The 55,771-nt window shown below is 41.7% G+C and carries 61 protein-coding genes, 1 other RNA gene and 1 pseudogene (2 of these 63 only partly in view); 39 read left to right on the forward strand and 24 right to left on the reverse strand.

What is annotated here, in order from left to right:
* Nucleotides 1-519, reverse strand: partial view of an aspartate aminotransferase family protein gene (locus tag HQQ94_RS08035; protein WP_173293926.1) — the beginning only. Its footprint begins 810 nt before the window's first position; only the first 519 of its 1,329 coding nucleotides appear in the window; the start codon lies at nt 517-519; its stop codon lies beyond the left edge, outside the window.
* Between the two features lie 202 nt (nt 520-721).
* Nucleotides 722-1,612, reverse strand: a complete 891-nt coding sequence (locus tag HQQ94_RS08040; RefSeq protein WP_173293927.1) for a LysR family transcriptional regulator — start codon at nt 1,610-1,612, stop codon at nt 722-724.
* A gap of 158 nt (nt 1,613-1,770) precedes the next feature.
* On the opposite strand from HQQ94_RS08040, the gene HQQ94_RS08045 reads away from it, so the two are divergent.
* The 6 genes from HQQ94_RS08045 (at nt 1,771) to HQQ94_RS08070 (ending at nt 8,818) form a co-directional block, all read left to right on the forward strand.
* The gene (locus HQQ94_RS08045) at nt 1,771-2,163 is read left to right on the forward strand and encodes a RidA family protein (protein ID WP_173293928.1); all 393 of its coding nucleotides are present in this window, start codon (nt 1,771-1,773) and stop codon (nt 2,161-2,163) included.
* A gap of 32 nt (nt 2,164-2,195) precedes the next feature.
* Nucleotides 2,196-3,644 (forward strand): aldehyde dehydrogenase family protein, encoded by a 1,449-nt coding sequence (locus HQQ94_RS08050; RefSeq protein ID WP_173293929.1) that lies wholly within the window; start codon nt 2,196-2,198, stop codon nt 3,642-3,644.
* Between the two features lie 10 nt (nt 3,645-3,654).
* Nucleotides 3,655-4,650, forward strand: a complete 996-nt coding sequence (locus HQQ94_RS08055; protein WP_173293930.1) for a membrane dipeptidase — start codon at nt 3,655-3,657, stop codon at nt 4,648-4,650.
* A 97-nt stretch (nt 4,651-4,747) separates the two neighbouring features.
* On the forward strand, nt 4,748-6,304 hold the full coding sequence (locus tag HQQ94_RS08060) for a BCCT family transporter (RefSeq protein WP_173293931.1): 1,557 nt from the start codon (nt 4,748-4,750) through the stop codon (nt 6,302-6,304).
* A gap of 88 nt (nt 6,305-6,392) precedes the next feature.
* Nucleotides 6,393-8,114: a hypothetical protein gene (locus HQQ94_RS08065; RefSeq protein WP_254304023.1), complete on the forward strand. Its 1,722-nt coding sequence runs from the start codon at nt 6,393-6,395 to the stop codon at nt 8,112-8,114.
* Nucleotides 8,111-8,818 (forward strand): DUF3726 domain-containing protein, encoded by a 708-nt coding sequence (locus HQQ94_RS08070; RefSeq protein WP_173293932.1) that lies wholly within the window; start codon nt 8,111-8,113, stop codon nt 8,816-8,818. Before HQQ94_RS08065 ends, HQQ94_RS08070 begins: the two co-directional genes overlap by 4 nt.
* A gap of 41 nt (nt 8,819-8,859) precedes the next feature.
* On the opposite strand, the gene HQQ94_RS08075 is transcribed toward HQQ94_RS08070, so the two are convergent.
* The 7 genes from HQQ94_RS08075 to HQQ94_RS08105 all read right to left on the reverse strand — a co-directional run bounded on the left by HQQ94_RS08075 (nt 8,860) and on the right by HQQ94_RS08105 (nt 14,185).
* Entirely contained in the window at nt 8,860-9,186 is a 327-nt protein-coding gene (locus tag HQQ94_RS08075) for a DUF2956 domain-containing protein (protein WP_173293933.1), read from the reverse strand.
* A gap of 208 nt (nt 9,187-9,394) precedes the next feature.
* Nucleotides 9,395-10,159, reverse strand: a complete 765-nt coding sequence (locus tag HQQ94_RS08080; protein ID WP_173293934.1) for a heme ABC transporter ATP-binding protein — start codon at nt 10,157-10,159, stop codon at nt 9,395-9,397.
* A gap of 13 nt (nt 10,160-10,172) precedes the next feature.
* The gene (locus tag HQQ94_RS08085) at nt 10,173-11,189 is read right to left on the reverse strand and encodes an iron ABC transporter permease (RefSeq protein WP_173296569.1); all 1,017 of its coding nucleotides are present in this window, start codon (nt 11,187-11,189) and stop codon (nt 10,173-10,175) included.
* A gap of 38 nt (nt 11,190-11,227) precedes the next feature.
* Nucleotides 11,228-12,145, reverse strand: coding sequence for a hemin ABC transporter substrate-binding protein (locus HQQ94_RS08090; protein ID WP_173293935.1), 918 nt, complete (start codon nt 12,143-12,145; stop codon nt 11,228-11,230).
* Nucleotides 12,146-12,190: 45 nt separating this feature from the next.
* Complete coding sequence (locus HQQ94_RS08095) at nt 12,191-12,604, reverse strand: biopolymer transporter ExbD (protein ID WP_173293936.1); 414 nt, start codon at nt 12,602-12,604, stop codon at nt 12,191-12,193.
* The gene (locus HQQ94_RS08100; RefSeq protein WP_173293937.1) at nt 12,601-13,326 is read right to left on the reverse strand and encodes a MotA/TolQ/ExbB proton channel family protein; all 726 of its coding nucleotides are present in this window, start codon (nt 13,324-13,326) and stop codon (nt 12,601-12,603) included. Before HQQ94_RS08100 ends, HQQ94_RS08095 begins: the two co-directional genes overlap by 4 nt.
* A gap of 46 nt (nt 13,327-13,372) precedes the next feature.
* Nucleotides 13,373-14,185: an energy transducer TonB gene (locus HQQ94_RS08105; protein WP_173293938.1), complete on the reverse strand. Its 813-nt coding sequence runs from the start codon at nt 14,183-14,185 to the stop codon at nt 13,373-13,375.
* 193 nt (nt 14,186-14,378) lie between these two features.
* Between HQQ94_RS08105 and HQQ94_RS08110 the strand changes: the two genes are divergently transcribed.
* From HQQ94_RS08110 to HQQ94_RS08125, 4 genes are all read left to right on the forward strand, one after another.
* Complete coding sequence (locus HQQ94_RS08110; protein ID WP_173293939.1) at nt 14,379-16,436, forward strand: TonB-dependent hemoglobin/transferrin/lactoferrin family receptor; 2,058 nt, start codon at nt 14,379-14,381, stop codon at nt 16,434-16,436.
* A 112-nt stretch (nt 16,437-16,548) separates the two neighbouring features.
* Complete coding sequence (hutX, locus tag HQQ94_RS08115; protein WP_173293940.1) at nt 16,549-17,055, forward strand: heme utilization cystosolic carrier protein HutX; 507 nt, start codon at nt 16,549-16,551, stop codon at nt 17,053-17,055.
* A gap of 27 nt (nt 17,056-17,082) precedes the next feature.
* Nucleotides 17,083-17,691 (forward strand): heme utilization protein HutZ, encoded by a 609-nt coding sequence (hutZ, locus tag HQQ94_RS08120; RefSeq protein WP_173293941.1) that lies wholly within the window; start codon nt 17,083-17,085, stop codon nt 17,689-17,691.
* 107 nt (nt 17,692-17,798) lie between these two features.
* Nucleotides 17,799-19,643, forward strand: coding sequence for an ABC transporter transmembrane domain-containing protein (locus HQQ94_RS08125; RefSeq protein ID WP_173293942.1), 1,845 nt, complete (start codon nt 17,799-17,801; stop codon nt 19,641-19,643).
* 26 nt (nt 19,644-19,669) lie between these two features.
* On the opposite strand, the gene HQQ94_RS08130 is transcribed toward HQQ94_RS08125, so the two are convergent.
* A complete protein-coding gene (locus HQQ94_RS08130) occupies nt 19,670-21,283 on the reverse strand; it encodes an AMP-binding protein (protein WP_173293943.1) in 1,614 nt (537 codons plus the stop codon).
* A 261-nt stretch (nt 21,284-21,544) separates the two neighbouring features.
* A pseudogene (locus tag HQQ94_RS08135) lies at nt 21,545-21,712 on the reverse strand (PAS domain-containing protein); the annotation flags it as partial.
* Between the two features lie 129 nt (nt 21,713-21,841).
* On the opposite strand from HQQ94_RS08135, the gene HQQ94_RS08140 reads away from it, so the two are divergent.
* Nucleotides 21,842-22,456: a LysE family translocator gene (locus tag HQQ94_RS08140; RefSeq protein ID WP_173293944.1), complete on the forward strand. Its 615-nt coding sequence runs from the start codon at nt 21,842-21,844 to the stop codon at nt 22,454-22,456.
* Between the two features lie 74 nt (nt 22,457-22,530).
* Entirely contained in the window at nt 22,531-23,199 is a 669-nt protein-coding gene (gene ung / locus HQQ94_RS08145) for a uracil-DNA glycosylase (protein WP_173293945.1), read from the forward strand.
* 4 nt (nt 23,200-23,203) lie between these two features.
* On the opposite strand, the gene HQQ94_RS08150 is transcribed toward ung, so the two are convergent.
* Nucleotides 23,204-23,668, reverse strand: a complete 465-nt coding sequence (locus HQQ94_RS08150; protein WP_217274014.1) for a copper resistance protein NlpE — start codon at nt 23,666-23,668, stop codon at nt 23,204-23,206.
* A gap of 339 nt (nt 23,669-24,007) precedes the next feature.
* Between HQQ94_RS08150 and HQQ94_RS08155 the strand changes: the two genes are divergently transcribed.
* Nucleotides 24,008-24,799, forward strand: coding sequence for a transporter substrate-binding domain-containing protein (locus HQQ94_RS08155; RefSeq protein WP_173296572.1), 792 nt, complete (start codon nt 24,008-24,010; stop codon nt 24,797-24,799).
* A gap of 7 nt (nt 24,800-24,806) precedes the next feature.
* Here the strand turns inward: HQQ94_RS08155 and HQQ94_RS08160 are convergent, their stop codons facing one another.
* Nucleotides 24,807-25,508, reverse strand: a complete 702-nt coding sequence (locus HQQ94_RS08160) for a 5-formyltetrahydrofolate cyclo-ligase (protein ID WP_173293946.1) — start codon at nt 25,506-25,508, stop codon at nt 24,807-24,809.
* Nucleotides 25,509-25,636: 128 nt separating this feature from the next.
* Here HQQ94_RS08160 and HQQ94_RS08165 point away from each other — a divergent pair, with 128 nt between their 5' ends.
* From HQQ94_RS08165 to HQQ94_RS08175, 3 genes are all read left to right on the forward strand, one after another.
* Nucleotides 25,637-26,233 (forward strand): YceI family protein, encoded by a 597-nt coding sequence (locus HQQ94_RS08165; protein ID WP_173293947.1) that lies wholly within the window; start codon nt 25,637-25,639, stop codon nt 26,231-26,233.
* A 64-nt stretch (nt 26,234-26,297) separates the two neighbouring features.
* Nucleotides 26,298-26,840 carry a sigma-70 family RNA polymerase sigma factor gene (locus tag HQQ94_RS08170; RefSeq protein ID WP_173293948.1) on the forward strand — a complete coding sequence of 181 codons (543 nt, stop codon included), beginning with the start codon at nt 26,298-26,300 and terminating at the stop codon, nt 26,838-26,840.
* The gene (locus HQQ94_RS08175) at nt 26,825-27,532 is read left to right on the forward strand and encodes a hypothetical protein (RefSeq protein WP_173293949.1); all 708 of its coding nucleotides are present in this window, start codon (nt 26,825-26,827) and stop codon (nt 27,530-27,532) included. The genes HQQ94_RS08170 and HQQ94_RS08175 overlap by 16 nt, the downstream gene beginning before the upstream one ends.
* Before the next feature lie 120 nt (nt 27,533-27,652).
* Here the strand turns inward: HQQ94_RS08175 and ssrS are convergent.
* Nucleotides 27,653-27,833: non-coding RNA, 6S RNA (gene ssrS / locus HQQ94_RS08180), on the reverse strand.
* Between the two features lie 142 nt (nt 27,834-27,975).
* Nucleotides 27,976-28,284, reverse strand: coding sequence for a cell division protein ZapA (locus tag HQQ94_RS08185; RefSeq protein WP_173293950.1), 309 nt, complete (start codon nt 28,282-28,284; stop codon nt 27,976-27,978).
* A gap of 306 nt (nt 28,285-28,590) precedes the next feature.
* On the opposite strand from HQQ94_RS08185, the gene HQQ94_RS08190 reads away from it, so the two are divergent.
* From HQQ94_RS08190 to HQQ94_RS08215, 6 genes are all read left to right on the forward strand, one after another.
* Nucleotides 28,591-29,157, forward strand: a complete 567-nt coding sequence (locus HQQ94_RS08190; protein WP_173293951.1) for a UPF0149 family protein — start codon at nt 28,591-28,593, stop codon at nt 29,155-29,157.
* Nucleotides 29,158-29,264: 107 nt separating this feature from the next.
* Nucleotides 29,265-30,515 carry a 2-octaprenyl-6-methoxyphenyl hydroxylase gene (gene ubiH, locus HQQ94_RS08195; RefSeq protein ID WP_173293952.1) on the forward strand — a complete coding sequence of 417 codons (1,251 nt, stop codon included), beginning with the start codon at nt 29,265-29,267 and terminating at the stop codon, nt 30,513-30,515.
* 34 nt (nt 30,516-30,549) lie between these two features.
* Nucleotides 30,550-31,785, forward strand: a complete 1,236-nt coding sequence (locus HQQ94_RS08200; protein WP_173293953.1) for an FAD-dependent monooxygenase — start codon at nt 30,550-30,552, stop codon at nt 31,783-31,785.
* A 518-nt stretch (nt 31,786-32,303) separates the two neighbouring features.
* Complete coding sequence (gene gcvH / locus HQQ94_RS08205; protein ID WP_173293954.1) at nt 32,304-32,693, forward strand: glycine cleavage system protein GcvH; 390 nt, start codon at nt 32,304-32,306, stop codon at nt 32,691-32,693.
* A 230-nt stretch (nt 32,694-32,923) separates the two neighbouring features.
* Entirely contained in the window at nt 32,924-35,827 is a 2,904-nt protein-coding gene (gcvP, locus tag HQQ94_RS08210; RefSeq protein WP_173293955.1) for an aminomethyl-transferring glycine dehydrogenase, read from the forward strand.
* A gap of 519 nt (nt 35,828-36,346) precedes the next feature.
* A complete protein-coding gene (locus HQQ94_RS08215; RefSeq protein WP_173293956.1) occupies nt 36,347-37,405 on the forward strand; it encodes a RelA/SpoT domain-containing protein in 1,059 nt (352 codons plus the stop codon).
* Between the two features lie 358 nt (nt 37,406-37,763).
* Here HQQ94_RS08215 and HQQ94_RS08220 read toward each other — a convergent pair whose 3' ends face one another.
* From HQQ94_RS08220 to HQQ94_RS08230, 3 genes are read right to left on the reverse strand one after another with little or no spacing between them, the layout of a single operon-like run.
* A complete protein-coding gene (locus HQQ94_RS08220) occupies nt 37,764-38,789 on the reverse strand; it encodes a tyrosine-type recombinase/integrase (RefSeq protein ID WP_173293957.1) in 1,026 nt (341 codons plus the stop codon).
* A 3-nt stretch (nt 38,790-38,792) separates the two neighbouring features.
* The gene (locus tag HQQ94_RS08225; RefSeq protein ID WP_173293958.1) at nt 38,793-40,163 is read right to left on the reverse strand and encodes a WYL domain-containing protein; all 1,371 of its coding nucleotides are present in this window, start codon (nt 40,161-40,163) and stop codon (nt 38,793-38,795) included.
* 26 nt (nt 40,164-40,189) lie between these two features.
* On the reverse strand, nt 40,190-41,200 hold the full coding sequence (locus HQQ94_RS08230; RefSeq protein WP_173293959.1) for a helix-turn-helix domain-containing protein: 1,011 nt from the start codon (nt 41,198-41,200) through the stop codon (nt 40,190-40,192).
* A gap of 81 nt (nt 41,201-41,281) precedes the next feature.
* Here HQQ94_RS08230 and HQQ94_RS08235 point away from each other — a divergent pair, with 81 nt between their 5' ends.
* The 11 genes from HQQ94_RS08235 (at nt 41,282) to HQQ94_RS08285 (ending at nt 47,169) form a co-directional block, all read left to right on the forward strand.
* Nucleotides 41,282-41,488 carry a DNA-binding protein gene (locus HQQ94_RS08235; protein ID WP_173293960.1) on the forward strand — a complete coding sequence of 69 codons (207 nt, stop codon included), beginning with the start codon at nt 41,282-41,284 and terminating at the stop codon, nt 41,486-41,488.
* A gap of 67 nt (nt 41,489-41,555) precedes the next feature.
* Nucleotides 41,556-42,089, forward strand: a complete 534-nt coding sequence (locus HQQ94_RS08240; protein ID WP_173293961.1) for a phage regulatory CII family protein — start codon at nt 41,556-41,558, stop codon at nt 42,087-42,089.
* Nucleotides 42,090-42,112: 23 nt separating this feature from the next.
* A complete protein-coding gene (locus HQQ94_RS08245) occupies nt 42,113-42,472 on the forward strand; it encodes a hypothetical protein (protein WP_173293962.1) in 360 nt (119 codons plus the stop codon).
* Nucleotides 42,473-42,537: 65 nt separating this feature from the next.
* A complete protein-coding gene (locus tag HQQ94_RS08250) occupies nt 42,538-42,783 on the forward strand; it encodes a hypothetical protein (protein WP_173293963.1) in 246 nt (81 codons plus the stop codon).
* Nucleotides 42,783-43,061: a hypothetical protein gene (locus tag HQQ94_RS08255; protein ID WP_173293964.1), complete on the forward strand. Its 279-nt coding sequence runs from the start codon at nt 42,783-42,785 to the stop codon at nt 43,059-43,061. Before HQQ94_RS08250 ends, HQQ94_RS08255 begins: the two co-directional genes overlap by 1 nt.
* Nucleotides 43,058-43,669: a hypothetical protein gene (locus HQQ94_RS22320; protein ID WP_217274015.1), complete on the forward strand. Its 612-nt coding sequence runs from the start codon at nt 43,058-43,060 to the stop codon at nt 43,667-43,669. The genes HQQ94_RS08255 and HQQ94_RS22320 overlap by 4 nt, the downstream gene beginning before the upstream one ends.
* Nucleotides 43,666-43,929, forward strand: a complete 264-nt coding sequence (locus tag HQQ94_RS08265) for a hypothetical protein (protein ID WP_173293965.1) — start codon at nt 43,666-43,668, stop codon at nt 43,927-43,929. The genes HQQ94_RS22320 and HQQ94_RS08265 overlap by 4 nt, the downstream gene beginning before the upstream one ends.
* On the forward strand, nt 43,929-46,265 hold the full coding sequence (locus tag HQQ94_RS08270) for a replication endonuclease (RefSeq protein ID WP_173293966.1): 2,337 nt from the start codon (nt 43,929-43,931) through the stop codon (nt 46,263-46,265). The genes HQQ94_RS08265 and HQQ94_RS08270 overlap by 1 nt, the downstream gene beginning before the upstream one ends.
* Nucleotides 46,252-46,479 (forward strand): hypothetical protein, encoded by a 228-nt coding sequence (locus tag HQQ94_RS08275; protein WP_173293967.1) that lies wholly within the window; start codon nt 46,252-46,254, stop codon nt 46,477-46,479. Before HQQ94_RS08270 ends, HQQ94_RS08275 begins: the two co-directional genes overlap by 14 nt.
* Nucleotides 46,463-46,720 (forward strand): PapB/FocB family fimbrial expression transcriptional regulator, encoded by a 258-nt coding sequence (locus HQQ94_RS08280; protein ID WP_173293968.1) that lies wholly within the window; start codon nt 46,463-46,465, stop codon nt 46,718-46,720. Before HQQ94_RS08275 ends, HQQ94_RS08280 begins: the two co-directional genes overlap by 17 nt.
* On the forward strand, nt 46,717-47,169 hold the full coding sequence (locus HQQ94_RS08285) for a hypothetical protein (protein ID WP_173293969.1): 453 nt from the start codon (nt 46,717-46,719) through the stop codon (nt 47,167-47,169). Before HQQ94_RS08280 ends, HQQ94_RS08285 begins: the two co-directional genes overlap by 4 nt.
* Before the next feature lie 467 nt (nt 47,170-47,636).
* On the opposite strand, the gene HQQ94_RS08290 is transcribed toward HQQ94_RS08285, so the two are convergent.
* The 3 genes from HQQ94_RS08290 to HQQ94_RS23070 are packed head-to-tail and all read right to left on the reverse strand — an operon-like array spanning nt 47,637 to nt 48,643.
* Nucleotides 47,637-48,176: a hypothetical protein gene (locus HQQ94_RS08290; RefSeq protein ID WP_173293970.1), complete on the reverse strand. Its 540-nt coding sequence runs from the start codon at nt 48,174-48,176 to the stop codon at nt 47,637-47,639.
* Entirely contained in the window at nt 48,151-48,417 is a 267-nt protein-coding gene (locus HQQ94_RS08295; RefSeq protein ID WP_173292462.1) for a hypothetical protein, read from the reverse strand. The genes HQQ94_RS08290 and HQQ94_RS08295 overlap by 26 nt, the downstream gene beginning before the upstream one ends.
* A complete protein-coding gene (locus tag HQQ94_RS23070; RefSeq protein ID WP_173293971.1) occupies nt 48,365-48,643 on the reverse strand; it encodes a helix-turn-helix transcriptional regulator in 279 nt (92 codons plus the stop codon). Before HQQ94_RS23070 ends, HQQ94_RS08295 begins: the two co-directional genes overlap by 53 nt.
* A gap of 164 nt (nt 48,644-48,807) precedes the next feature.
* Here HQQ94_RS23070 and HQQ94_RS08305 point away from each other — a divergent pair, with 164 nt between their 5' ends.
* Complete coding sequence (locus tag HQQ94_RS08305; RefSeq protein ID WP_173293972.1) at nt 48,808-48,987, forward strand: hypothetical protein; 180 nt, start codon at nt 48,808-48,810, stop codon at nt 48,985-48,987.
* 1 nt (nt 48,988) lies between these two features.
* On the opposite strand, the gene HQQ94_RS08310 is transcribed toward HQQ94_RS08305, so the two are convergent.
* Nucleotides 48,989-49,240 (reverse strand): ogr/Delta-like zinc finger family protein, encoded by a 252-nt coding sequence (locus HQQ94_RS08310; RefSeq protein WP_173293973.1) that lies wholly within the window; start codon nt 49,238-49,240, stop codon nt 48,989-48,991.
* 154 nt (nt 49,241-49,394) lie between these two features.
* Between HQQ94_RS08310 and HQQ94_RS08315 the strand changes: the two genes are divergently transcribed.
* Nucleotides 49,395-49,769: a hypothetical protein gene (locus tag HQQ94_RS08315; protein WP_217274016.1), complete on the forward strand. Its 375-nt coding sequence runs from the start codon at nt 49,395-49,397 to the stop codon at nt 49,767-49,769.
* On the forward strand, nt 49,759-50,268 hold the full coding sequence (locus HQQ94_RS08320) for a hypothetical protein (RefSeq protein WP_173293974.1): 510 nt from the start codon (nt 49,759-49,761) through the stop codon (nt 50,266-50,268). Before HQQ94_RS08315 ends, HQQ94_RS08320 begins: the two co-directional genes overlap by 11 nt.
* A gap of 55 nt (nt 50,269-50,323) precedes the next feature.
* Here the strand turns inward: HQQ94_RS08320 and HQQ94_RS08325 are convergent, their stop codons facing one another.
* Both HQQ94_RS08325 and HQQ94_RS08330 read right to left on the reverse strand, forming a co-directional pair.
* Nucleotides 50,324-51,349, reverse strand: coding sequence for a phage portal protein (locus HQQ94_RS08325; RefSeq protein WP_173293975.1), 1,026 nt, complete (start codon nt 51,347-51,349; stop codon nt 50,324-50,326).
* Complete coding sequence (locus HQQ94_RS08330; RefSeq protein ID WP_173293976.1) at nt 51,331-53,127, reverse strand: terminase large subunit domain-containing protein; 1,797 nt, start codon at nt 53,125-53,127, stop codon at nt 51,331-51,333. Before HQQ94_RS08330 ends, HQQ94_RS08325 begins: the two co-directional genes overlap by 19 nt.
* Before the next feature lie 199 nt (nt 53,128-53,326).
* Here HQQ94_RS08330 and HQQ94_RS08335 point away from each other — a divergent pair, with 199 nt between their 5' ends.
* The 3 genes from HQQ94_RS08335 to HQQ94_RS08345 all read left to right on the forward strand — a co-directional run.
* Nucleotides 53,327-54,217, forward strand: a complete 891-nt coding sequence (locus HQQ94_RS08335) for a GPO family capsid scaffolding protein (protein WP_173293977.1) — start codon at nt 53,327-53,329, stop codon at nt 54,215-54,217.
* 60 nt (nt 54,218-54,277) lie between these two features.
* Complete coding sequence (locus HQQ94_RS08340; RefSeq protein WP_173293978.1) at nt 54,278-55,321, forward strand: phage major capsid protein, P2 family; 1,044 nt, start codon at nt 54,278-54,280, stop codon at nt 55,319-55,321.
* Between the two features lie 67 nt (nt 55,322-55,388).
* Nucleotides 55,389-55,771: the 5' portion of a hypothetical protein gene (locus HQQ94_RS08345; protein WP_173293979.1), read on the forward strand. It continues 136 nt past the right edge of the window; 383 of the gene's 519 nt are visible here — the first part of the coding sequence; the start codon lies at nt 55,389-55,391; the stop codon falls past the right edge of the window.

Here is a 55,771-nt window from a genome sequence, read left to right on the forward strand (position 1 = left end):
GGTTATTTTAGGGGCTATTTCAGTGTCAGTATCCCAATTATCAACATCTGATTTCCACATCATTTCATCGTATAAACCATGGAAACCACCTTCAACCACAACAATTTTATTGCGTCCGGTAAAACCTCGTGCTGTACGTACAGCACCAATAACAGCCTCTGTGCCTGAGTTCGCAAAGCGCATTTTTTCAATGTTGGGGCACATTTGTTTTATGAGTTCAACGACTTGTGAGTCAAGATCGGTTGAAAATCCTGAAATGGTGCCTCGTTCGGTAATGACTGTTACGACTTCTTTATCTACTCTACTATCACGATACCCTAATATGATCGGGCCGTAAGCCAGTCTGAAGTCGATAAATTCTTGATCGTCAGCATCGGTAATGGTGCATCCTTGGCTGCTTTTTACAAATACCGTATTCTCTTCTCCCCAGTAACGGTAATTATCAGCCACGCCCATAGGCATATTATGATGAGCCTGTTTTAACAGGGACTCGGTGACTGGTTTGCTGTTCTTGAGCATGTTTTTATCTTCGTCAAAAAATTCTGTCGAGTATAATACAGGGCCAGATAATGCTTTGCTATATTGAGTTTCGTTTATCCAACATGTTATTGCTTGTTAATGTCATGACATTTATCACTGGATAAATGCTACTTTAAAGTCTTATTTATTATAAATCAAATGCTTGTGAGAATCATCAAGATAGTGTTCATCTCTAGAGAAATCACAGCTGCGTATTACAAGTTTCAAATTGAGTTTGGCAAAGCCGTAAAAATGCGTCAGCTTGTGGTGATAAATGCCGCTCTATTGAACGAAAAATTCCAATTTCTCGTTCAATGAAAGGTTTCTTTAATGGTATCCAAACTAAGTTTTTATTGTCTAATGGGAAGGCTAATTTAGGTAATGTTGTTACGCCAAGACCCAATTCGAGCATAGAAAATAGTGATGTTATATTTTCAACATCATATTTTGCTTGCTCAGCTAGGGCTGCTGCCGGCGTGTTCGCCAGTAGCCTACAGGTTCCATTTTTGATGAAAGAAAACGGGAAAATATCGTGCCAATCGAGTGCTTTTTTATGTGTGGCCAGTAAATGATTTTTTTGGCAAACAAGACCAATAGGATCGGTAAAAAGGTATGAAAATTCAATTTTATGGTCTTGTGTATGTAGGCAATTACCTAATGCTAAATCAACGTCCCCTGCGAGTAATCTTTTTTCAATTCCCAGAGCATTATCATCGATTAATGATACCTGAACTTCTGGGTGGTGATGGCAAAAAACAGCTAATACTTTTGGCAGTAGTTTTGTTGCAACAGAAGGTACTGAGGCGATCTTTAATCGACCTAGCTGTCCTTTTGCTGCTTTTTTTAGATCTTTATTCAATGATTGATATAAAGCTAAGAATTGATTAATCATAGGTAAACACACCTCACCGTAGGGGGTTAATTTTGCTTTATGGCTTGTATCAAATAACACTTGCCCTAAGGTTTTTTCTAATTCTTTAACTGAGGTAGATAATGCAGCTTGGGAGCGATTTGCTGTTTCAGATGCAGCTCGAAAACCGCCTTTTTCAGCGACCAGAGAAAAATATGTTAACTGTTGTAATTTGATATCCATAACGACCTATTTATTTTTATTTACATTAGTATTTTATTAAAGCATAAAAAGAGTGATAAATAATACTTATCAACATTAAAAAATAAAGCGTTAGATTGATGGTGTTTTCTCGCGCATAATTTAATAATTACGTAATAACATGTATAGGTATTTTAAAAATGTCAGCGAGTTTAAAGAGAAACCCAGTAATCACAGACCTCTATGAATCTGAGTCAGCACTCGAGTGGGCTATTATCAATAATGGCATTTTATATACAGCCCAAATTCCTATTTCGTTATCGGGTGATGTAGTGGAGGGAGGCATTAAGGCACAAGCCAAGCAGACGATGGATAATTTGGTTCACACCTTAAATGCAGCAGGTGTTAATTCAGATGCTGTATTGCAAGTTATTATTTATGTCACTGACCGTTGTTATTTGGCCGAATTTAATCAGATATATAATCAATATTTTACTTCACCATATCCTAATAGAGCTGTGATGGTTGTAGCAGGGCTTGCTAGAGAAGAAATGTTAGTTGAAATAGTTGTTTATGCAGCTGTTGATAAATAACCGATAGAATTTAATGGAGTAATGGAATTAAGATGACTATTTTAGTAGAAAAATCACTTTATATTAATGGAGAATGGTATACAGGACAAAATACCAAAACCAATATAAATCCTTCCGATATAACAGACAACTTAGGTGAGTTTTCACAAGCCAGTAAACAACAGGTTATAGATGCCATTGAAGCTGCTAAATGTGCTCAACCTAAATGGGAAAGCACGCCATTAGAGCACAAAAAAAAGGTATTACAGGGGATAGGCGATGAGCTGATTGCTCGCTGCGACGAACTGGGTAAGTTGCTCTCTTGCGAAGAGGGTAAACCTTTTGCTGAAGGAAGAGGTGAGATTTATCGAGCAGGGCAATTTTTTCAATATTTTGCTGCTGAAGTACTAAGGCAAATTGGGGATATCGCACAATCTGTTCGTCCAGGTGTTTCTGTTGAGGTAACACGTGAAGCGGTTGGTGTTGTTGCTGTCATCTCTCCATGGAATTTCCCTACCGCTACAGCCGCTTGGAAGATAGCTCCTGCGTTAGCTTTTGGCAACAGTGTTATCTGGAAACCTGCAAGTTTAACGCCTGCTAGTGCGGTAGCATTGACAGAAATCATCCACAGACAAGGGTTACCTGCAGGTACCTTTAACTTGGTATTAGGCAGTGGTGCTGAAGTTGGCAATACATTGATTCACTCATCTGAAATTGATGCCGTCAGCTTTACAGGATCGGTCGATACAGGCAGGTGCGTAGCCAAAGCCACTGCTGCTAATTTTGTCCGTTGTCAACTTGAGATGGGCAGTAAAAATGCACTGGTGATTGCCGATGATGCAGATATTGATATTGCTGTTGAAGCGACGATTATGGGATCTTTTTCTGGTACAGGGCAAAAATGTACAGCCTCTTCGAGACTTATTGTGTTTGACAGCATCCATGATGCTTACGTTGATGCCTTAATTAAACGTATGGCAAGTCTACGAGTTGGCCATGCTCTCTGTGAAGGTGTTTTCATGGGGCCTGTTGTTGATAAGGCTCAACTTGATGCCAATTTTGATTGGTTGAATAAAGCCAAATTAGGGGGGGCAACGGTTGGTTTTGGTGGTGAGAGATTAACCCTTGAGCATGACGGTTACTATATGTCACCCACCTTATTACTCGGCACACAAAACGATTGGCTGATTAATCAAGAAGAAGTATTTGCGCCTATGGCGAGTATTATCAAGGTGAAGGATTTAGAGGAAGCGATTGTGACCGTCAACGATACGCGCTTTGGTTTAACCAGTGGAATTATCACTCAAAGTTTACGCCAAAGCGCTATGTTCAAGCAACAAGCGCAAACAGGTTGCGTCATGGTGAATTTGCCAACAGCGGGCACGGATTATCATGTTCCCTTTGGTGGTCGTAAAGAGTCAAGTTTTGGTCCTAGAGAACAAGGGCAGTACGCCAAAGAGTTTTATACCATAGTAAAAACAGCCTATCAACGTCCTTATTAAGGGGTGATATATGTACCAAAATCAAATCGTTATTGATGGGTTGCAGTATTGTCATTGGACTCGAGATTACTTTATTACATTGCAAAAAAGCGGTATCACGGCTGTTCATGTGACATTAGTTTACCACGAAGATGCGCGTCAGACTCTGAGTCTATTTGGGCAATGGAATCGATTATTCGAACAAAATAATGATGTCATCATGCCTGTTTTTGAAGTGAAAGATATCGAACGGGCTAAAGCGTCTGGTCGGGTTGGGATCTTATTTGGTGCTCAAAATTGTTCACCCATCGATAATGACATTGATTTAGTCGAAGTGATGCGCAAGCAAGGCTTACTCATCATGCAGCTTACTTATAATAACCAAAGTTTACTGGCCAGTGGTTGTTATGAGGAGGTTGATTCTGGGGTGACTCGCTTTGGTAAGCAGGTTATTAGAGAAATGAATCGAGTCGGTATGATAATCGATATGTCTCATAGTGCGGAGCGTTCAACGTTAGAAACAATTGAACTTTCAACACGGCCGATTTGTATTAGTCACGCCAACCCCACTTTTGCTCATAATGCATTAAGAAATAAATCTAATGATGTGTTAAAAGCGCTTAGCGAGTCGGGTGGGTTACTGGGATTTAGCTTATATCCTTTCCACTTACCGTATGGGAGCCAATGTCAATTAAATGATTTTTGCCAAATGGTGACTAAAACGGCAGATTTAATAGGGGTAAATCATTTGGCAATCGGCAGTGATCTATGTTTAAACCAGCCACAATCAGTATTGCAATGGATGCGTAATGGTCATTGGTCGAAGGCGATGGATTATGGTGAAGGCTCTGCTGCTGCTCCGGGTTGGCCAGCAGCCTTGTCTTGGTTTGATGGTACCGATGGCATGAAGAATATCTACCAAGGCTTGCTTGAACATGGGTTTACACACCAAGAAACAGCCCAAATTATTGGTGGTAATTGGTTTGATTTTTTAGAACTTAATTTAAATAGTCAATCAAAGTGGTGATGTCACTATTATTTAAGAGCATGTTGTTATCAATACTTCTAATTAATATAACGGAATTGGTAGGTATAAAAAGCAATTTAATGCTTGGAGATACTCAATGTCTAATATAAAAAAGAGTCCAATAATGATGGGGGGATCAGAGTCTTTAATAAATAAATTAGGAGGAGATAATCCTACTTTATGGATGAGTAGTGGTTTTATTGGTTTATTTATTATCTTAGCGTTATTTGACAACCAATTATTGTCAAATATAGTGAATTCTGGTTTTATTTTTTCAGTCAATTATTTTGGATTCTTTTGGCAAATATTAATGCTAATGACATTCTTTATTGCTATTAGCTTAGCTTGCGCTAAAACGGGTCGTGTTCGTTTAGGGGGGCTAGATAAACCTGAAATAGGTGGCTTTAAATGGATGGCGATTATTTTATGTACCTTACTTGCAGGAGGGGGTGTTTTTTGGGCTGCTGCAGAACCGATTGCTCACTTTATTTATCCTCCACCACTTTATGGTATTCAAGAAAATGTATTACAAAGTGCATTTAATGCATTATCACAATCTTTTATGCATTGGGGTTTTTTAGCTTGGGCTATTTTAGGGAGTTTAACATCAATCGTATTGATGCATCTACATTATGATAAAGGGTTGCCGCTGCAGCCACGGACATTACTCTATCCTATTTTAGGTCAACGTGCGTTAACAGGCATTACAGGGGCTTTGATTGATGCCTGTTGTATCATTGCTGTTGCAGCAGGGACTATAGGTCCGATAGGTTTTCTTGGATTACAGCTTAGTTTTGCATTAAATTCACTCTTTGGTATTGCTGATGGCTTTATTACACAATTGATAATTGTCATGTTGGCGGTTGTTATATATACGATGTCAGCCATCAGTGGTGTTAATCGAGGAATTCAAATTCTCAGCCGATATAATATTATTTTAGCGGTAGGTCTGTGCATTTATATTTTAATATTTGGCCCGACTGACTTTATTGTCAATGGTTATCTTCAAGGGATAACTTCCATGATTGGCCACTTTATACCTATGGCAACATACCGAGGTGATGAAGTTTGGTTAAGTTCGTGGACTGTGTTTTTTTGGGGATGGTTTTTGGGTTATGGGCCCATGATGGCTATCTTCCTTGCTAAGATCTCTAGAGGCTACACGATAAGAAGGATGGTTTTCTTTCTCTGTATCATCGCACCCTTGGTAACCTGTTTTTGGTTCACTTTGATTGGAGGCTCAGGGCTTGCATTTGAAATAGCAGAGCCTGGTTCAATCAGCAAAGCGTTCGAAGGATTTAATTTACCGGGAACCTTGTTAGCGATAACTAATCAATTGCCTTTTCCTACATTTGTGTCCATTTTATTTTTGGTTTTAACTACCATTTTTATTATTACAACAGGTGATTCAATGACTTACACTATTAGTGTTGTGGTCAGTGGTGAGGCTGAACCTAATGTGAAGATTAGAGTTTTTTGGGGAATAATGATGGGAAGTACGGCCATCCTATTGATCTCATTAGGGGCTGGAGGGGTGACAGCACTGCAATCATTCATTGTGATAACAGCAGTTCCTGTGTCATTGATCTTATTACCCTCTTTATGGAATGCGCCACAAGCTGCGATGAAGATGGCAAAAGCTCAAAGTATATAAATTACACGATATTGTTAAGCACATCGTGTTGATTTAACAGATGATGCATTGCGTATCTTGAAATCACTTAGGTATAAAGGGAATAGGAATGATGTTCAATATGACGGGATCAAGCGATCATCAGGCTGAAATTGTAATGAGAAATCCAAATATCGTGATGGATCCAGATCGACTAGGGGCTATGCATCAAACTCGCCTTAGTTTTGTAAGGAGCTTAATAAGGCGTATGTATCATAATGAGTGGCAAATTAATATGGCGCATTGGGAGATAAATTCTTTAGGCTTTGGCATGGCGATATACCGCTTGATAACCCCAAATCAAGATTATCATTTAGTGATATTTTCCAATGATATCGACGATGAAGATCGTATTGACCGAGTTGTTGCGCAAAAATGGGATATTACCTTTGCTTTAGTTACAGGAAAAATAGATAAAGAACAGCTGGGACATTTGCAAAACAATGTGCCATTACAAGAGGCGGGGCGACATTCAACTCAAGTACTCGTTCTTGCTCGTGCAAACAAAAGTGTGCGTGTATTTGATCATTTAGTCAGAGCATTATCCATCGGAGAGCAGCCAGATACGGTCATGATTGCACAAGTTGGTTATATTTTAAGAACCACTGCAGTCTACGGTAATGGTAAATTTGGTATTGCGGATTTTGAAATATTGAAAAATAATCCTGATTTTAATTTATCTTTTAGTGCGCAAATGTGCGCTGTGTACATGTTAAGGCAGTTTAGTCTTGATTGGGTTAATGATTTAGCTAAGCAGCAAGGTGGTGAGCAAGCGGTTCAATTGGATATCGGTTTACAACGTTATCTTGGTGTGGGTAATGCCACTGGGCTAGGTATGGCTCCTTACTTAATTAATCATCCTAGAATAGTCGATCAATGGATGTCTCAACGTGAACAAGCGATCGGATTAATTAGCCAAAAAAAAGCAGTGCAAACTGATATAAGTTCGGTGTTTAATTTACTTCAGCGAGCGCGGATACACCTGCAACAAGTGCTGACTATTGATGGTGACCAACAGGCACGTAATTATCAGGCCGTGCTTGATGTATCAGAAATTATCAAGTCTATGAGGGATATAAAAAACAACCGCGTTAAGTGGCAACAGCAGATTGAATATAATCAAAGGTTTAATTTTGAAGCTCAAGAAATATTTTTAGCTTGTTTAATCGAATGTTATCCAGAAACGGTTGATCCGTTTGAGCAATCGATGAATGCTGATGAAACCTTGTTGATCCCCAGAGGTACAGATATTTATCATATGCTTAAGGTGCTTAAGTCCCGTTATGAGTGGGCAATTGACATTAATTTCTATCAACAAGAAAACAAATATTGGTTTTGGTATCGATCAGAAGACAAAGAAGAGCCTCGTCTAGGAGTTAGGGGAATTGAACCTGGTGATGACAAAGAGTTGTTACTTGATATTGCTAGGCAAGTTAATTATTTTTATCAGGCTCTTATTGTTGAACCCGACAAAAAAACGTTAGCTGAATTTTTATTAGTTTCCCCTCAGTATGCCAGTATTGCGAGGAGAGTGTGGGCGCTAGGTCATTGCGATATGGGAGATATTCAGATGAATGTTTTAGCTAAACAAGCATTACCAATGAATTTATTACGTTGTAAATTATCCATATTTGGTGCAACTAAATTTGATCCCAGATCTGATCGTTGGGTTAGGGTTATTTTGTTTCAAGGTGCTCCATTAATGCATGAAATTCACCCACATGAATGGTTATTTCCAGTATTACCAGCAATAGTGACCTCGGCAGTAAATACGTCGGAGCAGAACACATGATAGTGGTATCTCATAATGAGTTGGTGGCTGTTAGTGGTAAAGCGTTTGAAGGATTGAGGTTACCTTACGGCGAAGCTGATTTGATTGCTAACATGGTTACAGATCTTGAAATGGTAGGTTTACAAGGAATTAAGCATTTTATTAAGGCATTGAGTTATCTCAATCCTTCTAATAATCAATCCTGCTCTATTAGATGTGAATCATCTTCAACAATGACTATCGACTTTAATAATGAAAGCATTTTATGCCACTTACCGACAGTACTTGGCTATATTTTAGAAAAACTGATTGATAATCATTATGTCATACTGAATATCGCTAATTGTTTCAATCGTTGGTTAGCATTTGGTGAGCTGTGTAAATTGTCAAGACAGGGGATTTCAATCAAAGCATGTTGGTATTATGCTGCTGAGTCGACTGAAATTATGTACCTGCTTAATTCTGGTAATGATCTGCCTGAGATTTATATCCGTCATGATAGAGAATTAACCATGAATACTGAACGAAAACTCACCATAGAGCTTAGTGATCGTGCATTCGAGTTACCTTGTGTTAGTGCCCACCAACAACATCTTTCATCTGAGAAATTGAAACGGTATCAAGAAGCGTCATGGGTGAATGGTATTGCTATTGAGATTGATGATTGGAACAAATTAAAAAAAGCGTCACAAGCTATGCTGGTGCCCAATAACAAGTGTCTTTAAGGTGGAATTGAGCCATCATCTTTTTATGGTTATATTTGTCTTTATTGAAAAAAATAAACATTGATAAATCCAATCCAGCTTAATACTAATAGGCCCCATGGTAGGTAATGAGCTTTTGGGTTTGTTTCAATGAGCTGTTCAGTGTCAATGTGATCTGAATTTGCTCGAGCCTTGGCTTTAATGACCTGTTTTCGTGCTCTATCCCTGTCACGAGCTTTGCTCTTGTGTTGTTTTTTATATTCGCTGATCCCTTTTTCAATCCCCAGTGCAATTAACTTTGTTTGTTCTTTTGTCTGCCCAGGCTTTTGGGTGGACTTAGCCATTTTCATTGCGTCATTTTGTGTTTCATTTGAAGTTACTTTAGTCATTATTCATTTTTTTTAACTGTGATGAGCAGACTATATCGAAAATTGTTCATGATTACGATAGGAGTTTATTCAACAAAGGATAACCGACACTTTTTCCTAAAGTGCAAGATGAGAGAGGCTCCATTGATACCCAAGTGACCTCAACTTAATGCTTTGAGATTATTTTTAAATTAATCTATTTGAGTTTATTTAGCTGGACTCATTAAGATCAAAATAATAAAGGAATTTGACTGCCCGGCGCATTGACGACAAGTGGCTCATATTGCCAAACACGCTTGACTGTTTCTGCTGTCAAAGTAGTATTTGCAGGGCCTTCATCGACAATTTGGCCGTGTTCTAGTATCACTAGTGTATCGGCATAACGTGAGGCTTGATTGAGATCATGTAGGACCACCACCACTGCATAATGTTGCTCATGGGCCAAGCTTCTGGCTAAAGACAGTACTCTGTGCTGCTGAGCTAAATCTAAGGCTGATGTGGGTTCATCTAACAGTAGAATGGGTGGTTGACTTGCTTGTTGGAGCTGAGTGAGCACTCTTGCCAGTTGAACTCGCTGCTTCTCTCCTCCAGAGAGCGTAGGATAGCGCCTGTATTTTAGTGAGGTTAGGGATAATTTATCGAGTTGTTGATCAACAATTGCCATGCCCTGCTGGCTGTTTAAGGTGAGTGGATAGAGCCCCATAGCGACCACTTGGTGAACTTCAAAAGGAAAAGTGAGGCTGGCATGTTGTGGTAATACTGCCAAGTTTTTAGCCAAGGTTAATCTATCCCATTCTTGAATTGGGCGATTAGCTAAGATTATTTCACCGCTATCGAGTTTGTTATCTTGGCATAAACTCTTCAGTAGGGTGGACTTCCCTGCACCGTTAGGGCCAAGCAAGGCGGTAACCTTGCCAGATTTTATGTGTAAATTAATATTGGTTAGTACGGGTTTATGATTGATCCGGACTGAAACATGCTTGACATTTATCATGGTATCTAGGCTCTTAAATTAGTTTATTTTTTTGCTTTAAAAGCAAAAAAATAAAGAAAGGTGCACCAAGGATCGCTGTCATAATGCCCACAGGAAGTTCTGATGGCGCCAGCAACGAGCGAGCACCGACATCAGCTAATGCCAAAGTGACAGCACCAAGTGCGGCACTAATGGGAAGCAAGCGGGTGTGATTAGGGCCGATAAGCATACGGACTAAATGCGGGATGACCAAGCCGATGAAGCCGATAATACCGGTTGCGGCAACCGAGATCCCAATGCCAATAGCGCATAATAAAATAAGCTTAAATTTGAGTTTATCGACCTCTATGCCTAAGTGTCGAGCCTCAGCTTCACCTAACAATAGTGCATTTAACGCTTTAGCCGAACGAGAGAACTGCCAACTAAGCAGTATTAGAGCCAACAAGCTTAAGATGACATATTGCCATTGTGCGCCGGCAATGGAGCCCATTTGCCAAAGCGTAAGATCCCTAAGTGCGATATCATCCGCCAAATAGGTTAGCAGTCCTATCCCCGCATTGGCTAAGGCTGCGATGGCAACTCCCGACAACAGCAGCAGTATGACAGAGGTGCCCGAATGGCTGTTGGCGAGACGATAAACCATTAAGGTGGTAATAAGCCCTGCGAGGAAGGCGCCAAAAGCCACAAGATATTGACCTTTATCGGGAAAGAAAACGATACATATCGCAGCCCCAAGTGCAGCGCCAGATGAGACACCTATAATACCTGGATCAGCTAATGGATTACGAAATAGCCCCTGCATGACTGCGCCGCATTGAGCTAAAATAGCCCCGACAGCCATGGCTAACATCGTCCTTGGCAGACGCACATTATTGATCACTAACTGCTCATGCGGTGCAACCGATACCACATTGATATGTGTAGCCCAGTTAAGCACAGCGCTAAAGCTGGTAAAAGGCGTGATCTGCAATGGGCCTGTGACAATAGAGAGCAGGCATGTGATCACGAGTAAGCTCAACATACTCGGCCAGATCCAGCGCTGATTTTCCATAAGGTTCATCTTTTCTCTTTAGTTTATGAGCGTACAGGCTAATAGTATTTTTGTATTTCAATAAGATCCGTGGCGAGTTGATCAGCAGCATCAATTGAACTCAGTCCAAGGCCACCAAGCAGGGCTTGAGCGGTTAATGTTTGAATCATGTTATGCTCACCTGCAGGGGTGTGTTTGAGTAAAGGCATCAGTTTAAGTACCTTATCAATGTCATTAATTTGTGAATTTTCAGAACGACTGGAGATCAAGATAAGATCGGGCTGAAGCGATAAAATGCCTTCTTGAGACAGGCTTTTGTACCCAGAGAAATCGGCGATGTTTTTCCCTCCAGCTAATTCAATGATGATATCAGCCGCGGTGCCTTGTCCACCAACACGAGCGGGTCTATTGTCTTGTAGCAACATAAATAAAATGGCAGGAAGCTTGCCAGACTTAATGACTTTTTCTTTTTTTACTTTAATAGAATCAAAAGATTGGCTTACACTTACGGCTAAGGTTTTAGCTTGCTCTTGTCTGTTTAATAGTTTGCCTAATGCATCAATATTGTTCAGCAGTTGTTCTGTTGTTGTTGCACCAGTCAGGGTAACGACTTTAACATTAGCCCCTTTTAGTACCGCTAAAGTCGATTCAGGTCCCATGGCATCAGTGCCTAGGACTAAGTCAGGCTGCAGAGCTAAAATACCCTCAGCCGATAGCATTCTGTGGTAGCCAAGTTTTTTGATGGTACCAAGTTCTTTGGGGAGTAAACTGGTGGAGTCAACCGCGACTAATTCATCGCCTGCATCGAGTGCTAACACCAGTTCTGTCATACCAGCACCAGCACTGACAACTCTATTGATTTCTTGCTCTGGTTTTTGGGCCGACACACTGGCAGATAGCCCTGCCCAAAGCAATGAACTTGCTAAAATACTCGGAGGGATAATGGACTGAAAAGAGCGTTTCTTATGTGTAAACATGGGGTTCTCCAAAGGGGTAAAAGTACTGATGGCAGACATTGTGAATTAATGTTCCATCAATATTTGCGTGTTAGTGATTTGCTGTCTTTGTAATAGTGACAGTAATGTCATCAATGGTTGTACTGGAGCAGATTTATCGGCAGCAATAATGATTTTCGCTTCAGTTCGAGCGTTGTGCAGTTTGATAAATGCGGTCTCAAAGTCGGAGAAATCATTAAAGGGTACGCCATCTAGTGCCCAGTGTGGCTGAGAAAAAAGCAAGTTAATGGTGATGTTTTCAACTTGATTGATAGGGGTAAGTTCCGCCGTGGCCTCGGTAGGCACATCAACAGGTAAGCTAAGTAGCTGAGTGTTGGCAGTGAGCAGTAAAAATACTAGCACGATAAAAATAATATCAATAAGCGGGGTGAGATCCAGCCCTAAAATAGGGCTTGTCTCTTTGTCATTGATGCCAATCATGGCATTTGTCCTTCAGGCTTTATGGCGTCATTATGATTGACAGAAAGAATGTGTCGATGAGCCACAGGATCTTGACCTATGGTCATGGCCTCTTCGAAGCCTTCTAACCATAAATTTAATAAGTTTAATGAATGTGATATTTTGTTGCAGCGTTGGTTTGCCCATAAACCAAATAGGTGAGCTAGGGTGATGGCTGGTACGGCAATGATTAAGCCTGCTGCTGTAGTATTCATGGCGAGGCCTAGGCCTGATGCAAGTTGAGATGGCGTCACGGGAGCTTGAGACAACCCGAGTTGATTAAACATTTCAATGAGTCCCAAAACGGTGCCTAATAGCCCGAGTAAGGGGGTGATAATGCCGATCACTTGCAATACTTTCAGTCCGGATTGTAATTTCCCTTGTTGTTTTATTAGCCAAAGATTAATGATTTCTTCGCGCATCTGGCGATGTTGATCTCTGTGGGTGAGCAAGAGGAAGCTGCCTTTAGCTAACATGCTGTTACCTGTACTTAGCTGAGTTAACAGTATTTTACATTGCTCAGGAGTGGCAGTGGTTGCATTTTGTTTTAATTGGGTTAACCAAGGGTCTCGTTTAGGGAGCTCAAACAAAATTAATGTTAACCGCTCCAGTATGATCATTAAGGCGATAAAGGCACAAATAAAGAGTGGCCAGGTGAGATAGCCTAACTGTTCGTTTAATGTATGGTATAGCGAGTGAGACATAATACTTCCTTGATGGTATTGCTAGATATATTCATGCATACGCCTGTTAATTAAGTGCAAATCTAACAGGAACTCTCACGGTATAGGCATAGGATTTTGGGGGGGATGGGGCCGAAAACTGCCATTTTTTGACGGCATTTAAGGCTGCTTTATCGAGCAGGGTAAAGCCAGAGCTATTAATTAAGGTTAACGATAATTGCTCACCAATCTGATTAAACATGACTTCAATCGTTGCCGTTCCTTCTAATCCTCGTTTTCTGGCTAACTTAGGGTAGTTGGGTTGAGAGGGGGGGGCTGAAAATGTTGGCTGATTGAGTGCAATGCTCGTTTGTGCTAATGCTTGGGTTCCTTTGCTTCCTTGACTGTCAAATTGACGGTTCGAGTCAATATCTAATTTTTGTTTGGCCTTCATATCTAGCGGTTTTGCTTTAGGCTCATTGATGGTTTTTTTTACAGAAAGTTGATCATCAACTCTCTTTTTGGACACCTGAATATTTTCAGTTATTGTGACTTTTTGCTGTTGAGGTTTAGCTTGAGTTAAAGCATTAAGGTTATTTTTTGATTTAAGTACTTCAGATGTATGCTTAACCAAGGCGTTGGATTTGACGGGGTGTGTTGGTTTATGCTCAGGCTTTTTGGGTGAAGCCAGCTGCTTGTTTGTCGCCTGTTCTTTGTTAGCTGGGCTCGCGGTGATTTTTTGAGTCGCATGAGTCCCTATGGTGATATTCATACTTTGAGCTGTTCCGATAACAGTGCCGGCAGGTTGTGGGGCGTCAGATGATTTATCTTGAGATGCAATGACTCCCCCTTGGATCAGGGCGGTAAAACAAGCAAACGTAAAGTATCGTCTAGGTGTCATCTTGGGTTAATTTCTCAAATTTACTACAGAGCTAAGCAAGCCAATTGTGTTGTCACTTATTTAAGATATACGAATCGAAACGATATATCAAACGATAATGATTTTCATTTGATATATTGTTTCGTCTCAGGTAAAGTTTAGCCAAATAGAGCTTCTAAACAGCAATTAAAACGAGTACTTAAGGATGATGAACATGACGAAAAAGCCTGTAGTGGTTGCGCTAGCCATGGCTTTTAGCTCAACAGCTTACGCCCAGCCAAATAATGTAGTCACTGAATTTGATGAGGTGCTGGTAACGGCGACTCGGATAAATGAGAAAGTATCTGATACCAGCCGCAGTGTTGCAGTGGTAAGTGAAGAGGAGTTGCAGTCAGCTCAGTCGAGTTCTGTGGCTGAAATATTGAGAAATGAAGCCAATGTGAATGTGGGCAATGGTCCCCGCGCTTCTTCGCAAGGGGTTGAGATCCGAGGTTTAAACAGTTCTCGAGTATTGCAGACGATAGACGGTGCAAGACAAAATACTAGTTCAGGGCATAGGGGCAGTTATTTTCTTGATCCAGAGCTATTAAATTCGGTAGAGGTGGTTCGCGGCCCAGCAAGTAGCTTATGGGGCAGTGGCGCGATTGGTGGCGTAGTGGCACAAAACACTAAGTCGGCGCAAGACATGCTTGATGAGGGAGAGTCATTGGGTGGCTATCTTAAGCAAGGTTTTGAAACCAATAATGATAACGTCAAAACCAGTGGCGCTATTTATGGCATTGCGGATAAGTTTGATTGGCTAATTAACGGCAGTTACAGTGACAGCAACAATGTCAAAATAGGTAACGATAAAACCCTTGAAAATAGTGCTTCACAAAAAAGCAGCGGCTTGATGAAACTGGGTTGGGAGCCAAGTGATGATCAACGTCTGCAATTTTCGGCACGTTTCTCTGATACTGATGAGCTGGTACCGAGTAATCCATCTAAAGAAGTGGGTGATCGAGGAGTCACTTTGATCCAGCGTAAGACCAAGGACACTAACCTGACCTTAGCCCACAGCTTCAATCCTAGTACTAACCCTTATTTGGATCTTAACAGTACCCTTTACTGGAACAGTACCGATTATGATGAAAACAGAGTGAAGGAAAATCAACTTGATAGTACTGAATATGAAACGTTAGGCTTTAGTATTAACAACAATTCTATCTTTGGTGACACGACATTGACTTATGGTGTTGATGGCTATCAAGACACCATCAAGACAGTGCGTGATGATTCAGGAACACCTGGGCAGAGACCTGATGATATTGATGGTAAAACCACAGTATGGGGCGCATTTGCTAAGGTAAAAGTGGGGATCACTGAGTCGGTATACGTAGAGCCTGCATTAAGGTATGACAATTTTAAAAATGAAAGTATTAACCTGTCGACCTCTTCAGATGACAGTGCTTTATCACCGTCTTTGGGCTTAGTGTGGGAGACCAATTCGTGGCTTACACTCAGTGCCCGTTATGATGAGGCCTTTAGGGCACCGACAGTAGAGGAGATGTATTCGACCGGAACTCATTACTATATTCCTCCTGTTCCGCCTAGTCCAAGATTTCAAGGATTACCCAATGGTTTATTCAACACGTTTGAAATCAACCCAGATTTAAAGGCTGAGCAGGCGAAGAACAAAGAGCTAAAAGCCGATCTGCGTTTCACTGAACTTGCCGGTGACGATGAATTGGCTATCACGCTGAACGTGTTTAGAAATGATGTTGACGATTTTATCGAACAATCAGTATCTAATCCTCTTATGGGTATTCCTGGTTTGGAGCAAACAACCTCTTGGAATAATGTCGATGAAGCGCGTCTTACCGGGTTTGAGTTCAGTACTCGTTACCGTTTTCAGCAGACACGTTTGAGCCTGAATTATGGTCAAACAGAAGGTAAAAAGAAGAACACTAACGAATATTTAAGAGATATTCCTGCAAATAAGCTGGCGTTAGATCTCTCACAAGGGATCATGGAAGGGGACATTAAGTTCGGCACACGGGTGACCCATGTGGCGCAACAAGATGATTTGTCGATCAGTGATATTAATGAGGATTACGACTCTTATACTTTATGGGATGTTTATGCCGCATGGGAGCCTGCTATGGGGTCATTAGCGGGATTACGTGTTGATTTTGCCGTTGAAAATATCGGTGATGTTGAGTATCGTCAGGCGTGGCAAACTCTTTATGAACAAGGGTTAAACATGAAATTATCTGCACGTTATCGTTTTTAATTTTATGAACTGTTAACTCATTTATTATATTAATGAGTGTTAATTTATTGTTCGCTGAGTAAGGCATATGCCTTGCTTAGCGATGTTCGTTTAAGGCATTAGGAGTGGATCCATGCAACCGAGTCATGAAGTGATACGTCAATATTTAGATAACAACCCTAATTCGATGCCAAGTCAAGCCGCAGTAGAACTGGGTGTGTCTGAATGGTCGGTGGTATTGGCGTTGCCACCTGAGCAGATGAGTCAATTGCCATTATCCGATAAAGATGCATTATTGTCGAGTTTGCCCGATTGGGGAAATGTAACCACTATTATTGCTGTTTCTGGCAGTATCTTTGAATTCAAAGGCTCATTCCCTCAAGGTAAATATGCTTACGGATATTACAATCTTATTACCGAAGGGGAAGGGTTACATGGGCATCTTAATCTTGACAGTTTAAGTGCGATAGCGTTAATCAGTCGCCCATTTCGAGGCAAAGAGAGTCATTCAATCAATTTCTTCGGCAGCAAAGGTGAAATCATTTTTAAGGTATATTTGGGCCGCGACAGTCAACGTGTGCTGATACCTGAGCAAGTAGCGCATTTTAATGCATTAAAAGAACGGACCCTTGCAGCTTAAAGGGATTTAAAAATAAGAGAGCAAGCAATGTCAAATCAAAATGTTGAGAATGGAAAACCAGAAAATACGCCAGCCAATCAGGATAAAAACCAACGGTTAAGTGAAAAATTATTATCAGAAATAGAGAGTTTTAAAGCTGAGCGCTCAACCTTGCAACTTGCAACACAAGATAAGGCCGGTGTGCCTAATGCCAGTTATGCTCCCTTTGCATTGGCTGATGATGGTTTCTATATTTTGGTGAGCCAATTAGCTCGTCATGGCACCAATTTGATGGAATCATCGTTAGTTTCAGTGATGTTACTTGAAGATGAAACCGAAGCCAAAACCATTTTTGCGCGTAAACGATTAACGTTTGATGCGGTGGCTGAATTAGTCGAAAGAGACAGCGAAGCCTTTACTAAAGGGGTAGCAGCACTGTCGACACGGTTTGGTGAAATGATAGATAATTTGTCTCAATTAACAGATTTTAATTTATTTAAACTCAATCCCAAAAAAGGATTGTATGTTAAGGGATTTGGACAAGCATTTAGCTTGAGCGGATCTGAATTGCTTGATGTGGATTGGAAACGTGATGGCCACAAAGGCGTACCACCTAAAGTCGAGTTAACTGCCCAGAGTAACGCCGTGCCAGCTTAGAATGAGATAATACGACCTTATGATGGTTTGATACAAACAAAACCCACGCATTTTCGTGGGTTTTGTTATTCTAGCGCCATTGTACGTTTGGTTAATGGTATAAGGTGATGAGTTTGAACAAAGATACTCCTTCATGCACTATTGCTGTGACGGCACAGTCCGATGTGGCTAAGCCTATTGGCTCAACCTTAGGTCAACGTGCTGTGTTACCTTGGATTGGCGGCTTTCTTCGGCCTTATAAAGCACGTGTTATCGCGGCGATTATTTTTTTATTTATCGGCTCACTTGCTTGGCTTTCTTTAGGTCAAGGAGTGCGTTTGATGGTGGATGAAGGTTTTTTACAGGGTAATGGTAACAGACTAACTGAAATCATTTTTCTAATGATAGCGATCACCGCTATCAGCAGTTCAGCTATTTTTTGTCGTTTTTACTTAATGACTTGGCTTGGAGAGCGAGTCAGTGCTGATATACGCTTAAAAGTTTATGATCATTTGTTAACACTTTCACCAGGCTTTTATGCAAAATTACGCACAGGTGAAGTGATATCTCGTTTTACAGCCGATTCGACTTTATTGCAATCTGTTGTGGGTTCAAGTTTGTCCATGGCACTGCGTTCGAGTGTGACAGTGGTTGGCGGTATTGTCATGATGGCGGTGACGAGCTTAAAAATGACAGGATTTGTCTTACTGGCAGTGCCCTTGGTGCTGGGGCCTATTTTGTTTTTTGGTCGTAAAGTGCGTGATCTGTCTCGCCAGAGTCAAGATCGAATGGGTGACTTAGGCGCGTACGTCGATGAAAGTTTGCATGAAATACATACAGTGCAAGCTTACACACATGAAGCGCGTGACAGAATCTTGTTTAATCACCGTGTCGAAGCCGTTATGGACGCTGCTAAAGGGCGAATAACATACCGCTCTACGTTAATTGCGACAGTGATGTTTCTCAGTATTTTAGCTATTACATTAGTCACATGGGTAGGAGCGCGAGATGTGATTGCTGGGACGATAACCAGTGGAGAGTTATCCGCTTTTATGTTTTATGCCGTGATGGTGGCGGGATCGGTGGCGACGATTAGTGAAGTGATTGGTGAGATCCAACGTGCGGCAGGTGCCACTGAGAGGTTAATTGAACTTGTTGATACGCCTGTTGATATCCCTACTGTTGCAGCTCCCGCAAAGCTTCCTACTAACGTAAGGGGGCAGTTAGCACTGAAAAATGTGCGATTTGCTTATCAAAATACCAAGAACGAAGGGGGTAAGGACGATCTTACCCAAGAGGTCATACGAGGGATCACCGCGGATATTCAAGCGGGTGAGCGGGTGGCTTTAGTCGGTGAAAGTGGAGCTGGCAAGAGTACTATTTTTGAACTTCTACTGCGTTTTTATACCTTAAAAAGTGGAGTGATAGAGTTAGATGGGATTGATATAGCTCAGTTAAATCCTCAAAACTTACGCCGGCAATATGCTTTGGTACCGCAAGAATCGGTCATTTTTGCCATGAGTGTGTTGGAGAATGTCCGCTATGGTAGATTAGATGCCAGTGAAGAGGAAGTGATTATAGCCTGTAAGGCAGCTAAGGCTCATGGGTTCATCAGTGCTTTTACTGACGGTTATAACACCTATTTAGGTGAGCGAGGCGTGAGATTATCCGGTGGTCAAAAACAGCGAATTGCTATTGCCAGAGCCATACTAGCAGATAGACCGATACTCTTGCTTGATGAAGCCACCAGCGCATTGGATGCCATCAGTGAACGAGAGGTCAAGCAGGCTCTGGATAGACTGATGGAGGGCAAAACAACCTTGATTATTGCTCATCGTCTGGCTACCGTACTGAATGCCGATCGTATTTTGGTTCTCGATAAGGGGCAAGTTGTGGCCAGTGGTCATCATCAAGAGTTAATGTTGTCGAGTGACTTGTATCGGAAATTTGCCCATTTACAACTTATCATGTGAGACTTAGGTCGAATAATTTCACTATTTTATGGTGTAGCGTCTCTTAGTTCTCGTCGTAGAATTTTTCCAACCGTTGATTTCGGCAAGGCATCAACAAACTCGATAACACGCGGTACTTTATAAGAAGTCAGCTGCTGTCGGCAGTAAGCCTCAATTTCAACCCTGAGGGCGTCATGATCACTTTTTGGATCATTGAGTACGACAACCACTTTGACTTTTTCCCCAGTGCGTTCATCTTGCAGACCAATAACAGCACACTCTAATATTGCATGATGGTTAGAAAGTACATCTTCTATTTCGTTGGGGTAGACGTTAAACCCTGAAACGATAATCATGTCCTTGATACGATCGACTATTTTATGAAACCCGTCCTTGGTGGCAACAGCGATATCGCCGGTTTTAAAGAAACCATCTTGGGTCATGACCTTTCCTGTTGCCTCAGGGTTATTCCAGTAGCCTTGCATCACTTGAGGGCCGCGTACTGACAGTTCTCCTGAATCACCTAGCGGAACTTCTTTGTCATTTGCATCGATTATCTTTATCTCAGTGCCTATCAGTGGTTTACCTATAGTGCCTATCTGTTCTTGTCCTGGTGAGTTTAGTGAGACAACAGGGGAGGTTTCTGATAAGCCATACCCTTCAGATATGGTACAGCCTGTGGTTTGCTGCCACACATTTGCCGCCGCATGAGTGAGTGCAGTGCCGCCAGATAGCGTCACTTTTAAATAAGAAAAATCTAATGCTTGGAATTCAACTTGATGGCATAGACCGACAAACAATGTATTTAGCCCAGCAAACCCAGTAAATTTTTGGGCAGACATCGCTTGGATCAGTGCAGAGGTGTCTCTGGGGTTAGGAATGAGTACAGAGCAAGATCCTTGCTCGAAGTAGAGTACAAGATTCACCATAAAGGCGTAAATATGATAGATGGGGAGGGGAGCAACGAAGACTTCTTCACTTTTAAGAAGCTTGTCACCTAGCCTAGCTTTAATCTGCATGGCATTGGCAATAAGATTCCCATGGCTAAGCATTGCACCTTTGGATAGACCTGTTGTTCCACCTGTGTATTGTAAGGCGGCAAGCTGCTCAAGTTGGCCTATTATGGGGTGGTATTCGCGTGCTGCACCTTGGCTGAGAACATGACAAAAAGTGTGTGTCATGAACGACACTTTTGGTTGCTCTAGAATGTTTGGGGTGACAAGGTCTAACACATGGGTTGAGATCACGGTTTCTATATGCGTATCTGCGATCACCTTGGTCAGTGTTGGCAGTCGATCGGCAAGCACCACTAAGACTTTTGCACCTGAATCGTTAAATTGATGAATAAGCTCACGTTCAGTGTAGAGCGGATTGGTGTTGACTAACACCATCCCTGCGCGTATTGCCCCGTAGGCTGCGATAACAAATTGAGTGATATTAGGCAATTGTATGGCAATACGATCGCCGGGTTTTAGATTGTCGATGCTCTGTAGATAGGTGGCAAAATAACGTGAGTCACGTTCAATCTCTTTAAATGATGTGTGGTGGCCAAGGCAAGTGTAGGCTGATTTATTCGCGTATTGCTTACAGGCTTGTTCAATTAGCATGATAAGTGAGCTGTATTGGGAGAGGTCAAGTTGCTGATCTGATTCGTATGTCATGCTTAATGCCCTTGTTCAATATATTGACTGTCCATTGTTTGATGTTTTTTGTTTTTTATAGAAATCAAACGTGCGTTTAGATTAGAGTTAAAAATAGGCTTAGGTCAACATAAAACGTAAAATAGATCATGACTAAAAATGTTGTTGTTTATTTGTTGGAAAAAATCCCCTGTTTAGATTAAGACTTAGGATCTTATTTTTTACTAAAATATGGAGTCAATAGATAACCCCATATTCATTTTCTGCTAGAAAGGCATCGGTCCCCAACAACTCCTTCGCTTTCCACCTTGTTATTTTCTCAGCGGCTGGATTAATAAAGACGGCATGACCATTAAAGTCAAAGCCATATATGCCTTCACTGACTGCATTAAGGATGGGTTGGTTTTCTGGTAGAAACACAGTTGGTGGTGTTTCTGTTGGTGAATTGATATTAGCTCCGCTTTATCACAACACTTGCTTGCAAAAGGTATCACTAGCTTTTACCATCCAAGATGAATAAAGTGCCAGTTAATAAGGTAGCGTTAACGCCTGCCTATTTATACCTGTAAGGGTTTTACTATGAGTGTGACTACTTGGTTTGGATTACTGGCTATTTGCTGTTTAGGCGCGATGTCACCGGGTCCAAGTTTAGCTATGGTTGTTAGGCATACCTTAGCTGGTGGGCGTGATAAAGGGATTATCTGTGCTTGGGCTCATTCCATCGGTATTGGTTTTTATGCCTTAGTGACACTTTTAGGTCTAGCGGTGGTCCTAAAAAAAGCACCAATAGTATTTGATGGTATTGCAATAACGGGGGCGCTTTATCTTGCTTGGATGGGGGTTCAGGCGCTTCGTTCTAAGGGAGGGATGTCCGAAAAACTTACGGCTGGTGAGGTGACCAGTGGCTTAGTTGCAGCCCGTGATGGTATTGCCATATCACTCTTTAACCCTAAAATAATGCTCTTTTTTCTCGCCTTGTTTAGTCAGTTTGTGATGGTTGCAGAGACCTTAGTGGGGCAGTCATTAATCGTGCTCACACCGCTGATAGTTGATGGACTTTGGTACACCCTCATTGCCTTGATGTTGTCGCACCCTTTGGTATTGCCTAAATTAAGAGCAAAAGCAGCATTGATAGATAAATTGTCTGGTGTGGTATTGATCCTGTTGGCGATAAGAGTATTCGTTACGGTTTAAATTGAGTTATTCATAGGTAACTTTCTATTTTTTGATAGAAAAATGTAAGCACTGAGCAGTATTATGAGGAAAATATGACGGAATACATACGCTGGGACGGTTTTATTCATGCAGAGACTGAGCAAAGCTACTTTCGAAAGTTACAAAGTTTTGTGACGAATGAACGACAAAGTGGCAAGGCTATATTCCCGCCGGAATCTGAGGTGTTCAATGCGTTTAATTTGACGCCATTAGATAAAGTGAGAGTGGTGATCATTGGACAAGATCCTTATCATGGGGCAGAGCAGGCGCATGGACTCTGTTTTTCGGTGACAAAGGGGATTAACATACCTCCTTCATTGGCTAATATCTATAAAGAACTGGTTACCGATATTCCAGAGTTTTTGATGCCAAGTCACGGCAACCTCTCAACATGGGCCAAGCAAGGAGTGTTAATGCTTAATACTGTATTAACGGTTGAACAGGGCAAGGCACATTCGCATGCTAAAGCTGGTTGGGAGATGTTCACCGATCATGTTATGGAGCGGTTAAATGAACAAAAAAAACCGATTATCTTTATTCTATGGGGAGCTCATGCAATTAAAAAGGGTAAACTTATTAAGTGTAAACAACATCATATTTTATCTGGACCGCACCCTTCACCATTATCGGCTTATCGAGGTTTTTTTGGTTGCCAGCATTTTTCGAAAACAAATTCTTTACTAACGTCTATGGGGAGCGATCCTATTGACTGGCAGGTCTAGGTCGTTACTGCTCCTTGATTAAACGATAGTGCTGTGCAAGGTTTCCATTGATTTTCTTACCTTGCCTGTCTAACATAAATAGTTGATTTTCACCGACCAGATATTGGTTACCAGGTTCATCTTTATCTAGTGTAACAAGGGTGATTCTTCCTCCATCTTTGTGCCATTGTACTCTACCCGTCTCAGTAAAAATGTTATCGCTTTTCCCTAAGTACTGTGTGTCTAGTTTATAAGTGTTATCAGCAGAAAGAATGAGCACTGTGCTAATCCCCTCACAACTGGCACACGGAATCACTCCTGAGTAGTGCCCAGCCCAATCTAATGCATTTTGGCTGTTATCACCTATGGAGACATTAACTTTATTTTCAATATGTTGCTTCTCATTTTTTTCAGTAACATTCAGTTTTTGATCTGAGCATGCTGACATGCTGATAGTCAGTAGAGTGAGTACAATAAGTGGTAATTTCATTATTATCCTTAGGCAATGTAGTCGACTATTGAGTCATTGAAGCTAATGACCATTATACGCAAATCATTATTGAAAATACTTGATTTTTTGGTTTAAAAGATCATGATATATGTTAACGATTGATTTTTTTGTGTAGGATAATGATTTTTTTGAGTCATGATGTTGAGTGGTGGTAGCTGAGTTATCCCTTTGATTTTAATTTATTGTGGGTGCGTCATTTCTTAGTGCTTAATTGGCTAAACCCATTAGAAGACTAAGTGAGTTCAACTTTTAATTTAATAGAATGACTTTGGAAGGCAATGAACAAGTATGCGAGCAATCGTCTCGGTAGTAAAATCAATGATAATTTTCGATGCCATAACGGGCATTTTGAAGTGGTTAAGGTATCCCTTTTTTTTGATATTAGTGTGCTTTTCTTTTGGCGTATTTGCAGAGGATGATAAGCGAACTTTAAATATTGTTTCGACCAACTACCCTCCTTTTTACAGTGATAGTTATAGCCAAAATGGTGCAGTAGCCTATATCGTTGCTCAAGCTTTTCTACGACGTGGTTATCATGTTTCACATAAATTTTACCCTTTTACTCGGGCTACTTTGTTGGTTAAAACAGGTAAAGCTGATGGGATTGTGGGGCTTTGGTACCGAAAAGAGCGAGAAGAGTGGGCTGAATACTCACAGCCTATAGTGCCACTCAATATTGTTTTTTATAAACGAAAAAACAGTGATATAAGTTATGAGAAATTATCTGATCTGCAAGGCTTACGGATTGGAATCGGTAGAGGGTATGCAAATCCACCTGTGTTTACCCAAGCCAAATTGGTGACCGAAGAATCCAGTTCAGATACGATTAATATGAAAAAATTATTTTTTAAACGCATTGATTTAGTATTGATAGGCAGAGATCTGGCACAATATCTTATTCGTACTGGTCCAGATGAGTATGCTGATGCCTTCGAGGAGATTGGTGAGCCATTGAGTGTTGAGGAGTTTCATTTCGGTGCCTCTAAGAAACTCCCTGATTATAAAAATTTAACAAAAGAATTCAACTTAGGGCTTGAAAGCATGAAGCAAGATGGGAGTTTGGAAAAAATTCTAAAAAATTATGGCATAGCACAAGATATTACACCTTAAATCTAGGTTAGCCCAAATGGTCAAACTGCCATCTTTTTGTCGGGGTAATAATGATAGGCAATGGAATATCCCAATGCTCAGATGGTAAGCGATTGACTTGCTGGCAGTCGTGAGCATAACCAATTGGCAGCGGTGAGCGAGTATCTTTGTAATGGGCAAGCGTTCTATCATAATAACCTCCGCCCATCCCCATGCGATTACCATCAGTGTCAAATGCGACTAAAGGCGTGACAATCACATCCAAGTGTTCAGCACAAATAATGTGACGAATATCCAGTAATGGCTCATCAATTCCGAGCTTATTACGTTGTATTTGAGTATTGGATGTATAGGCAAGAAAAAGTAAATTGCCTTTGCTAAATGGATGCAACCTTGGTAGATACACGTTAATGTTACGTTGCCACAGCGCTTTGATTAACGGTTGAGTGTCGAGTTCGCCATCATTGGTAAGATAAAGGGCGATATGCTTAATGGTGAGAGATTCAAGTTGGGCAAGCATAAGCGTGCAAGCTTGTTGACCTAAGTCGTCTTGTTCTGCAGCAGGAATTGCACGTCTAGTGGCGCGTATCTTTGATCGTATCTCATGCCGGTTTAATCCTTGTAGAGAAGACTTTAATCGGTTGAGTGAATTTTTATTGATTGAATGTTGATTCAAAGCGACCACATTTAATGTTAAGCGATATAAATAGCTTACCACTATCGATGGCATAGGATAAGTCGTAGTGAGCTTTTTGTTTTGCTAGCGTAGCAGTCAGTGATAACATTATGTTCAAATACTTGCATCCACTGAGAACTTTCATACGTATAAGTAGTCGTTATTAATTAAAAGAGATATTTATGAAAACCAATTTAGCAGCAATGATCCTATCTATTGCCTCACTCACCTCCATGAATGCGTCGGCTCAATGGTCATTAGCACCGTCGTCGGCAGAGCTGAAATTTTTATCTACCAAAGTGTTTACGAATAAGCAAAGCGTGACCGAAACATCGAGCTTTCATACGTTATCTGGTAAGGTGTCAGATGAAGGAGAGTTACACTTAACTGTTAATCTTGGCAGTGTAGATACCCAAGTTTCAATTCGTGATCAGCGTTTGCGTGATTGGGTTTTTGAGGTGGCTAAATATCAAAATGCAGAGATTTCCGCCAAAATAGATAAAGCTAACTTTAGTGATTTAACCGTCGGTAAACCTTTACGAATTAAGCAAAGTTTGATATTAAAAACACACGGTAAGTCGCTTCCTTTAGCGGCGGACTTACAATTAGTTAAAGACCTCGATGGTTCAATTCATGTCGCGAGTATTTCACCTATTTTACTTGATGTGAAGCAATTGGGCTTAAATGAAGGCGTTGAAAAATTAATTGAAGTGATGGGTTTAGCTTCGATTAATCAGCAAATTCCAATCACCTTCTACGGAAGATTTATTGAGAGTTAATGTGTGAGGTCAAAATAATAACGATCTCATTGGTATTTGCTACTCATACAGAGTTTAGAGAGTCATGTTATTGAGTGAGACAGATGAGATCTTATTAGCACGGACGGCAATGGGGGATAGAGAGGCATTTCAGCGTTTATATCTTAGCCTTTCACCCCGTATTTTTCCGGTATTGATGCAGTTAATGCATGATTATCAGTTGGCAGAAGATCTTCTTCAAGAGACCTTTGTTCGGATCTGGAATCAAGCTGCTCGGTATGATGTAAATAAAAGTGGTGCTTATACATGGTGTTATGCTATAGCTCGGCATCTAGCACTGGACTGTTTACGTCGTTTATCTTTACGTCGTACTCAAGACATTACAGATCTTGAAAGAGAACTTGAGATAGAGGAAGCTAAAGAGTTTACCTCCAGTAGTCGTACTCGAGGTAAAGTGGATTTTTGCCTGTCTCAATTACAAATTGATCAACGCCAAGCGCTAATACTGAGTTACTGTTATGGCTACGAGCAGCGAGAGTTGGTTGGGATTTTAGGGCATCCCTTAGGGACGATTAAGTCTTGGTTAAGACGTGGAATGGAGTTTATGCAACAATGCGTGTCCCATTAAGATATCATCAACCTGCATTGCAAAAATTGCTCATTTATAGCTATGTTAGCGGTTCGATGAGTTATCGAGCACGTCAGCGGATGGCGATGTTATTGCAACAAATTCCAGAGTTGGAGGTTCAACTGCTTAGGGTTGAAACACAGTTTCAGGCGCTAAATACTCATTCAGTGCAGACGAGTCCTAAGGCTGATATTTGGCGTCAGATCCAAGTTAAATTAGGTTGGCAAACTGTTCGTTGGTGGCAAAAAATTAATTATTGGAGGGCAAGTTCAGCGGTGCTTGCTTGCTCTCTCTTACTGGTCATGGGGGGACTGGTAAAGAGTGTCAGTGATGCACATTCTGAATATGTGCCTATTAGTTATGTTGGGATTTTAAATGCTCCAGATTCGAGTGCTAGTTTAGCCGCTGCGGTTCATCGTGCGACTGATGCGGTGGATTCGCCTTGGATGATGACCTTACATCTCACCCAAGCTTGGACTCCATTAAATCAAACTGCCAGTTTATGGATCCGTGATAACCAAGACCGAAAAATATCTATGGGGCAAGTTAAAGCCAAAGACACCCAGCAGTTTTTGCTAACGAAGGCACAGTGGCAGTTTATTCAAGGGGCAGTTTGGATGGAGCTGATTGCTGACAATAGTGGCCGAGTTATTCTACAAGGAAGGTGTCTTGCATTGAAAAGCTGGAGTTGAGGCCAACTGAGTTGCATTTATTATCTATGGCTCATCACCAGTATTTAACTCATTAAGAGCCCTTTAAATCGTCATTTTTGGGGATTTAAAATGCATCTTTCATGGCCAAGCTAATATAAATTACTCTCCAGGCTACCGTTACCGACATAGCCCTTGAACCGTAGGTTCAAGGCGGGTAAATGAATATCTCCTAAGGCTTCTCGATACGAGCCGAGCTTGCACAATGTCAATAAAACATTCATCCTGGTTTTGTAAGTATCGGCACAGGGACATTGCCGGCTCACATGTAGCCCAGAGAGTAAAACGGGGGCATTTAATTCGATGTAATCGATTATGCTATTACATTGACTATAGCTTTTATCTTATCGTTACGAACTAATTAATTGCTAAATTTTTCAACATTAGGTTTACACATAGCTAAATTGACTTAGCCTCAGTAAAGTTTACTCTGCTTTAATTGAACGCTCAACTAAGGCATTTTCTAATGTTGATTGAAGCAAACCAATTTTTTCATCCATTTGCTTATTATAATCTTGATTTTTTTGTTGTTCTTCTAAGAGTTCATAGCCAATGTTAAGGGCCGCCATAATGGCAATCTCTTCACGACTTAAACTGTTGGTTCTAGATTTAAGTGATGTCAGCTGCTTCTCCAGTTTTTGCGCTACGTGCTGCAAAGCGCTCTCTTGTCCCTGAGGGCAAGCGATGGAATATGTGCGGCCTAATAAGCTAATCTCAATAGCGTGGCTACTCATGAAGCATGGGTCCTTAAATTTGACTCTTGACCGGACTATAAAGGTCTCCTCAGCAAAGTGCAACATGAGTTAGGGGTAAGATGCCCAACTTTAGATTAAATGTTGTTTAGATAGATAAAAGTGTATAAATATTAATCATTTCATTCACCTAAACTTCAATTTTTCCTTTTATATCTTAACGTCACTATTTTTGCAGCTTGGCATTTAAAATAGAAATTATTAATGCAGATGATGTCGGGTTTTCTTGGCCGAACGTGTCACTTCTGGTAGCATGACCTCAGTAATTTGTGTCATTGGAACCTTGTTATGGCGACCCCTCCTTCTTTACGTATAGATAACTTAATGGCTGCGCTTAATGCGGCGGATATTGCTCAGCATCCTGTTGAGGTTCACGGTGCGCTTGTGGGCCTCATTTGTGGCGGCATCGAAGAGTCAAAAAGAGAGTGGAATACCTCTTTACTTGAGCTGATCAATGACGGCCAGGCTTTACCTCCATCACTTCAGCAGCTTATTGATGAACTCTACCAAGATACGTTAGCCAGAATTTCAGATATTGATTTTGGTTTTTCTCCTATGCAGCCTGAAGAAGAAGAGCCTGTGTCTACCCGAGTTGAAGCACTTTCACTTTGGGTACAAAGTTTTCTTACTGGGTTAGCGATTGTCCAGCCTAAGTTAAATAATGCTTCAGCGGATGTACGTGAAGTGATCAAAGATTTAGCTGAGATCGCGATGGTTGAATTTGATGTTGCCGATGATGATGAGTCTGAATCTGCTTATATGGAGCTCACAGAATTTGCTAAAATGGCAGCACTGCTGTGTTATGCAGAATTTGCTCCAGAGCCTTCAGCACAACAAACCGGTGTGATTCATTAGCCATTAGCACGGCAACATCTACACTATCGAGAGTGCATGCTTATTATCTTAACTTGGATGGTGAGCTTAGTTGATTCGATTCGACTGGGGCAAAATAGAGAAGCTTAATGACAGCTGAAACAGAACAAGATGCGCATTTAATCTGTGTGGATGTCGCGATCGTCGGTGGCGCTATGGCAGGAGCGACATTAGCACTTGGTCTCAAATCTCTTGGAGACTCGCTTAAGCGCCCCTTAAAAATTGCATTAATTGAGGCACACAGTCCTCATCAAGCGCATCCTGGATTTGATGCTCGCTCCATTGCCATCGCCCATGGCTCTATCTTCGAATTAACGCAGATTGGTTTATGGCCTAAATTGGCCCATTTAGGCACGTCAATTAAGAATATTCATATTTCAGATCGTGGTCACATGGGAATGACAGAACTCAATGCTGCAGCGTTTAATCTGGAAAGTTTGGGTCAAGTTGTCGAGTTAGAACGTGTCGGACAAGTATTATTTACATTGCTCGCTGATGCAGACATTTCACTTTATTGCCCGAATAAAGTCATGTCAGTAGAGGCGCAGGTGAATGCACAAATACTCACTCTTGATGATGGTACTCGTTTAAGTGCTTCACTATTGGTGGCAGCAGACGGTGTCAACTCTCAGGTTAGAGCGGCATGTAAACAGCCATTAGAAAGAATTGATTTTGATCAGGTTGCATTGGTTGCCAATGTGCAAACTAACCAAGCTCATGAGAATTGGGCGTTTGAACGTTTTACTAATACAGGCCCTTTGGCCCTGTTACCCATGGGATCCGATAATGGCCGATCACGGGTGTCATTGGTGTGGGCACTGCCACCTGATGAGGCAAAACGTTTACAGTCTGCCTCTCATAATGTGTTTTTGAGCGAATTGCAGCAGGCTTTTGGATCGCGTTCCGGTCAATTTATCTCAGTCGGCGAGCGTTACTCATATCCGCTGACGCTTTCTTATATGCCAAGACCCATTTATCATCGAACCGTATTTATCGGCAATGCAGCTCAAGCGTTACATCCCATCGCAGGTCAAGGGTTTAATTTAGGCTTAAGGGATTTAATGAGTTTGATCCAAGTGATTAAACAACAGTTATTAAATGAAACGGATGCTCAGCCAACGGATTTTGGTAGCACTGAAGTGACTCATGCTTATTTACAGCGCCGTGAGCCTGACAGAAATGCCACTTTATGCAACATTGAGTGTTTGGTACGTGGCTTTTCCAATGATCACTGGCCGTTAGTGGCTGGACGCAGTTTGGGGTTGAGATTACTCTCTTGGGCTCCGCCACTTAAAATCCCAGTGGCCAAAACGGCAATGGGCTGGAAAGCACGACGTTAAGCTACCAACAAAGGTCAAATGAAAGGAAAACTAAATGTTGAGCACTAAAACCTATGACATTGCTATCGTTGGTGGAGGCATGGTTGGCCTCGCCACTGCGATAGGGTTGGCTATGGCAGACTTACGTGTTGTGGTTATTGATGCTGGAGAGATTGAGGCTGTTTCTGGTGGGCCTAAACTGAGGGTTAGCGCAATCAATAAAGCAAGCCAGAGGTTATTACAAAATCTCGGGGCTTGGTCCTATCTTGACGATGACCGTGTAAGCCCTTACCAGAAGATGGAAGTCTGGCAGAAAGATAGTATAGGTAAGATAAGTTTTGATGCCCACACCCTTTGCGAACAATACCTCGGCAGTATTATCGAAAATGACAACATTGGCTATGCCTTGTCTAAGCGGGCGAGTGAGTGTGATGAGATAACACACATCAAAAATCACCGCCTAGATAACATCGCCTTCGGTGAGCGTGAAGCCTGGTTGACCTTAGATAATGGTGACAACTTAAGTGCGGCATTAGTCATAGGTGCTGACGGGGCTAACTCTTGGGTACGTGAACAGTGTAAGATCCCGATGACATTCTGGGATTATGGCCATCATGCCATTGTAGCCAGTATTCGCACCGAGATCTCCCATCAAGATACAGCCCGCCAAGTGTTCCTTAAAGATGGCCCATTAGCTTTCTTACCGCTCTATGAAAAAAACCTTTGCTCCATTGTGTGGTCTGTGCCGCCGGCGAAAGCTAAACAGTTGTTGAGTATGGACAAGCAAACATTCGAGCGTACCTTAATGGCTGCATTTGATGGTCGTATGGGGATGTGTCAACTGGTGTGTGAGCCACAGGCTTTCCCTCTGCGCATGCGTTATGCTCGTCATTTTGCTCGCCATCGGTTGTTATTAGCCGGTGATGCTGCACATACTATTCACCCGCTTGCAGGTCAGGGGGTTAACTTAGGTTTTCTCGATGCCGCTGCCATCATACAAACCATAGATGGACTGAAGCTTGCGGGAAAAGACATAGGTGACTACAGTAACTTACGTGCATTAGAGCGATGGCGTAAGGCTGATGCATTGGAGATGATTGCGGCTATGGAAGGCTTTAAACGGTTATTTGAAGGTAGTAATCCAGTTAAAAAAGCGTTACGTGATTTTGGACTTAACCTGATTGATCATATTTCTCCTGCGAAAACACTGTTTATGCGACAAGCCATGGGTCACAATAATCGTTTGCCTGATTTATGTAAAGTTCAAAAATCAGACGTTGAGTTTCAATAATAGTTATTATCTTTCATATGTTTAGTTGATTTTTACTGACGTTTTTCTTTGGCCTGATAAATAGACCCAGTCTAGGTGATGAGAAAATCTAATCAAACAAAGCATCGGATTAGAAAATTCTCTTGTATACAAAACGGTGGTGCGAGGTATAATTTTGGCGTATTTTATCCCTTATTAAATAGCGAAATACGCTGCTGTATCTTACTCTATCCCTAGTCTGTTGACTTAAGGTCCACAGGGTCAGATAAGGCCATACCAAAGGCGTGAGATAAGAGGTAATAATGGCGATAAACGGTGCTCTTTAACATGAAAATTAGCATACAATGCTAACAGACTTGATTATCACAGTTGGGATACTACTGAAGTTTACATGGGTACATAAAGGCGTTTTAGTTAACGTCATTGCTGCGCATTTTGTACGTAACAGTAAACATGTTAAATTGATTTAGGCACTATCTTAAGTAATAAACTATCTTCATTAACAAAGAATTAGAACAATCGAATAAGGATTAAGAACAATGAGTAACATTCCAAATGAACTAAAGTACGCTTCATCTCACGAATGGATCCGTAAAGAAGAAGATGGTTCATATACTGTTGGGATCAGCGATCATGCTCAAGAGCTTTTGGGTGACATGGTATTCGTTGAATTACCTGAAGTGGGCGATACGGTGACTGCCGGTGAAGATTGCGCCGTAGCAGAATCGGTTAAAGCAGCATCAGATATTTATGCCCCGATATCAGGTGAAGTTGTGGCTGTTAACGAGTCGCTTGAAGATTCTCCTGAATTAGTTAACGGTGATGCATTTGGTGATGGTTGGTTTTTCCGTGTGATGCCAACAGACTCAGCTGAAATTGACAATTTACTTGATGCCGAAGCCTATCAAGCGACCATCGACGAAGACTAATTCGCGATTAAAAATGAAGCCTCATTTTTTATAAAATGAGGCTTTGTTGGTTATTTAGCTAGTGTTTATTAACTAGCCTTGTTTATAGCTAAGTGACTTTGTTCGCTCATTCGCTGAGCCAATGTCGTTCTTATCAGCCCCCAGAAGTTATTTAGCTATCATACACTGCAACGAGACCGGTACCTGATCCCCTACAGGCGGATACTGGCAAATATGGAATTAGGTTTATCATGACCACTGAAACTCTTACTCAACTTGAGCAGCACGATCTCTTCCTCAGTCGCCATATTGGCCCTGATAGTGAACAGCGCCAAGATATGTTGAACTACGTCGGAGCAGAATCTTTAGCTGAATTGACAGCACAAATTGTCCCTGAGTCGATTCGTATTAATCGTGATTTAGCCGTTGGTGATCATGTAAGCGAAGCCGAAGGTATTGCTTATATCCGGGGTATAGCAGAGAAAAACAAGGTTTATAAAAGCTACATTGGCATGGGATATTCAGGTACCGAAGTCCCAGCGGTTATTCAGCGTAATGTGCTTGAAAATCCAGGTTGGTACACCGCTTACACGCCATATCAGCCTGAGATAGCTCAAGGTCGTTTAGAAGCGATTCTTAATTTTCAGCAACTCTCAATGGATTTAACCGGTCTAGATCTCGCTTCTTCATCACTATTGGATGAGGCAACCGCAGCAGCTGAAGCGATGGCATTGGCTAAGCGCGTGTCTAAAGCAAAGAAAGCGAATACTTTTTTTGTGGCAGATGATGTATTTCCACAAACATTAGATGTGGTTAAGACTCGCGCTGAATGTTTCGGTTTCGACATCGTTGTCGGTCCAGCGGCTGAAGCCGTTAATTATGAGCTATTTGGTGCCTTGTTCCAGTACACTAATCGTTATGGTGAGATCTCTGATTTCACTGAACTTTTTGCGGCTTTGAGTGAAAAGAAAGTCATAGTGTCAGTGGCTGCGGATATCATGTCGCTTGTGATGCTGAAGTCACCAGGTTCTATGGGGGCCGATGTCGTATTTGGTAATTCTCAGCGTTTCGGTGTGCCGATGGGCTTTGGTGGTCCACATGCCGCTTTCTTTGTCTCTCGTGATGCGCACAAACGTTCATTACCTGGCCGTATTATTGGGGTGTCTCAAGATACTCGCGGAAATCGTGCACTACGTATGGCAATGCAGACTCGCGAGCAACATATCCGTCGTGAGAAAGCCAATTCCAATATCTGTACCGCTCAAGTATTGTTAGCCAACATGGCATCTTTCTACGCAGTATTCCACGGCCCACAAGGGTTGAGGACGATTGCTGAACGTATTCATCGTCTAACAGATATTCTTGCCACAGGCCTTATTGCTAAAGGGGTGGAGCTGGTTAACAGTACTTGGTTTGACACCATTTCTATAAAAGGGTTAGATGTCGCGGCGATTGTTAAGCGTTCTGATCTCGCTGGTATCAATTTGCGCGTCGACTCAAGCAAAGTATTAGGGGTCAGTTTAGCTGAAACGACCACTCGTGAAGATGTGGCTCAATTGTTTGATGTGATCTTAGGCGCAGGCCATGGACTTGATGTTACTGCTCTTGATGCTCAAGTTATTGCAGCTCAAGTTAAAGGCGAGGGCACTATCTCTATCCCTACGGGGCTTAATCGAACCGATGCTATTTTGACCCACCCGACGTTTAATCGCTACCACAGCGAAACCGAAATGATGCGTTATATCAAACGTCTCGAAAACAAAGATTTAGCCTTGAATCATTCAATGATCTCATTGGGATCATGCACCATGAAGCTCAATGCCGCCACAGAGATGCTCCCCATCACCTGGCCTGAATTTGGTAACATGCACCCATTTTGCCCACAAGATCAAGCGCAAGGTTATGCGCAATTACTCAGCGAGCTCACAGAATGGTTAGTGGATATCACAGGTTACGATGCCGTATCACTGCAACCAAACTCTGGCTCTCAAGGTGAATATGCTGGTCTGCTTGCCATTAAGCAATATCACGAGTCTCGCGGTGAAGCCCACCGAAATATCTGTTTAATCCCATCATCTGCTCACGGTACTAACCCCGCGTCTGCTCAGCTTGCAGGCATGAAAGTGGTGGTTACCGCTTGTGATAAAGCCGGTAACATTGACATGGAAGAGTTGAAGGCAAAGGCGGCTGAGCTTGCCGATAACCTCTCTTGTATCATGGTCACATACCCATCGACTCATGGCGTGTACGAAGAGACGATTGGTGAAATTTGTGATGTTATCCATCAGCATGGTGGTCAAGTGTATCTTGATGGTGCAAACATGAATGCCCAAGTAGGGTTAACCTCACCAGGTTTTATTGGTGCTGATGTCTCTCACCTTAATTTACATAAGACCTTTGCGATTCCACATGGTGGCGGTGGTCCGGGTATGGGTCCTATCGGGGTTAAAAAGCATCTTGCTCCCTTCTTATCGGGTCATGCAGTGGTTAAGCAGGGGTTAGACTCTGACAACAACGGCGCCGTTTCTGCCGCTCCTTTTGGCAGTGCCGGTATTTTGCCTATCACTTGGATGTACATCAAGCTGTTAGGTAAGCAAGGTCTAAGAGCATCGACAGAGATAGCGCTGCTTAATGCTAATTATGTAATGAAGAAGCTGTCTGAGTATTATCCGGTGCTTTACACTGGCCGTAATGATCGCGTTGCTCACGAGTGTATTATCGATTTACGTCCACTAAAAGAGTCTTCTGGTATCACAGAGATGGATATCGCCAAACGTTTGAACGATTATGGTTTCCATGCGCCAACCATGAGCTTTCCTGTGGCAGGTACCTTAATGATTGAACCAACAGAATCTGAATCTAAGGTTGAGCTCGACAGGTTTATTGAAGCCATGATTTCAATTCGCGGCGAAGTGGCACGGGTTGAATCTGGTGAATGGCCAGGTGATAACAACCCACTGCACAATGCGCCCCATACCTTAGCCGACATCATGGATCCTGCTTTTGATGAGCGTCCATACAGTCGTGAAGTGGCCGTGTTCCCAAGTGCAGCAGTCAAAGCAAACAAGTTTTGGCCAACGGTTAATCGTATTGATGATGTCTATGGGGATCGGAATTTATTCTGTGCTTGTATTCCTATCGCTGACTACGAATAACGGCTGCTTAGCCGACCTTGTGATTGTGGCGGCTGACTAACTAAGTAAACCAACCAATCTAACATTAAGCCCTGAACACTCAGGGCTTTTTAATGCCCAGAATACAACTTCGAGGTAAAAGAAGGGGACTGAGCCACGTAATTAATCACTCAGAACCTTTGCGTCACGGGATCCGCACTCTTCCTCGCCCTATTTCAGTGTTTTTCAGTTTTACTTGATAACAACAAAGGGGAAAGGTTAGGGCTGTGAATGGTGAAACCTGCATAGGCTCTGAGATACGTCTAAATTCCGTGAGGTTTTTATTGAAAGCGCTATTTTCATTACAATTACTAAATCCATTAAAAACATATATTTAAATTGTTTTAAAACTGAAATGGGTGGATAGGGAAGGTATCGTATCGTTTCTATTGAGTTCATCTCTGGTCTAAACATCGCTATAGAATCATTTTGAACTACTCTTAATTTAGCAAGATAAGGATGGCCAGTGATTTTAGGAAGAAGCGAAGGGAATAAATACCCATGAAATGGATAGAACCAAAATATTCTAAAGAAAGAGTTAAAAAAGCAGGGAATAGCTTACTCAAAGCTGACTTGAACTGTGACGAATTCACAGATGCAATTCCTATTTTTCATAATTGGAGATCGTCTCACGCATTTCCTATGCAAATAATGCTTGATCTACTTAGAAAAAATTCAATAAAAATTGATAAGAACCCTTTGGTTGTACAAAGATTAAAGCGTGTTCAATCAATATTTAAAAAAATAGTTCGTGAACAAAACATGAGCCTGAGTAGGATGCAAGATATTGCAGGCTGTAGAGCTGTGCTAAGCGATGTTAAAAAAGTTAACAAAGTTTGTAAATCATTGGTGAAGAGTAGAACAAAAAATATATTTTATAAAGAGTACAATTATATTGAATCCCCAAAAGAATCAGGTTATAGAGGAATTCATTTGATTTACAAATATAACGGTAGTAAAGAAAAATATATTGGAATGCTGGTTGAGCTGCAGATTAGAAGTAAAATTCAGCATTCATGGGCAACCGCTGTTGAAGTTGTTGGGACTTTCACTAATCAAGCTCTGAAAGCTAGCAGTGGTGATTCAGAGTGGCTTGAACTTTTCAAATTCATAAGTGTTGAGTTCGCTAGACTAGAGAATTGTATTGTTGAGTCAAGATTCAAAGAAGTTAACACTTATGAGGAAATGAACAAATTAATTAATATATTGGAGTTGTTTGAACGTTTGACTGCTTTTAAAGTTGCTACTAAAACGCTAACTGAAAAAGTAGAAAAAAAGGCTGGATATTTTGTTTTGCTGCTTGATATTTCCGATAGGGTTGTCATCCACACTAGATTTGATAAAGGTAAACTTGATGAAGCTACAAATTATTACAATAAACTTGAAATAAAACATCGTGATGATGTAACAAAAGACGTGGTCTTGGTCTCTGCTGCATCAGTTCGCGATCTCAAAACAGCTTACCCTAATTACTTTGCTGACACCGATGAGTTCGTGAAAAACATCAAAAAAGTATACTCAAGTTATAACTATATTTTTAATAAATCACTCGCCAGCTAATTTACTAAAATTGGTCTAATGCCAATAGCAAGATTCAGGTTTGTAGCTCTAAAAAGTTATTGTTGGCTCATCCGTGGACAAAAACTAACGCAGTTTAGGCAATGTATTTTTTCTCTGCCGCCACTTTGCCGCCATTCAGATGTGACAAAAGGTTAGCCTTTCGGCTAACCTTTTGTTTTAATTGGTGGAGGCGGCGGGGCTCGAACCCGCGTCCAAAAAGCCTACATCCTAGTCGTGGGGTAATAAAAACAATAACTTACATAATTTTCAAAGGCTTAGGTGATGGGTTGTGATTCATCCTGACGGTAAGCTGTGTCCTCTGTGGACAATTGGTGGACACTTTTATTCTGATGTTGTTTCATTTCAGCAGTCTTGCTATTGGGTTCTTGGTGATGGCGTCGTCTAGGTGATTCGGGGCGAAGTGGGCGTAACGCATGGTGTCTTTGATATCAGAGTGACCGAGTATGTTTCTGAGTACTAATATGTTGCCACCGTTCATCATAAAATGGCTGGCAAAGGTATGACGTAATATGTGAGTCATCTGCCTTTCAGGGAAATTTAATCCAGTTCGCTTGATTGCCTGTTCAAATGATTTTCTGCAAGGTCTGAATAATGCACCGCGAACGTGGGGCAATATATCTGCTAATTCTTGTGCAATGGGGACGGTACGATTTTTCTTACCTTTGGTTTTAACAAAGGTGATGCGGTTGTGGGCTATTTGGCTACCGCGCAATCCTTCCGCCTCTGACCATCGACACCCAGTAGCTAAACAAATCATGACTATAGTTTTTAAGTGTTCATACTTGGCATTGCCACATTCGGTTAAAACGAGTGGGATCTCTTCTGGATACAGATACGCCAATTCAATATCATCAATTTTAAATTGTTCTATCCCCTCAAGTGGATTAGGTAAAGACCATTCTCCCAGCTTTTTAAGTGTCGTAAACACAGTGTTTAAATATGCGTGTTCATGGTTAACCGTATTAGGTTTTACTTTGTTTCTATTACCTTGGGCATCTTCAATTTCACCATCCAGGCGCATTTGCCGATAATGAGCAAAATCGTTAGCGGTTATCTTGTTAGCGATAGGGTCGCCCATGCCATCGCAAATCATATTAAGTTTAGTCATGCGTTGTTCAGGTTTCACTAGTTGGCGACCGTGTAAATCATGCCATATAGTTATTAATTCAGATAATTTACGGTTGTCGACTGCTTCACCCAACCATGGTTTCGATTCGACTTTTTTTAAAATATATGACTCATAGGCAAGTGCTTCTCCTCTAGTGGCAAAAGTTTTTCGTATGCGCTTGCTGTTACGGCCATTGGTACGTAAGTCGAGTTTCCAAGGCGTGTTACTACCGTCTTTAGTATTATTAATAGACATTAGTTAACTACTTGGGTTATCTGGGTAATTTACTAGAAGTATTAAAGCTAGCCAGCTAAAAGAAACTATTTTCGAACGAATAGAGTGACCTTTACGAAGTGTGAACCAAGAAAAAATGATTGGCATAATAAAGACACCAATACCTAAAAGTAGGCTTACTTTTCTGTCTAATGAGTCAACGTTTAAAGTAGAGTTGTCATAATTATCTCTCGTGTTAATGCTTTTTATCGAGTTTGTTGTTTTGGGTTTTATTATAGGGTTTGGGTGATTTATTCCCAAGTAACTTACTATGTCTTCTTTAGGTATTGCTTCACCAGTGTCCTTAATTATGATGTCACCTTGAATTCTATCGATCCTAAATTGTCTTGCTGCATTTTTATAAAAGCAAAAGCCATGTAAGTAGGTATATTCGTTTTGAACTAGTTTATCCAATCTGAATTCTCGTGAACTAGGTTCATTCTTAAAATCAACATAATCAAAAACTATAACAATTGACTGTTCTAATGTGGTTGCAATATCAATTAAAGAGTCAGTTGACTCTTGGGTAGAGTAAGATGATGTATTGGGTGCTACAGTAGAAGGTTTATCAATAACACCATCAATATCGCTGAAGCTAAGTAAAATATCTTTTGCGAGTTCTGTGACTATGTAATTGTTAAAGTTGCAATCAATGACATCAAGCCATACTGCTGCTTTAAATTCTCTGGGATAATCAAAGTTTTCAAAAGATAAGGATAAGTCCGCTATATATTGTTGTTGTAGACTCTTTAGTAGTGTATTTAAAGTCGGTAAGAATTTTATGACAATAGGGAGAGGAAATAACGGTGTATTATTTTCTTGATAATTAATTAACTCTTTTATTAGTGATGGCTTACTTTGACTAACTTTAATGCCTAATGGTTTTACAATGGTTTTTAGCTCTGAGAGTTTATAATTAGAAAAAAAATTTGACCAATCCTCATCATCAACAAGTTCTTTCTTTTTGGCAATACCCGCCTTGATAAATGCTTTAGCGACATTATCGTTAATGACGAACCATTCATATTCATCTTCTAGTACATCGGGGTCATAAATATCAATAAAGTCAGACCAATACTTTTTAAGCCAAGAGTTAGTACCGAGGAAATTATTACGGTTTGACTCAATAACAGCATCAAAAGGCTCAACTTCAACTTCATAAGCGCATGCTGAATCGAAACAACGTTTATATATTGTGATAAATTGCTCAACGGTAGAGGGTTTGTAATCCTGTAGGTCAGCACGAAGTTCAAATAAGTCTGAAACATCTTTAAATTTTACAGAGGTCCCTTTGGGAGCTGGCATGCGTTTAGCTGTGTATTTGCCTGTTTCGTTGAAAAAATGGGAATGATTCATTTTAAATCCTTTGAACTTATTTTTATTTAAACGCTTTCTAAAATTGAAACCACCTTACCATGCACTGTTGTTGTATTTGGATCTATAGGGTATTTGTCTGATCCATCGACATAATATACTTTGCTGTCTGGTAATTGCTGTAACTCACCTATTTGGAATACGTCATTGATTGAAAATAGGTACATACCTTTTGTTACTGTCGAAGATTTTTTATCGATGAAATATGAAGCCTTGTTGGTTATGGCCACAGCGTCAGTAGAAGGGGAAATCCCTATATTTAACCAAAAGAAATCATTGGCAATATACTTAGTTTTGGCAGTCAATTTGCCGTTTTCAAGTAAGTAGGTATTGCTACAGGCTTGTACACCGTTAGTTAAAGTTTGCTCAGACAAATTATCTTTAATTGCAGGTGCTACTGTATTCTCTTGAACCTTGCGATCCTCCCACTCGTAACCGAAGCATAAATAATGCATAGATGTACCAGTAGCTAAATGGATTCTGCAAAGCAACTCATGCGGAGTAACTTTTCGTGTTTGCCAAGTAGACAAAGTACCTATGCTTACAGATGTAGCATTAGATAATTCAGTCCTGTTATTAAATTTTAATATTTGAATCAGACGTTTAATTATTTGGGAACCGCCATCATAGTGAGCAGGTTTACCTAAGGGGTATCTGAAATACTTTAAATTTTGATTTATAGTTGCGTAACTTGGTGTCGTAGTAGGGTTGGGACAAAACTGCATAACGTTAATATCACCAACCACAGTATCAAAAAGAAGGTACTCAATTGAAATTCCTGTCGCTAAATGAATGCGTATTAACAGTTCATATGGAACTGTTGAACGTGTTTGCCAGGTTGCGATAGAACCAGGTGAAACACCTATTATCCCCGATAGTTCTACTTTACTTCGTAAATTAAAAATATGTAAAAGCCTGTCTATTACAACCTTCCCCCCCTCAACATTTAAAAGGTCTAATGTTTCATTTTGAATGTAATTCTGTTTTTTGTTGACTTCGCTATCTGTTTGATCAATCATTATCTCACCAAGTGACGATACTGTTAAGTAGCCTTAGACACTACTCAACACCAAATACAATTGAATAGAGGGTAACACTAAATGACCAGATCTGCTTATCAAATTGCTAGCCCATTCGTATCATTTGAAGAGTATTCTCGGCTGTCTGGAGTGCCGATCAATACTATTCGTTGTATGGTAAGGGAAGGGCGCTTGCCTATCCGCACCAAGTTAAAACCACAAGAAAAACCACTTATCAACATGTTAGCGTTAATGAGAGAAGCGGATGAGCAGTGTTTAGTTGCTTAATCCGCTTACTATCACTTTGACTATTTTTCTCTTCAATTGAATATTAGCAAAAAGGAATTTTGCCGCTATGTATGAAAATGATACGAGTAAACATAAAAACCGTCATGTGAATGGTTCTGTCCGTCAGTTTGCACATGATGAGAATTTAAAAAAGGTCGCAGAGGCCGCAAATTTTCACAGTTCACAAATGCTACGCAACAAGTTGTGTTTAGAACAACCGCACCAACTTACGGTGCACGAGCTGGTGCAGATATCACGAGTAACTGGTAATCGCTGCATTGTTGACGGGGTGTTGTTAGATCTCAATTGTGCGCCATCGGTATCGTTAGATTCGTTGAGTTGTGCTGATAAAACCGAGTTAACCGACCGAGCGTTAGATATTAGCGCCAATGTCGCTCAGTTAGGTTCGCTGGCATTAGATGTAAAAGTAACAAAACGAATTACCGAGCGTATGCGGCATGAAACATTAAAACGCGCCAGTTATGTGATGACCGAGCTTGCGATATTCGTGCATGACGTAGAACAGAAATTTCAAGCTATCCCAGTGCTAACCGTTGCGAGTGATGCACTGCAAGCGATGCCTATACCGGGTTTGATGTAAGGCTTTTATAAAAGGAATAAATAATGAATACATTAAAAAAAGATGAATCAGCAATAATGCCCGCAGTGATTAACGCGGCCAATGATGTTGAGTCTCCCACGTTGAGCGAGCGCTTTAATGATATTAGAGCCATGTTGGGTAGAAACTTTGCAGCAGCCCAATACAACAAATTAACTGACCAACAAAAAGCGATGATTTTGTTTGGTGCCCGTATTAAGCCCAGTTCTCACATTAACACCCCACTAGAAAGCATGACGTTCGAAGAACGTGAGCAGATCCGCTTATCGATTATTGCCCTTAGAAATTTAGGCCAGTCATTTGGCGAGAGTTTATTAAGCCGTGACCAATTCAGCGTTAAAGCAAACCGTAAATTACATGCATAAAAAAGCCACATTCGTTTGCACCGGATGTGGCCACATCAATTCAAACTAAACCAGACAGGATTAATATGAAATCAACACCGCAAAGCTTATCAATAAATCAGGTTGTTAGCAACGAAGCTAATCGCGTTATCGCCTCGCTGTATTTAAAAGGTTTCTCGTGTGAGCCGACCATTGTCGAGTCAGTGCTCGAATCGCTGCTTGAAATTGCTCAGGTGGCAAAGTTGCCCGTCGCATCACAACTTAACATCCGCTTAATAGCTCTCCGCAATAAGATCCGAGTAAACCAAATACAAATGCAAGAGGTGGCGTAATGAGTGCTGATAATTCGAGCCAAGACGCATGTTATATCGCGGAGTTAGACAATCGCTGTTTTTTACGGTTGCTAAAAATTCACCTCGATGGATTTAATCAGGCTGTTGAGGATGGTTTTTTTTCAACTGCTCATTATCACTTAAATACCATCTCTGCAATGCGTTCTCTATCAAACATTGTGCTGCAGGGGGATTTTGTTGATGAGTCGCTGAGCGCTCTTTATTTCCTATTGCTAGCAGCAATTAAAAAATCTCAGTCAGAAGGGGCGCTTAAATGAAATTATTTAATGTTGATCCAACCGAAGTTGAAGTGCTCACTGTTTTTGCTATCAATTGTTTCATGTGTGCGAACACTCATTATGTTCAAAGAGAAAGAACAGTGGGGGATGCAATTAATAGCGCAGCTAAAGACGGTTGGCACGGTTATGAAATTGACAGTGAAACTTGCTCTGCTGCGTGCCCTACATGTATTCAAGAAGTGAAAGAAAATGAAGCGGAAAATTTTACAGAAACGGTTGAGTTAAAACTACGAGTTAGTCCAAGTGCAACTAGCATGACCATTTTGGAAAAAGAAGTGAGGGGAGACATTAGGTCATGCGAGTTATTTCCTACAGCGGGTCCAGTCTGTGATACCAAAAAAGATTTTGTTTTAACCCCGCTAGAGGAATTTAGACACTACACGGCTATCAGCAAAATGAAGGCTGTTAACTTGTATTTTATTCGTGAATTCGCTTTAGAGCAGTTAGAAATATCCAAAGATGCTGCACTTGTTTCATTTTGGAATGGCAATCGGGACAGTATTCCATTTATGAAGGCTGATGCTTTTGAATGGGCTCAACTTGCTAGAGGCCTTGCTCGTGAAATTAAAAAGAAGGGTGGTTTATGAGCAAAGCAAACAAAGCCGCCTTTGAACATATCTTGAGCCATTATCGCGGCAATAAACAATCCCTTGTTGGTGAAATCAAGATACTGATTGATAACGATAGCGTGATCGACAATGCGCGCCTAGTGAATATTGCTAAATATTGCGGTGCACTTGATTGTTTGTATTGGCAAGCGCTGGGTAACGACCTTACCAATTTAGCCAAAGGGATCCGTCGAACACTCACTAAAGCTCATGCGTTTCATGGCATCGAGGGGTTGTGATGGATTTCGAGCAACTCGAACGCCAAGCCGGGATTAATCTCTCGGCTATTTTTTTGACTGTTTCCGATAAAGCAGATCTTAATTGGTCGAAAAGGCAGCTTGACGGGTTACCGGATGAGGTGGCCCGCAGCTTATTTAAGGAGTATTTACATAAGTGGCGCGCGGACAAACCTCGCGCTAAACGCAATGCCAACATCTGGCTGCGTAAACGGGTAATCGCGGTTAATGACATGCTGCACACATTCCCAATACCCATTTGGCATTTACAAACCGATGTACGCCGTGCAGCCATAGCCCACGAATGGGCTAATCGATGTTCGACATTACTGCATAACGCCACCGAATACGGCAGTACACAAATTGACGCATTAGAGCTCGTTAATCGGGTCAAGCAGCCTGCCGACATGTGGAGCTTTAGCCCACCAATGCCCAGTGTTAAGCATTACCAAAAGCGTAAGGAGAAAGGGGAGTTTGATAACGACCCACGGATGTATAACGCCATTGCAGGTGCCATTGCCCGATTAACTGATGAGTCGTGGTGGCTGCGAAAACTGGATAAAACATTTCGTCAATATCAAGAACACGCCGCCATAGTCACAGGTAAGGTACGCGCTGGCGTGTCTGCTTATGTTTCCTATCAATGTTTAAAGGCCTACCAACAGCGTAAACAGGCCGCAGCGGCATGGTTAAATCAAATGCTCGTGGTTAACGAAGCACAAGGGCTAGAGCTTAGCCTTGCAGAAGCCGTGGCTGCATCGGTGGCTAACCCTGAAAATCGCCGCGCCGAACTCATGGTGCGTATGCGTGGATTTGAAGAACTTGCCATCGACACGGGTTACGTTGCCGAGTTCTATACCATCACCTCACCGAGTCGCTACCACTCATGGAAAAAGAGTAAACAAGGGCCGTGTTATTCAAATAAAAAATATGACGGCGCCAACCCAAAACAAACTCAAGCGTATTTGTGCCAACAATGGGCCAAGGCTCGCAGTAAATTAGCGCGTAATAATGTCGACCTGTTTGGTTTTCGGGTGGTAGAGCCGCATCACGATGGCACCCCACATTGGCATATGGTGCTGTTTATGCGCCCCGAACAATTAGCGCTAGGGCGTGGCATTATTCGCGATTATGCGCTTGAGCATGATTTAGATGATTTTGGTAAAGCTCCCCACGATATTGAAAACGACTATCAACGCTATCGTGCTCGTTTTGATTTTAAAACTATCGATCCAGAGCAGGGCAGCGCTACGGGTTATCTGACCAAATACATCGCTAAAAACATTGATGGTGCCTACGTCAACAGTGACTTTGAGGCGGAGTCATCGGGTAAGCATGGCGCAGATGGTGTGACCGCATGGGCTAGCACATGGAATATCAGACAGTTTCAGCAAATTGGTGGGCCCTCGGTCACAGTATGGCGTGAGCTGCGCAGACTACGAGAAGAAGTTGAAGGCGATGAAATATTAGAGCGAGCTCGTAGCGCGGCAGACTCAAGTAACTGGCAACGCTTTATTGAAGTGATGGGTGGGGCGAGTTGTAAACGTGCCGATCGCACCATTCAGCTAGCCAAAGTGGTGAATGAAGCCGCCAATCTCTATGGCGAAGATGTCACCAAAATCATGGGGGTGATGTCGCGTGAAAACCACACACCAATCAACACCCGTCTCGAGGGGTGGGAAATTAGAGCGCCGCGCGATGACAGCAGCGAACCAGATGCGTTTGATTTGGCTCTTGACTCTTCTTTTGATCTTGCTTCTAAAAGTGGCGACAGCCGCGCACCTTGGAGTTCTGACAATAACTGTACGCAGGTGAAAAAACAGCCTCAAACCTTGAGTGATCACGACCGACAGTTAATGACCGAGGCTAAAAAGTTGGGACTCGAGCGCGACAGCATTAAACGTTTACGTGCAGGCGCAGTGATTGATAATGCGGTTAATGGTGTTAGCCAATATGTTCGTCTTCGAAATGGCATCTTAATTAGCAGCAAACAGCCACCAATGCCAGCGAACGCCAGCGCGCAAAGTGAGGGCGATTGGTGCGACAGCCATACCGACCAACTTATTGATGCGGCTAACCGAGATAATAATGCCGCGATAAATAAGCAATTGCGCAAAGAAGCTTGGTCGCTGCTCGATGCTAAAGGTGAACACGATGGGGATGTTGACCAATGGCTGCTGGATATGCCGCGTCAGCATCACCAACTTGCAATGGACCAGTTGCAACAAGTGATTGAATTGCAGCAATACGAGCACAGCTTTAATACGCCAATAACATCAGAGTCCGAGCGATGGCCTGAGCATGAACCAGAGGAAAATAACGAATATGAATTGTTCTAACCTTAACGCTAGCCACAATGACCAGATTCATTTGCAGGCATGTTTAGCCAGGTATCAACGCTGCAAACAAAAGTTGGATTTCTGCAATCGTGCACTTGTTCGTCAATGGCTAGATGCTCTGCCAGACGGTGAGCGTGAGCAGTGCCGAACCGTATTAAATAATCTAGTTGCAGTGCGCCGTAATAAAAGAGGTCAACATGAAAAATCGATCTAAAACCAAAGTTATCTTATTCCCTGGTCACGAAACTGTGTCCGGTATCGATGCCCTGATAAACATGACCCGTATAACCAGTGAGGCGAAAATTAATGCTTTAAAAGCTCACTTAGTGGATGGGTTACCCGCAAAACATGCTTATTGGCGTCATCACGTTGACCAGCAGCATTTTAGCGAGGCGCTAAGAAAATTAAATCGAGCGGCAGAACTGGCACTGAAATATAGTGAGGCACACAAATGAATAAAAAACATGGGTTAACTAGTGTTGAAAAACCATTAAATCTATCTAAAGCCAATTGTGGTTGGTATATCGCTCAGGCACTAAACGCAATGAGACCAATAGTGATGGATGACCATCATCATTTTGCAGGTTTCTCATTGTTAAAATCGACACTGGCGCAAGACGTTCGGTCCATGTTTGAGGGTTATGAGGTGGTAGAAGCAAGAGTTCATCTATTTGAACCGGAGGATTTCGTGGTTAATCACATTGATAACGCCTATGGGGATGCAACTGCTTATATTTGTCGACTAGACAGTTACGGCCCTTCACGGTTTTCAATCAATAATGAACCAGTCGAAGAAAAGCAGGGCCATTGGATGGCGATCCCAGCGGGGCTAGGACACGCTGTTAGCGTGGGGAATGAGCCTAGGGTTTCTATGGTTGTGTGGGCAAATAAATTACTGGATTGAATAAAAAAACGCTTACAACAAATGCTGTAAGTGCTAAACATTCAATTTGTTGGCTAGATATAGTACATATATGAATTCAATACATTTTTTTCTAATGAGGCCAACTCACTACGTATTTGTTTAACATATACGTCATCAAAATTGAGTTGGTCAAACTCATTCACACATGCCTGGTACTTTTTTAATTTGTCTGCAGGCGTCCCTAGGTTGCTTATTAAATCTTCCATAATGCGATTCCGTTACAGTGAATAATTATCATTTACTGATATAAGTAACAAATTATAGTCAATACAGCAGAACTGGGACGTTTTTTATGAAATTATTTAATATTTTATTTTTAATTATCTAGCTATCCCTTCTTAAACAGTTTGTTAAGTGTTTTTCAATGGTGTTTTATCTATAGAAGGTTGAGAGATCTCTTACAAGATGATGGGAGTAAAGGCTAGTTCACTAGCCTTACTTATCCGCTATCTAAACGATTGTCTGTCTTGGTAGTAATTTTTTGCGGCATCGATAGCCACTGAAATGAGCGCCATTAACAGCAGTCCAGATAAGGCAAATTTAAGATATGGGAAGGTGTCATAAATGAACATAGGGTTAAAATCAGTATAATGTCTGATCCCTTGCTCAATAGCTGAAAACAGGTTAATGATGATAGAGAGGCATAAAATACCTATGATGGACATTTCATTACTGGTGAATTGGTAATACTTACTGGAGTAATGCGCTATTTTACTGAGTATTCCCCACTCTCTGGCTGCAACCCAATTGGCGGTAGCCTGTCGGTAGATGACTAATAAAATAACAGTTAAGTCGAGCAGGCTTATTGCCACGTAATAGAATGCTCCCCAAGTTAAAATGACATCTAATATAACGATGTCTAATGTTTTAACTAATGTTAGTGTACCTATTAGCCATCTGATATTTGGGGAACGGGCACTAATCCCAAAAGCGACCAACATGATCGCCCACGAAATTACATTAAACGAGAATTGAAATTGTTCCATTATCATTGTCGCTATTATTGGCTACGGTTAATGGGCTATCGTCATTATTCACTGAATTGTGGAGCGATTCTTGGGCCATGATATTTGGCTTAGGCCTTGCAATGCCACCGCCGACAGAAAGTTGGGGTAAATTTGAATCTACAACATTTTCTTTTGACTGACTAGGTTTGTCATTAATAGACAATGAGTTACTTGTCATCTGTGTGTTTACATATGTTGGAATATTTGCCGGGATCTGCATAATCCTTTTCCTTATCTTTTTTGAATATCGTTTTTGTTAATAGATTGTTGGAGTTGAACCCTGTCATCATACATAAGTGTAAGAACTGAGACAATTTAGGTTCTGTAATTCCATCTTCCCAATTGTATATTGTTTGCCTTGAACACCCCAGTTTAGTGGCTAATTGGTTAACGCTAAGCTTTTGCGACAATCTGATAGTTCTAACTATGTCCTGTGTTGACTGCATAAACCCCTTCCGTGTGAGTTACAACTCGCTATATTTGTTACGAGTGTATGGTTATTGTTTTTAGTGAAGTCACATTTGTATCATTACATATACAATTAGTCTAATTTTTTTGACGTGCACCCTGATATGATCCGAGCGGGCCTTATTAACTGGAGGAATTGGGGATGTGTATCTATATTGAGCAGGTTGATTTTGTATTACGTTCACTAGATACGCGAAGTACTGCACTAGACCAAAACATCGCAGTGTCACTTATCGCAAATATTATAAAAGACGCAAAAAAAGACGAAGATATGAACGCCGCATTAGAGGCTGAGATTACTTCACGCTCAACAATGAACTGAGCTACATTAGGGCTAGCTCTTGTTGTAATTGCTGGCGCTGCTGCGGATCCATCGCTTTAGCCAGTTCAGACACAAGGGCGCTACATGTTAATGCACTGGGGCTTAACGTGTGACTGAAACTTAAATTAGTCACAAACGTATGGCCGCATTCAGGGTCAGTGCATGAACAATATAAATCGGCATGCCCCATCGTCAGCCGATTTGTTTTACCGATAATCGCTTTTGCGTTACACACATTACAATGAACTCGCATCACAATCTCCCAATCGATGAACGCTAATAGCTACAGTTTATAGTCAATAGTCAATATAGTAGAGTGTACGCCAATCCACTGTTTTTTTAAACAGTGTACTAATGAGCATATGTGAATTTGTTTCTGAAAGTTTAATCAGTTACCATGCAACTTTATGACTATGAATATATGTATTGAGGTATTTGTGAAAGGGAATTTTTGTAATGTTGGTAAGTTTACTCCTTCAGGTAGAGCTAAGGATGCAATAAAAGACATGAACAACGTTTTGGATATGTCCAGCATTCTTAGTAAAATTATAAGTATGGTGCCATTTTTTCAGATATTTGCCGGAAAAAATTCATTCTTGGGAGTTGCGACAGCCTCTGCTAGTTACAATGTTCGTACCTACGAGTGGCAAGCATTTGCAGATGCAGTTAATGGCATAGAATTAGTCAAAAAAGAAAGGTTATTTTTTATTGCCACTCAAGCTGAATTATATTCTGTCGGTGAAGAGCGAAAATTTTGGAGGTGTGTTTCGAATGCACTATAAAAAAGCAAAATTGTTGTTAGGTGCAATAGCGTTAATATCTTTTAATTCAGTAGGTGTATCTTGGCCCTATGATGAAAGTACGCTGTTAAATAACATGAATAATACATATTCAGCTCTAGAGTCTAAGACCGGGGCTTGTATGGAGTTAAGTAAGCGAGAATTAACGTCGATTAAAAGTGATTGGCTTTATGCTCAAGATAAATTAAAACAAAAAATCATTTTGTTAGTTGTATCGAGAATCGCCTCTGAACGCTGCGTTGAGGAAGAAAAAACAGCTTATACAATGGCATTAATGAATTATACGTCAGAGACTGAAGATAAAACTAATATAGATAAGTGGGTCGTACTAAATAAATCTTTCTACACACAAGAAACATTAAATTTATTATCAGATGTCGATCCTGAAAAAATAATATCCTTGTCAAAAAGTGCTGAGTTGAGCAAACCTTTTGACCCTAGAATTGCTTATGAGTTTATCACTCCTGAAAGCATTGATTGAATAAAACCTATGTAAGGCCTTATATTTATTTTTAAGGCTTTACATGGATTATTACTCACTCCAAATCAAACACTAATTTCAATCTGCCGCCAATTTCGGGATCTCGCGCTATAGCATCAACCATTTTGTTTATCAGCGGTTTAGTCTCGGCCTTAAAATACATCTCGCCATACTTGGTCGGGTCGCCAAATCCTGCGGCGTTCGTTGGGATCATACCGCCTAGGCCTGCGGGAAATCGATGCGCGTTAAATACATCTTGCGCGCTAACCGCTTTGACATTGCTGAATTCATCTTTTGATTCAAAGTTACCGACAGGGATTATTTGCAGACCTTTTTCTTTGCCGTTGGGGATATTGACAAACAGGCTTTTAAAGTTGCCCACGCCTTTAGAGTCTTGAATTTTCTGCTTAATCTCATTTTCAACTTTGGGGTCTAAATTGGGATCGGTGGCATACATGATAAAACCCATGTGGGCGCCGTTTAGAAAATATTTGCGGCGAAACAAAGTTGCGTCTTCGTTGAGTAGTGCAGCTTGCATACCGCCGATATAATCGGCCAAGCCGTACACTTGCTGCACCGGATCATACTGGCGCACCCAAACGATATCAGCTGCTTTATAGCGTTTAAGCTGGTCGTCACGTTCAAGCACCACAGCGCCGCCATCTGCTGCCACGCGGGTCCGGTAACTGGGCAGTGGAAACAACCGCAAGGCACGGCCAAAGCCATCGCGAACTTTAAGCAGCGCCACATCACCAAACATGATTTGATTAGTAAATGCAGCTTCAACATGCTGCGCTGTCATGCAACCAGAGATAAAACGGCTAGCAGCCATGTTAACTCGGCTTTGTAATATGCCGCCATGCTGGGCGTTACGCCGAGGCAAGTTGGCCAACAATCCTCTGTCGATTGGCGGCTCCCAATAGCGATCATAGTCATTAAAATGCAGTGAGTCGTAATCCGTCAACCACATATTCGGCATCACGGCTTCAGGCATGCTAAACACCACAGTGCCATTGCTACTTGTGTGTTCTGTTTCGTCTATGGTTGCGTCGTTAGCGGCTGTTAGCTTTGCATCGCCCATGTTGATTTCCTTTTGTGTAAATGGTTGAGTGGTTCGTTGATGATGGCGTGGCTCAATGCCCAAAAACCGTCAGCATGGCCCACTTTGTCAGAGCGGTCGGCTTTGAATGTCATCATGTTGCCACTGCCAGTCATGCCGCGCTTTATTGCCATGAATGCGGCGGGTAAATCTTTCATGTCTTGATCGAGTTGCAAGCGGTTACCTTCGACAACATCTATCATTTTTAATACCAGGCGATTTTTGCTTTCATTACTGTAGTGAATGGCCGTGGCTTCACGAGGGTGTAAATCATGAATCGTGTCCCAAACACCTGCGCCTATGCCCGTGGTATCGACGCCTAAATAAGTGACGTTATAACGCGCAAAGGTTTTTTCAATCTCATTGACGTGATGTTGAAAATTCAGGCCGCGCCAATAATGTCGCTCAAGGCACCTAAACTTTTCTTTATCACCAATGGGTGGGGCCACGACGACTAAACATGCATTGTCACGAGTTCGAGATGGATCATAGCCCAGCCAAACTTCACGATTACCAAACGGCCTAGCATCAAGCGGCTTAAAGTCTTGCCATTTATTGGCATCAAACATCAACTTAGTGAGCACGTTAAATTTAAAGACCGAGGCGGTATCATCGACAAACACACACATATAGAGGTTGCTATAAACCTCCGGGCTATACTCCTCTTGCAGCTCTTTGGGATCGATAAGATTGCAGCCCATAGCAACAGCGGTTTCAACATCGATGATGTAACGCCACTGTTTATCGGCGCAAATTCTCCCGCCATCTTTCAACTCATTGTCAGATGGGAATTCAACAAACTGGCGAGAGCTGTTATCGCCTTTCCATTGATCGCCCGTCCAGAAAGGGTAAGCAGGGTGATTCTTGGCGCTAGGTGTAGAAAAATAGGTTTTGTTAAATCGGGTTTGTGTCGCACAGGCGGAAACAACCGCACTAACTTTAGTGAAATCCCTTATCCAAAAATATTCATCAACGTAAACATTGCCAGATCGAGACTGAGCAGAATTAGAGCTGGTTGCTAAAAAGAAAAGTTCGGCTCCATTACTTAATACGATGGGGTTACCGGTTAACTCTAACTCAAAAAATTGGCGGGCAATTTTTATAATGTATGAACGGAAAACCTCAGCCTGAGCGCGTGTAGCTGAAATGAATATTTGGTTTTCACCCGTTAGCACAGCATCTTCAAATGCTTCACCAGCACAGCCGTAGGTAAAACCCACTTGGCGCGACTTCAATACATTACGTGTTCGCGGCATCGCAGGGTCATTTTTTACCGCTCGCATCAACTTTTGATATTCAAATAGGCTATCAACCCAAATGTCGAAATCTTCAGCCGTGAGGTGTGATACATCGTTCTTGATTTTACGGCCAGGAGGTTTTTTATTGTTACCGGCTTTATCTGAACTGTTCGTTTTGCCTTTGCTCTGTGATTTACCTTGTGACGGAATTTGCTGTTCAGCATCCCCACGTTCGAGCACTGCGCGCTGCTTTTTGAGCTTTACATGCTGATTAATCAGCATGTCGAGTTCTTTTATCTGCATTCCCGACTTATCAGCAATATCAGTTAACAGCACAATACGGCGGGCGATGGCTTCGTCCACTTCTTCTTCGCGCAGCATATCGCGCCAGCTATATTTTTCAGCCCAAAAATAAATAATACGGTTGTTGGGTAAGCCGAGTTCGTCGCGGATCTCATCTGGCGTATGTCGACGTAAATACAGCCGTTTTGCAGCTTCTCGAATTTCGGGAGAGTAGGCCATTAAGCTCGCTAATCATGAATAACGTGGGTCAATGGCATCAGTGTATTCATTTGTGCATTGCGTAGAACGCACTTAAATTCGGCTCAATTCTGATTAAGCCTCTATCCGAATTGACGATAACTTTGCTCAGTGCTAACCGCAATTCAACTCGCTATGCTGACCGTCAAATGAATCAATAATGTGGCAAGTGGTCAATTCAATGAGCAAACAAACAGGATGGGTAATCGCGGCGACAGAAGGTGCGACAGTTGATGGTCGCACCATCACTAAGGCGTGGATTGATGACATGGCCGCACAGTATTCTGTTGATGAATACACCGCACTCATCTGGCCTGAACATTTCCGCTCATCATGGGCCCCGTTTGACGGTAAAAACTGGGGGGTGATTGATGAAGTCAAAGCCGCAAAGTTTAACGGAAAAGTACGTTTATTTGTCAAGCTAACCGCTAACGACTACTTACTTGATGCTAACAAAGACGGTCAAAAGCTGTTTATGTCAATTGAGCCTGACATTGATTACAAAGGCTCAGGCCGCTGTTATTTACGTGGTCTAGCTGTAACCGATACCCCCGCATCGACAGGTACCACCCGCCTTAAATTTTCTGTTGGCAATGATGCAACAGAACACGAATACAGTCAGCTTGAAACCTTAGAGTTGAATGATTTTATTCAAGGTGACACTGAGCAGCAAAATGAAAAATCTCTTTATAGCCTGTTTGCCGGATGGTTAAGAAATCAGTCTCCTAATCTGGCACCCGAAACATCTGAGGATGATCCAATGAACAAAGAACAATATGACGGCTTGATAGGTCAGTTTTCAACGCTTGGCACTCGGCTAGACAGTCTTGAAGGTCAGGTTAGCCAGTTCAGTAAGCAAACAACAGAGATAACACCACCTAAAGACGATGAAGAAACGTCACCTGCAGGCGTTGTGACTTCTGATCAGTTTTCTGTATTAGGTGAGCAGTTAACGGGCTTTTCCACCAAATTGGATAAACTCGCCACTGACTTTGCCGCGCTAAAGCTAGAGGTGCCAGGGCAAGAGCCAAATCCGGGAGGGCTGAATGAGCCTGAGAGCTGCACGGTATAAGTGCCCACAGTTCTGAATTGAACCGTCTGAACTGAACATTCATCACAGCGAGAAAGAAACATGAATTTAACCCCATTAGCTAAGGCTCACGTAAAAGAGTACTGCGCTGACATAGCAAAAAACTATCAAGTTGACGATGTACACCATCAGTTCAGTGTCACTGAGCCGATGGAACTCAAACTACGTGCTGCCATGCTCGAAGCCGTCGATTTTCTAAAACTGATTACTAATCTACCCGTTGACCAAATCCAAGGCCAAGTGGTTAAAGTGGGCAGTACATTAATTGCCACGGGCCGAAAAGAAAACGGCCGTTTTACCAGTGGCCAAGATGTTGATGGCAATACTTATCAGCTAACCGAAACTGACTCTTGCGCAGCGGTAACATGGGCGACCTTGGCTGTTTGGGCTAATGCTGGAACAGCAAAACAATTTATGAAGTTGATGAGCCAAAACGCCACAATGCGCTTTGCACTGGATAAGCTGCGGGTGGGTTTTAACGGTACATCAGTGGCAAAGACAACCGATCCAGAGGCTAGCCCATTGGGTGAAGATGTTAACAAAGGCTGGCACCAGCTTGTTAAGGAACAAGCCCCAGAGCAAATAATTACCGATCCTATTTATTTTAACCCTGATGCTGATGTCAATGCTCTGAAAGATAATGAGTATAAGACTCTTGATGCCATCGTAACCGAGCTTAAAAATACCCATATTCACGTTACATTACGCAGTGATCCTCGCTTAGTGGTCTTGATTGGTAGCGATTTAACCGCCACAGCTCAAGCCAGAATGGCCAATATGGCAGATACGCCGACAGAGCGTGTCGCAGTGCAGAAAATGGATAAAACCATCGGTGGGTTAAAGGCTTACACTCCGCCACATTTCCCTGCTAAACGTATTACCTTGTGCTTACTTAATCATCTGCATATATACACCCAAAAAGGTACTAGCCATCGTAAGTCTGAAAATGTAGAAGACCGTAAGCAGCATGAAGATAAGTATCTCCGCTGGGAAGGTTATGGCGTCGAAGAATTAGAAGGCTATGCCGCTGTCGATGAAGACGCAATGCACATTGGCGCAGCTCCTGCTCTTGTTTCTGAAGAATAAGCGCTAATAAATAGTGCCGAGAAAACTCGGCTCTATTAATCATAAACAAAAATAAATATGGGAGTGAATGATGGGTGCAATAGCGGATTATCGTAATCGAAAAATAAGCCAAGTTAATGTAAATAAGAGTGCTGACATCCCATGTATGGAAGCGCCAACGGATGTTGGCCCCGCGATGAGCATTCTTGCGACCTTATTTGGTGTCAACGTTGAATGTGCCATCGATACGGCGCAGGCATTTATCGATAGCGGAGCCCGTGTTATTGGCATCGATCCAGCGCTTAAAGGCTCAGAAAAAACGGTTATTTCAGAGGTATCAAACGGTGTGATTGATGTCATAGCCGAATGTGATATTGATGAATTAACGCATGCTGCCAGCCTTGCCAGTGACTCAGCAACCGATATAGCCGATGCGAGCTATGAGGTATCAAACAGTGCCGCCGATATTGC

Origin of the sequence: Shewanella sp. VB17, from assembly GCF_013248905.1 — a bacterium.
Taxonomy (GTDB): Bacteria; Pseudomonadota; Gammaproteobacteria; order Enterobacterales; family Shewanellaceae; genus Shewanella.

Excerpts from the sequence above, each read along its gene's own strand:
- HQQ94_RS08055 (WP_173293930.1), top strand. The coding sequence starts at position 3,655 with ATGTACCAAAATCAAATCGTTATTGATGGGTTGCAGTATTGTCATTGG.
- ubiH (WP_173293952.1), top strand. The coding sequence starts at position 29,265 with ATGACAGCTGAAACAGAACAAGATGCGCATTTAATCTGTGTGGATGTC.
- HQQ94_RS08230 (WP_173293959.1), bottom strand. The coding sequence starts at position 41,200 with ATGATTGATCAAACAGATAGCGAAGTCAACAAAAAACAGAATTACATT.
- HQQ94_RS08160 (WP_173293946.1), bottom strand. The coding sequence starts at position 25,508 with ATGCCATCGATAGTGGTAAGCTATTTATATCGCTTAACATTAAATGTG.
- HQQ94_RS08130 (WP_173293943.1), bottom strand. The coding sequence starts at position 21,283 with ATGACATACGAATCAGATCAGCAACTTGACCTCTCCCAATACAGCTCA.
- HQQ94_RS08315 (WP_217274016.1), top strand. The coding sequence starts at position 49,395 with ATGACTATGAATATATGTATTGAGGTATTTGTGAAAGGGAATTTTTGT.
- gcvP (WP_173293955.1), top strand. The coding sequence starts at position 32,924 with ATGACCACTGAAACTCTTACTCAACTTGAGCAGCACGATCTCTTCCTC.
- HQQ94_RS08335 (WP_173293977.1), top strand. The coding sequence starts at position 53,327 with ATGAGCAAACAAACAGGATGGGTAATCGCGGCGACAGAAGGTGCGACA.
- HQQ94_RS08075 (WP_173293933.1), bottom strand. The coding sequence starts at position 9,186 with ATGACTAAAGTAACTTCAAATGAAACACAAAATGACGCAATGAAAATG.
- HQQ94_RS08290 (WP_173293970.1), bottom strand. The coding sequence starts at position 48,176 with ATGGAACAATTTCAATTCTCGTTTAATGTAATTTCGTGGGCGATCATG.
- ung (WP_173293945.1), top strand. The coding sequence starts at position 22,531 with ATGACGGAATACATACGCTGGGACGGTTTTATTCATGCAGAGACTGAG.
- HQQ94_RS08240 (WP_173293961.1), top strand. The coding sequence starts at position 41,556 with ATGTATGAAAATGATACGAGTAAACATAAAAACCGTCATGTGAATGGT.
- HQQ94_RS08295 (WP_173292462.1), bottom strand. The coding sequence starts at position 48,417 with ATGCAGATCCCGGCAAATATTCCAACATATGTAAACACACAGATGACA.
- HQQ94_RS08085 (WP_173296569.1), bottom strand. The coding sequence starts at position 11,189 with ATGGAAAATCAGCGCTGGATCTGGCCGAGTATGTTGAGCTTACTCGTG.
- HQQ94_RS08280 (WP_173293968.1), top strand. The coding sequence starts at position 46,463 with ATGAAAAATCGATCTAAAACCAAAGTTATCTTATTCCCTGGTCACGAA.
- hutZ (WP_173293941.1), top strand. The coding sequence starts at position 17,083 with ATGTCAAATCAAAATGTTGAGAATGGAAAACCAGAAAATACGCCAGCC.
- HQQ94_RS08070 (WP_173293932.1), top strand. The coding sequence starts at position 8,111 with ATGATAGTGGTATCTCATAATGAGTTGGTGGCTGTTAGTGGTAAAGCG.
- HQQ94_RS08235 (WP_173293960.1), top strand. The coding sequence starts at position 41,282 with ATGACCAGATCTGCTTATCAAATTGCTAGCCCATTCGTATCATTTGAA.
- HQQ94_RS08310 (WP_173293973.1), bottom strand. The coding sequence starts at position 49,240 with ATGCGAGTTCATTGTAATGTGTGTAACGCAAAAGCGATTATCGGTAAA.
- HQQ94_RS08170 (WP_173293948.1), top strand. The coding sequence starts at position 26,298 with ATGTTATTGAGTGAGACAGATGAGATCTTATTAGCACGGACGGCAATG.
- HQQ94_RS08255 (WP_173293964.1), top strand. The coding sequence starts at position 42,783 with ATGAGTGCTGATAATTCGAGCCAAGACGCATGTTATATCGCGGAGTTA.
- gcvH (WP_173293954.1), top strand. The coding sequence starts at position 32,304 with ATGAGTAACATTCCAAATGAACTAAAGTACGCTTCATCTCACGAATGG.
- HQQ94_RS08105 (WP_173293938.1), bottom strand. The coding sequence starts at position 14,185 with ATGACACCTAGACGATACTTTACGTTTGCTTGTTTTACCGCCCTGATC.
- HQQ94_RS08060 (WP_173293931.1), top strand. The coding sequence starts at position 4,748 with ATGTCTAATATAAAAAAGAGTCCAATAATGATGGGGGGATCAGAGTCT.
- HQQ94_RS08185 (WP_173293950.1), bottom strand. The coding sequence starts at position 28,284 with ATGAGTAGCCACGCTATTGAGATTAGCTTATTAGGCCGCACATATTCC.
- HQQ94_RS08110 (WP_173293939.1), top strand. The coding sequence starts at position 14,379 with ATGACGAAAAAGCCTGTAGTGGTTGCGCTAGCCATGGCTTTTAGCTCA.
- hutX (WP_173293940.1), top strand. The coding sequence starts at position 16,549 with ATGCAACCGAGTCATGAAGTGATACGTCAATATTTAGATAACAACCCT.
- HQQ94_RS08150 (WP_217274014.1), bottom strand. The coding sequence starts at position 23,668 with ATGAAATTACCACTTATTGTACTCACTCTACTGACTATCAGCATGTCA.
- HQQ94_RS08065 (WP_254304023.1), top strand. The coding sequence starts at position 6,393 with ATGATGTTCAATATGACGGGATCAAGCGATCATCAGGCTGAAATTGTA.
- HQQ94_RS08275 (WP_173293967.1), top strand. The coding sequence starts at position 46,252 with ATGAATTGTTCTAACCTTAACGCTAGCCACAATGACCAGATTCATTTG.
- HQQ94_RS08100 (WP_173293937.1), bottom strand. The coding sequence starts at position 13,326 with ATGTCTCACTCGCTATACCATACATTAAACGAACAGTTAGGCTATCTC.
- HQQ94_RS08245 (WP_173293962.1), top strand. The coding sequence starts at position 42,113 with ATGAATACATTAAAAAAAGATGAATCAGCAATAATGCCCGCAGTGATT.
- HQQ94_RS08095 (WP_173293936.1), bottom strand. The coding sequence starts at position 12,604 with ATGATTGGCATCAATGACAAAGAGACAAGCCCTATTTTAGGGCTGGAT.
- HQQ94_RS08215 (WP_173293956.1), top strand. The coding sequence starts at position 36,347 with ATGAAATGGATAGAACCAAAATATTCTAAAGAAAGAGTTAAAAAAGCA.
- HQQ94_RS08125 (WP_173293942.1), top strand. The coding sequence starts at position 17,799 with ATGAGTTTGAACAAAGATACTCCTTCATGCACTATTGCTGTGACGGCA.
- HQQ94_RS08220 (WP_173293957.1), bottom strand. The coding sequence starts at position 38,789 with ATGTCTATTAATAATACTAAAGACGGTAGTAACACGCCTTGGAAACTC.
- HQQ94_RS08330 (WP_173293976.1), bottom strand. The coding sequence starts at position 53,127 with ATGGCCTACTCTCCCGAAATTCGAGAAGCTGCAAAACGGCTGTATTTA.
- HQQ94_RS08285 (WP_173293969.1), top strand. The coding sequence starts at position 46,717 with ATGAATAAAAAACATGGGTTAACTAGTGTTGAAAAACCATTAAATCTA.
- HQQ94_RS08250 (WP_173293963.1), top strand. The coding sequence starts at position 42,538 with ATGAAATCAACACCGCAAAGCTTATCAATAAATCAGGTTGTTAGCAAC.
- HQQ94_RS08265 (WP_173293965.1), top strand. The coding sequence starts at position 43,666 with ATGAGCAAAGCAAACAAAGCCGCCTTTGAACATATCTTGAGCCATTAT.
- HQQ94_RS08200 (WP_173293953.1), top strand. The coding sequence starts at position 30,550 with ATGTTGAGCACTAAAACCTATGACATTGCTATCGTTGGTGGAGGCATG.
- HQQ94_RS08155 (WP_173296572.1), top strand. The coding sequence starts at position 24,008 with ATGATAATTTTCGATGCCATAACGGGCATTTTGAAGTGGTTAAGGTAT.
- HQQ94_RS08340 (WP_173293978.1), top strand. The coding sequence starts at position 54,278 with ATGAATTTAACCCCATTAGCTAAGGCTCACGTAAAAGAGTACTGCGCT.
- HQQ94_RS08305 (WP_173293972.1), top strand. The coding sequence starts at position 48,808 with ATGTGTATCTATATTGAGCAGGTTGATTTTGTATTACGTTCACTAGAT.
- HQQ94_RS23070 (WP_173293971.1), bottom strand. The coding sequence starts at position 48,643 with ATGCAGTCAACACAGGACATAGTTAGAACTATCAGATTGTCGCAAAAG.
- HQQ94_RS22320 (WP_217274015.1), top strand. The coding sequence starts at position 43,058 with ATGAAATTATTTAATGTTGATCCAACCGAAGTTGAAGTGCTCACTGTT.
- HQQ94_RS08165 (WP_173293947.1), top strand. The coding sequence starts at position 25,637 with ATGAAAACCAATTTAGCAGCAATGATCCTATCTATTGCCTCACTCACC.
- HQQ94_RS08325 (WP_173293975.1), bottom strand. The coding sequence starts at position 51,349 with ATGGGCGATGCAAAGCTAACAGCCGCTAACGACGCAACCATAGACGAA.
- HQQ94_RS08045 (WP_173293928.1), top strand. The coding sequence starts at position 1,771 with ATGTCAGCGAGTTTAAAGAGAAACCCAGTAATCACAGACCTCTATGAA.
- HQQ94_RS08320 (WP_173293974.1), top strand. The coding sequence starts at position 49,759 with ATGCACTATAAAAAAGCAAAATTGTTGTTAGGTGCAATAGCGTTAATA.
- HQQ94_RS08190 (WP_173293951.1), top strand. The coding sequence starts at position 28,591 with ATGGCGACCCCTCCTTCTTTACGTATAGATAACTTAATGGCTGCGCTT.
- HQQ94_RS08040 (WP_173293927.1), bottom strand. The coding sequence starts at position 1,612 with ATGGATATCAAATTACAACAGTTAACATATTTTTCTCTGGTCGCTGAA.
- HQQ94_RS08270 (WP_173293966.1), top strand. The coding sequence starts at position 43,929 with ATGGATTTCGAGCAACTCGAACGCCAAGCCGGGATTAATCTCTCGGCT.
- HQQ94_RS08090 (WP_173293935.1), bottom strand. The coding sequence starts at position 12,145 with ATGTTTACACATAAGAAACGCTCTTTTCAGTCCATTATCCCTCCGAGT.
- HQQ94_RS08225 (WP_173293958.1), bottom strand. The coding sequence starts at position 40,163 with ATGAATCATTCCCATTTTTTCAACGAAACAGGCAAATACACAGCTAAA.
- HQQ94_RS08080 (WP_173293934.1), bottom strand. The coding sequence starts at position 10,159 with ATGATAAATGTCAAGCATGTTTCAGTCCGGATCAATCATAAACCCGTA.
- HQQ94_RS08175 (WP_173293949.1), top strand. The coding sequence starts at position 26,825 with ATGCGTGTCCCATTAAGATATCATCAACCTGCATTGCAAAAATTGCTC.
- HQQ94_RS08050 (WP_173293929.1), top strand. The coding sequence starts at position 2,196 with ATGACTATTTTAGTAGAAAAATCACTTTATATTAATGGAGAATGGTAT.
- HQQ94_RS08140 (WP_173293944.1), top strand. The coding sequence starts at position 21,842 with ATGAGTGTGACTACTTGGTTTGGATTACTGGCTATTTGCTGTTTAGGC.